This is a genomic window from Bacteroidetes bacterium SB0662_bin_6 (assembly GCA_009839485.1).
Lineage (GTDB): Bacteria > Bacteroidota > Rhodothermia > Rhodothermales > VXPQ01 > VXPQ01.
Genome location: VXPQ01000060.1, coordinates 1 through 45,829 on the forward strand (window position 1 = coordinate 1; position 45,829 = coordinate 45,829).

A 45,829-nucleotide genomic window follows, 5' to 3' on the forward strand; every position below is an offset into this window, starting at 1 on the left:
AGCGGCACGCGAGCTGGGTTCAGAACGTCGTGAGACAGTTCGGTCCCTATCTACTGAGGGCGTCAGGAAACTTGAGCGGATCTGCTCCTAGTACGAGAGGACCGGAGTGGACGTACCGCTGGTGTACCTGTTGTGACGCCAGTCGCATCGCAGGGTAGCTATGTACGGAAGGGATAAGCGCTGAAAGCATCTAAGCACGAAGCCCACCGCAAGACGAGGTTTCCCCTACGGGTCGTTCAAGATCAGGACGTTGATAGGCGGCAGGTGTAAGTATGGTAACATACTCAGCTGAGCCGTACTAATTACCCGTCAGACTTAACGCCATTGTTTTACGAGTATCGACGAGACGCCGCGTCTCGTGATGCCTTTGTTGACTACGGACAATTCATCTGTCAGAAATTTCGCCGTTGCCGAACGTTTGGTTTTCGGGCGTTTGGGGCGCGTGCCGGCTTGCCGGCGATTGAAAATTCTGGTGGCTATAGCGCGGAGGATCCACCTCTTCCCATTCCGAACAGAGAAGTTAAGCTCCGCAGCGCCGATGGTACTGCCTAACATGGTGGGAGAGTAGGTCGTCGCCAGTTTCTTTGGGGAAAGCCCCGTTGTGGAGAGCAACGGGGCTTTTTCGTTTTCAGGGGGTTTGTTGGGGTCTATGAAGTCGGATTCGGTTTCCATGCGGTATCAGTTTGCGCAATTAGCGGCGCTCTGCCGAAAGCATCCGGTGACCCCGAAGGTCATATTCGTTCCCACGCTCCAGATCGGACATAATCTTGGCTCCGCGCTGGCGCAGCAGGGGGTTTCCTGGGTCAATGCGCATTTCACGACGCCGCTCGGGTGGGCGAATCGCTCCGCGGCGCCTGCGCTCGAGGCGGCGGGCAGGCAGCCCGTTTCGCAGGACGCCGAGTATTTCTTCATGCGGCAAGTGCTGTCCCGGACGGATTGGGGCGAAGGACATCCGTATGCGACCGCCTACGCCGCCACGGCGCTGGCGGAAACGTTCCTGCAAACGATCCGGGGTTTGCGGCTGGCAGGCATGTCTGCGGAAGAACTTGCGGCCTCGTTGGACGGCATGTCTCCGGAGCGCAGGAATTTCGTCCGGATATATCGCAACTGGGAGCAGTGGCTCGAAAGCGGGGGTTTGTACGACGAGGCCGATCTGTACCGGCAGGCCATGTGTGCAACCCCTGCGCAGGGATTGGCGGTCGCGGTGCTGGACGAAATGCCGCTGCCCGAGCTGGCTTTTCGATTCGTGGAGAGCTTAAGCACATCCATTGTGCGGATTGGGCGTAGCGTGGACGCGTATGGATTATCGCCGCCGCAAGAGTCGGCGTGCAAACGATTCAATCTGGCTCCGACGGTGGTTGCCGGGGAGGGTACGGTGGGTCCAGGGGGAGAGATTTATCGCCGTCGCGTTGGCGATGCGCTGCCTGCGGGTATACTGCTTCGCGAGGCGATCGGGACCGGAAACGAGGTGCGCGGCGCGCTGCGCGATGCGCTTCGAGCGGGCGCAAAGGCGGACGAAATCGAATTGGTTTACACGGCGGAAGATCCCTATTTGCCGCTGATCGTGGATGTGCTGGACGGGTTGCATATTCCGTCCCGGTATGCGGCCGGGATTCCGGCGACCCTGACCCGTGCGGGCCAATCGCTCCTTGGTTTTTACCGGTGGATGGCGGAGGACTGCAAGCCGGAGCCGCTGGTTTCCCTGTTGCGGTCCCGGCTTCTTTTCGTGGACGATCCGGACGCCGTGGCCGCCTCTGCCGACGTGATCCTTGCGGCCGGGATGCGCGGGGGGCGCAGCGCCTGGGATAACGATGGGGAAAATGGCCGGAAAAGCGACCGGAAACGGCTTTGGGGTCGGCTGAGCCGCTGGGCAGAAGCCGTTCCCGACGACCCGGCGGAGTACAAGGCGCTTGCGCAAAAGGCCCGCAAGCAGACTATGAATGTGCTCGACGATCTCTATAAGACGTCGCCGGGTGCTGCGACCGTTTCGCTGGAGGATGTCGTCAAGGCCGGGCAGGAATTTCTCAAGCGGTTCGTGCCGATACGGGATCGGGAGGGGCACGGTCGGGCGGTGATCGAATCGCTCGATAATCGGCTGCGCGGCATGGTGAGCGCGCCGGGTATGGTCGCTGAAACGACAGGGCGGCTGCCCGATCTGGCCCGTGCGCTGGTCCATGTTCTCGAACGTCACAAGACGCGCGCGGCCACTGCCCGTCCGGGTTATTTGTATGTGGTTCCTTTGGAGCGGGGAGGCTATACCGGCCGCAAGTATACCGTAATCGTGGGCTTGTCGGAGACCACGTTTCCGGGCGCCGGGATCGAAGACCCGATTTTGCTGGACGACGAGCGGGAACACATTTCCGGCGGGCGGCTTCCGCTGCAGCGGGCGCGGCCCGGCGAAGCGGTCTGGAGTCTGGTTCGACTGCTCGGCATGGCCGATTCCCATGTGCTGCTGACGGCCAATCGGCGGGACCTTGTGCAGGGTCGGGAGGTGCATCCCTCGCCTGTTTTTGCGCAATTGCGCGAAGAGTTCGGAAAATCGGAGGGCATGGACGCCCACCCTGTTTATCGCATCGTGCCTGCTCCGCAAGACGCCCTCACGACGGTCGGCATTTCTCTGGCGCTGCGCGACGATCCGTCCATTCTTGCGGATGTGCTGCAAGGGTATCCGGCGCTGCACAGGGGGCTCGAAGCAGTTCGCGCTCGCGGCGAAGCAGGATTTGGCGTGTACCACGGCTGGCTGGGGCGGGCTACCCCGGCGTTGCGGCCGGGTGCCTCCGGCGAGGTGTTGTCCGCCTCGCGCATCGAAACCCTGACGGCCTGTCCCTACCGTTATTTTCTTCGCTACGTGCTGCGCGCGCAGCCGCCGGATGCCCGGGAGGTTACGCCGGGGCACTGGCTGACGGCAGCCGAATTCGGCCGGCTGATGCACAAAATACTCCACGAGTTCATGACGGAGTTGTCGCAGCGCGGGGAATCCCCGGACGCCGACAAACATATCGACCGGCTGCTGGATGTCATGCGCGAAGCGGTTGCATCTCTTGAAGTACGCCTTCCTGTTCGGGAGCAAACCGGATACGACACGGATGTGCGTCGCCTGAAGCGCGCGCTGCGGATTTTCCTGAACGAGGAATCGGGGCGCCGCGACAGACGCCCGGCGGGGTTCGAGGTGCGTTTCGGGTGGGGGGCTTCGGACGAAGCGGACGAAGGCGGGCCGCTGGATAGTCCGGAGCCAGTGGCGCTGCATCTTTCCGAGGAGGTACGGTTCCGTTTGCGGGGCGCGATAGACCGCGTGGACAGGGTATGGGACGAAGCAGGGTGCGATTACTACGAAGTATGGGATTACAAGAGCGGTTCGGCAAGGAAGTACAATTTCTCGGATCTGATGGCGGGCGGGCGAAGCCTGCAATGGGCGTTGTATGCGTTTGCGCTGGACGCGCTGCTGGCGGAGAAAAACCTGCCGGGCCAGACTGTGCGCGGCGGATATTTTTTCCCGAACGAACGCGAGCACGGGCTGCGCATCTATAACTCCCGGCCCGGGAAGGAAGCCGTCGCCGCTATACTTAAGCCTTTTTTCGATCTGGCGGAGTCGGGCGCTTTTCTGCGTGTGCACAAGGACAAGGGTATCTGCACATTTTGCGAGTACATGACCGTGTGCGGGTCCGAAGGAAAGCAGGAAGAAGATGTTTCGGAGGCGCTGGAGTCCTGGTCCGATTTGTCCGCAGGCGAGCGTCCGCCGTTTGCTCCTGCCCTGAACAACTGGCTGGAGGTGTGATATGCCGGATGCTTCGAACGAAAGGAAGACGTTGCAGGACCAGGCGGCGCGGGACATAATCGCTGAAGAGCTGGATTGCAACGCTATGGTATTCGCCGGCGCCGGCGCGGGCAAGACCTATGCGCTGGTTCAGCGGATGGTGGCTCTGGTGCGGACGGGGGCGTGCGAAGTGGATCGCATGGCCGCCATCACCTTCACGCGCAAGGCTGCCGGAGAAATGCGGGTCCGCTTCTTTCAGGCGCTCCGGGAGGCGGCAGATCCGTCCATCGACCCGGAAGAGAGGGGCCGCATTGACGCTGCTCTGGACAGGATCGATCAGTGCTTCATGGGGACCATTCATTCCTTTTGCGGGCGCCTGATTCGCACGCGGCCCATAGAAGCAGGACTGGCGCCCGGGTTTAGCGAAGTAGAAGGCCGTGAGGAAGCCCGGTTGTTGCGGGATACATGGGATCGTTTCGTGGAGCAGCAGTATCAGAAAGGGGATTCCCGGCTGGAAGCCTTGAGGGACGCGGGGCTGGTTCCCAACGATCTCTACGCTTTTTTCAGGGATCGTTGCCAGTATTCCGATGTGCCGCTCAAGGAGACCGACACCCCGAAACCGGATTTCGAATCCCCTGTGAAGGCCCTGAAGGAGTTTCTTGATTCCGATGCGATATTGTATGGCATGCCGCGCAATCCCCGGGAGCGGGACAAATTGATGGACGCGGTTCTGCGGGCACAGGGTTTTCTCAAAAACAACAAGGTGACCAGCGATGCGGATGCGGCGGAGGCCCTCGCTATTTTTGAAAATGCGGGTCGCGGAAGTTCGTATTGCGTCACGCTGAAACACTGGCTCGACAGGGGGAAGGCCAAATCGATTCGGGACGAACTGTTTCCGGCGTTCTGGGATCAGGCGGCGGCGCCTGCGTTGCGGGCGTGGCGCGAATATCAGTACGGGCTTGCGGCAGGTTTTGTAGAAGATGCGGTCAACTATTCTGCCCGCCGGCGCCTTGAGGACGGAAAGCTTACGTTTCAGGATTTGTTGTTGCGCGCGAGGGACCTGCTCCGGGAAAACATGTCCGTCCGCGAACATTTGCAGAGCCGGTATCGCGTGCTGTTCGTGGACGAATTTCAGGACACCGATCCCATACAGGCGGAGATTATTTTCTATCTGACCGGACAAGAAACCTCTGAACGGGACTGGCGCAAACTGACGCCTCGTCCCGGCAGCCTGTTTCTGGTGGGGGACGCCAAACAGTCGATTTACCGATTTCGCCGGGCGGACATAGCGATCGGCCGCTTTGTCCGGGCACGCCTCCTGAATACAGGTGGGAAAGTCCTGCAACTCAACACCAGTTTCCGTTCGCTGGGCGCGCTGTGCCGGTGGATGAACGGTGCGTTTGCTCCGGTATTTGCGGAAGATTCTGCACCCCGCCAGGCGGCGTTCGAACCGCTCCTTGAGTACCGGCCGGAAGGAGCCGACGCTTATTGCGTTCGGAAAATCACTATTCCCAAACTGCGAGGAAACAACCGCGCCGCGATAGCGCAGCAGGATGCGCGCCGCATTGTTTCTTTTATTGCGCAGGCCTTGCGCGGCAGGACAACTTTGCAGGGCTTGGGCAATGGGGGCGACATCCTGCTCAAGACCCCGGCCTCGCCCGGCGATTTTCTCATTCTGACGCGCACGAAAGGCCAGTTGGCTACGTACATGGGGGCGCTGGAGGAGGCGGGCATTCCGTACGTCGGCGAGGGTGGGGACGGCCTTGGCGAGAGCGAGGAAGTGCAGACTGTCCTGACGCTGCTGGAGGCTGTGCTCAATCCCGGGAATCCGGTTCCTTTTCTTGCTTTTCTGCGCGGCCCGCTTGCCGGACTGTCGGACGATATGCTGTACGCATACCGGGAAGCCGGGGGTATTTTCCACTGGAATGCGGACAGTCCGAAGGGGCTGCCCGAGGACATGGCCCGGCGGTTTTGCGAGGCGAAGGGTCTGCTTCGCCATGCCGGGGAAGTCTTTGTGACGTTGCCGCCCGCCGCCGCCTTGCAGTCGGTGCTTGCGGAGAGCGGCTATCTGGCGTTGGCCACGGCGCATCCCGACGGGAATGCGCCGTTTCGGGCGGGCAACCTGATTCGCTTGCTGGCGCTGGTGCAAGGATGGGCGGCGGAGGGCTATCCCTGGGGGTGGATTGTGGAAGAATTGCGTTCGCTGGTTGAGGAATCGAGTAAGGATGTGGCGCAGATGTCCGTTGAGTTCGGGCGCAGCGATGTGGTGCGGGTGATGAACGTGCATCAGGCGAAAGGGCTGGAGGCGCCGGTGGTTTTTCTGACGGATTCGTACGATACGTCGTATGAGAAGGACCCGTCGCATCATGTTTCCCGAAGCGACGAGGGCGCCTGGCTCTCCATGCCGATCCGGAAGCAGTGGGGATCGTTTCAGCGGCGGATTGTGGCGCAGCCTGCCGGCTGGGAGGCGGACCAGACGGAAGAGGCGCGGTTTGCCCAGGCGGAAGAGGCGCGGCTGCTGTACGTGGCCGCCACGCGCGCCCGCAACCTGCTGGTGGTTTCGGTCTACGATACATCCGTTAGGGGGCCCTGGACGCCGCTACGGAGCGCGCTTGCGAATGTGCCCGAACTGGAATCTGCGCCGTCCCTGGATGAGCCGGAGCGCACCACGCCAGACGACGGGCCGGGGCACGCCGAGTTACTCGAACGGGCCGGGGAGCGGCTGCATCGCGCAAAAGAAGCAAGTTATGCGCTTCGGTCGGTGACCGGCGAGCGGGAGGAGGCGACTCCGGCGCCGCAGAGACCCCGCAAACAGGGTCGGGGCGTGAAGTACGGTCGGCTCGTGCACCAGTTGTTTGAGGAGGCGGTTCGGGGCGATCTCCCGGATAATGTGCCCGCCCGGGTCCATCGGATGGCCGAAGCGATCAACCGGGGCGCTGTGGATGCGGACCTCCCGTGGACGGAAGATGCGTTGACTCCGGAGGACGAAGCAATGGCGGTGCTTGCACTGGAACGGTTCAAAAAGGCGCCGCTGTGGGAAACCTTGCAGCGCGCTCACGAAGTTTATACGGAAGTTCCGCTGGCCGTATCGGAGGATTCCGGGGCGGAAGGCATAAGCGTGGTGCGCGGCGTCATCGACCTCGTGTATCGGGACGATGCGGGCTGGCACATCATCGATTACAAGACGGATCGCGCCGATACGGAGGAGCAGACGGTCGCCGTCAGGAAAGAATACCAGCCCCAGCTGGATGCGTATACAGCGTACTGGCGTCGTTTGACGGGCGCGTCCGTAGCGGATGCGAAGATATGGCTGGCGCACGGACCTGACGGATAAGCGGGCCGCCTTCTACCGCCCTTTCGGGCATTGTCTATTACATCCTTGATCGGAATATGGAACTCATAATAGCAATCATTGCCGGCCTCGTCGCGGGCGGTGTTTCGCTCTATGCCATTCTGCGCGGCCGCGTCGTTCGGCTGGAAACGCAACTGGACAAAGCACTTGGCGAGCGGGACGAACGGACGCAGGAGCTTGCGAACGCAAACATCGAGATCGCCAGATACGAAAGCGCCCAGGCGGAGCGCGAGAAGGCGTTCGCCGAGCGCCTTGCGGAGATCGACACTCGTTTCAAGGGGCTTGCCTCGGAAGTGCTCAAGTCGAGCACGGAGGAGTTTCGCAAGCAGGCCGCCGAGCAGTTCAAGCAGCAGCAAGCGCTGGCCGACAAGGACCTGAAGGCGCGCGAAACCGCAGTCGAGAATCTTGTCAAGCCGGTCCGCGAGAGCCTGAATGAGCTGCGGAAACACGTTGACAAATCCAACGAGGCTCGCAGCGCCGACACGGCCAAGGTCAGCCAGAGCGTCGAGCAACTTATGGCCGAAACCAGCGGGCTACGGAAAATCCTGCACAATCCCCAACTGCGCGGGGAGTGGGGCGAGCAACACCTTCGCAACGTGCTCGACGCGGCCGGTATGTCGCAGCATGTGGATTACGAGGAGCAGGCGCAGGTGAAAGGGGACGGCGCCCGCCTTCGCCCGGACGTGCTGGTGCGGATTCCCGGGGGGGCTACGGTGGTAATCGACGCCAAGACGCCGTTCGACCGGTATGATGCGGCCATGCGCAGCGAAGACGAGCAGGAGCAGAAGCAATTGCTCAAGGAGCACGCAACCGCTCTTGTGGGACACGCCAAGGTGCTTGCCGACCGGGACTATGCCCAGTGGATCGAGGGCTCTCCCGATTTTGTGATGATGTACGTTCCCACGGATCCGATGCTCGACGCAGCCATCAACGCCGAGCCTGCTATCTGGCAAAAAGCGTGGGAGGAGCACCGCGTGCTGATCGCTACTCCCGGGCTTCTGATAGCGTTTCTTCGGACCGTTGCGCTTGCCTGGCGACAGCAGGATATCCAGGAGAATGCCCAGAAAATTGCGGGAGCGGCGCGGGAATTGTACAGCCGCCTGCGAACCTATGCTTCCCACGTGGACAAAATGGGCCGCGGTTTGCAACAGGCCATTGGCGCATACAACGCCGGCGTGGGTTCCTTCCAGTCGCGGGTACTGGTGCAGGCGCGCCAATTTGAGGAGCTCGGCGCTGCGGACAAGTCCGGGCAGATCGGCGAATTCGCCCCGGTCGATGAGACGGTGCGGCGGTTACAAGCGCCGGAACTGCCGTTCGCGCCCGATGCTGAGGACGAAAGCGTATAGCGGGTTCCGGTGGCGTTGTTTTCTCGGGAGATGCTGTGCGTCTCCAGGTTGGCGCGAGCCTGATCGGCGATGGCCGATCTGCCGCTGCCAATTCCCCATATTCCGCCGACGCATGTCCATATAGAAAAACAGGACGCGGGGGCGCCTTCCGCGTACAATGCCTCGCAATATTTCCAAATATTTCCCTCCCGCTCCTTGTTTGTACATATTTTATACATATATTTACGTAAGATGATTTTCATGATCACCCCTCCCGCATATAATGACTCGACGCACCCGGAAAGCCTCGCCGCTGCATACTGCGTCGGACGTTGAAGCACGGTCCGGCGAAGAGACCACGGAAATACCCGTTCGCCGGGGACGGGGCGCCCGAATCAACCCGCCGAATCGTTTCGAGCCCCTGTGTCTCGAAGAAGACCCTGCGGCGCTGGACGAAGATGAATTGCGTCAGGTCCCCACGAAGTATTATGTGGACGCCACCAAAACCCTGCTGGCCCGCAACGACAGCCCGGACATTGGCTTCACCTTCAGCCTGAACCCGTATCGGGGTTGTGAGCATGGATGTATCTACTGCTATGCCCGTCCCTCGCATGAATACCTTGGTTTTTCGGCGGGCCTCGATTTTGAGACCCGCATTCTTGTCAAGGAACGGGCCCCCGAGTTACTGGCGGAAACGTTTCAGAAAAGGTCCTGGGCGCCGCAGGTCGTGGCTTTGTCCGGGAATACGGATCCGTACCAACCCCTCGAGCGCCGCCTCGCTCTGACACGCGGTTGCCTAAAAGTATTCCTCAGGCACCGAAATCCGGTGGGGATCATTACCAAGAATTACCTCGTGACCAGGGACATCGATCTGTTGGAACAGATGGCGAAATACAATCTGGTCCACGTCATTTTGTCGATCACGACGCTGCGCCCCGATCTCGTGCACATCATGGAGCCGCGTACGTCCCGCCCTGAAAGGCGGCTACAGGCAATCAAAATGCTTGCGGCAAGGAATATACCCGTTTCCGTGAATGTGGCGCCCATCATACCCGGATTGACGGATGAGGAGATGCCGTCCATTCTGAAGGCGGCCGCAAGCCGTGGCGCTTCCGGCGCCGGATACACGATCCTCCGGTTGCCCGGAGCGGTGGAAGACCTTTTCATTGATTGGGTTCGACGCGAATTTCCGGATCGCGCCAACAAGATCGTCCGCCGGCTTGCCTCGCTTCGCGGCGGTAACCTTACGGATAATCGTTTCGGGAAGCGGATGCGCGGAGAGGGGGATTGGGCCGACCTGATCGCTCGTCTTTTTCGCATCGAGCGCAAACGGTGGGGTCTGGACGTTCCCCGGCGCTCCCTTTCCACACGGCATTTCCGGCGTCTGGCGGATGGACAGCGGAGCCTGTTCGACACGGAATGATTTTGCCTGTTGGGAGGACCCGTGCTCGTGTGTGTAAATAAAAACGCGCTGAAAGATAATGAAAAAACAATGAAGAAATTTCGACTTTTGCTTGCAAAAGAAAAGGAAATTCAGTACGGTATTATTCACGGGACTTTTACGTTATACCCGAAGACCGCGTCGGGATACATAAGTGAAGCCGTAAGTAGACAACCGAGCCCAAACCAGTAGAGGCCATAAGTAAATAGGTACTACATAAGTACTGCAAGGCGAAGTTAGGAGGCTGCTGTATTCGCAGAAGCGCTTCGGGTATTGCGGGAAGTTCTGTCACAGGGAGTTTATGAACTATCTCACAAAACCTGCCCGGTTAGCGCAATGTCCAACCACTTTTCTTTTATCCGTGTGACGACGGCTTTTCTGGCCGTCCTCGCCCTGATTATTGTTCCTTCTGCGGAAGCCCAGACGACCGGTAAAATAGCCGGAACCGTAACGGACGCTTCAAACGGCGAAGGCCTTCCCGGCGTGAATGTCGTCATACTCGGAACCACCACGGGTGGCGTAACCGATGCCGAGGGGGACTACTTCATCCTTAATATTTCGCCCGGCTCGTATGATATTCAGGCGAGCAGCATAGGGTTCACCACGACCACGGTACAAAACGTGGAAGTGTATGTGGACCAGACCACTACGGTCGACTTCGATCTGGCCGAAGAGGTTATAGAAGGCGAGGAAGTGATCGTGACTGCCGAACGTCCGCTTGTCGAGCGTGACGTCACCGGCAGCGTGCATCGGCTGAATGCCGAGGCGCTTGCCCGTACGCCCATCCAGAACATAGATGATATTCTTGCCCAGCAGACGGGGGTCTACAATACGGGATACACGGCATACCTCCGAGGGGGTGTCCAAAGCGAGGTCAATTATCAGATTGACGGAACGTCGCTCAACAGCGGCCTGATTTCGGACAACTGGCAGCGGCTCAATACGACCTCGATTCAGGAAGTGTCGGTGTTGACGGGCGGCTATAACGCGGAATACGGGAACGCCATGTCAGGCGTCGTAAACGTGGTGACGCACGAACCCAGTGCATTTTCCCGGCATTACGCGGGTGCGCTGAATTATCGTCTCCGTCCGGCAGGGCAGTACCACTGGGGCGATAACATGTATAGCCAGGATCTCTGGAAATACACCAACTTCGACCTTGGTTACTGGCAGACCCAGCTGGAGACACAGGCCAACCAGAATGCATACGCCGAATACTTCAGGCGATTTTATGGATGGGACGGTACGCGCGTGCCTACGGCGAACGAATTACTGGACACATATCGCCAGCAGATCACGCCGGCGGATGTGCTTGCGAACTATGCGGAGCGCATGCAGCACGAAATGGAAGGCTCCATATGGGGCTCGCCCATGGATCATCTGACTTTTCTGGTTTCGGGCAGGTACAAAAAGGGTGTGAACATATTTCCGCAGTCCAACGCCTATAACCCGGAGCGCAATATACAGGTAAAGCTGGGCTATCATTTCAGCCCGGGGCAGAAGCTGACGCTCAATGTAACGAACGGGTGGTACCACAGCAGTACGGTTACCGAAAGCAACTGGAACAACACCACTACCTCGCAGGAGGCCCGCTGGCAGCCCAATGCGGACATACGGAGTCCCTACGTCGGATCGGCGTACGCCCCGTGGGGCGGGTACTGGCTTAAAGGACCCGAGGAAAAAAACTTCAATGTCGGAACGCTGAAGTGGGATCATACCCTGAGTCCCCGCACCTTCTATACGGTTTCGCTTTCCTACCTGCGGGACTACACCACGTCGTTGCAGGAATATGACAAACTGAATACGAACACGGAAACGGTGCGTTGGGGGGATAGCTGGTTTGATCTGGCAGGTAATTTCCGCCTGGAGGCTCGTCAGATTCAGGTGAACAACTACAGCGACAGCCGGGCCTGGACAGCCAAGGCGGACATTACGAGCCAGTTGCACAAGTCGCACCAACTCAAGGCCGGCGCCGAGTTCAAGCTCTATGATGTCGATTACCAGCATTACTACATGGAATTTCCGGCAGGGGATGTCTGGCATCTCGACAACGTGTTCGATGGCAACCCCGCGGAAGCCGCCATCTATCTGCAGGACAAGATGGAATATGAAGGCATCGTGCTGAACATCGGTGTTCGTTTCGACGCCTTTAATGCGCGGACCATGTACTCGCCAAATATTTACGATCCTCTGCTTTTCCAGACGCACAACGGCGGAGACGGTACGCATCCGAGGAACATTGCGCCGATCTGGCAGGCGCATCAGCCCGGAAAGGACTGGTTTGCCTTCAGGCAGGATTTCCGCGACGCATTTCCGGATAACTGGGAGGATCTGCAGACGGTGTCCAGCGAATGGAAGATGGCGATCGCCCCCCGGCTTGGGCTGTCATTTCCCATCACGGAAAACTCCAAATTGCGCTTCAGTTACGGGCACTTCAACCAGCGCCCCTCATGGGTCTCGCTCATGGGCTTCCCCACCAGTTGGTATGATGCCGCGCCGTATGCTACGGTTCGCATGGACCAGTGGCAGGGATGGTATGGCCATCCGGGCCTGAGTTATGACCGAACGATTCAATACGAGCTCGGCTTTACGCAAAACTTCTTCGATTTCGCCCGGCTCGATCTGGCTGCCTATTACAAGGATGCAAGTCGTTTGACCCGCTATGCGTACAATGGTACGTACAACCGGAACGGAGGGGGATTTGCATCGACAAGCTGGGGGGCGGGCAACTCTGCCGGAACTATCTGGTCGAAAACCCGGAACATCGCCAACGACGGGCACGACAACATCTTCTATACGAACAATGCCTTCAAGGATATTCGCGGCATTGAAATCGTGGCGGAGAAGTTGTTTACCGGCCGCTGGGCGGCGCGCGCCGCGTTCGATTTCTCCACGACGACCGGCGGGCGAGCCGGCTACTCGCAGTACCGCGAAGACGGGACGACAGTAAATCGACCGCACTCGTATGACGAGTTAAAGGCTACGTGGCTGTCCAGTTATGTCCTGAAAGGCAACGTGAGTTACGTGACGCCGCAAAGCCTGATGATGGGGGTGCTGGGGGACATTACCGTAGGCGTGTACCACGAATACTTTGCCGGTCCCCAGTATACGTACTACCCGGCGGATTTCCAGGGTCTCCAGAGGCCGAACAACAGACGCTGGTTCCCTCACCACCGCACCGACCTGACATTCAACAAGCAGGTTGCCGTGGGGAATTTCCGCCCGGTGATTGGCGTGGAGGTGTTCAACCTCTTCAACTACAAGGACAGGTTATTGCTGGTCGGTGACGATCTGAAAAGATGGGAGGAGGACGGAGAACTTCCCAAAATCTCGAAATCGGGCGAGGACAATCTCTGGTCATTCTACAATCCCGTCAGCAATCCGCGTCGCATGATTTATTTCACGCTCGGCCTGAAGTTTTAGACTGTGCTGCATAGCGGGACGGAGCGCCGTCCCGCTATGCAGCCGCCCGCAAACGTATTAGCAACCCCTGCAAACCGTATATCCCGTTATGAAAGCATTACACGCCGTACTGCGACCTTTCGGCACTGCCGCAATGGTTTGCACCCTGTTGCTTGGAGCCATGGCTGCTCCCGCTTCCGCCCAGGTATTCGATTTCAAGGATCTGACGCGCGCCAGGCTTTGGGCCCGGTTATGGAACTCGGGCGGCGTAGGACAGCCGACACTGGGTGGCCAGGAGTACTACAAGTATGATTATCCGGGTCATGCATTGGGCAGCAACGTGAATGATCATGCCGGATGGCTTCTGTGGTCCGGTTACATGGCATGGGCGGACATTGGCGGCATTGGCTATCCTTTCCGCGTCCTTCTGGCCTATGACCACAACCCGACGTACATATCTCCGGTCGAAGGCACCCAACTCATCCGGAATTACAACATGGCGGATGCGTCGTTGAAGGCGGAAGAAATTCTGACCGGGGCACACCGCATCAACGAGTACGACGTCCGGGTTGATTTTCGCGCCCTCGCCTGGAGTTATCCGGACTACGACGACTTCATCATCCAGGAGTACACGTTTACGAACGAGGGCAGCAATACCATTACGAACTTCCGGTTTGCTCCGACGGGCGCCATGAATATTGCGCTGCCTATTCTCGGCAGGAGCGACGATGATGTGTTCGAATGGGATATCGAACACGAGGCGTTCTACTTCCGTGACGGCATAGAGCGGGACGGCAACACCGCCAACCCCGCTCCGCCCCGGCAATTCGGACTTACCAAGAGCGATCTCGGCGAGCCCGCCGATCTCGGTGCGCCCAGTGCCATCAACCACGAGTTCCTCGCGCCGCAGTACTTCACGTATTACTGGCTGGACAAACCGGAAAAATCCGATCCGTCCGAGCGCGATCACATGAACATCGTGGACAAGAGCAACCTGAATCAGCACTCGAACCGCATTCAGGACGATCCGCTGAACGACAACCCGGAGGTGGACTTCGATCCGGATAGCTACATCTATCAGTCGCTTACGTACGATCAGCCGTTGCCGCCTGAAACGGAGGATGGACAGTCTCTCGCCGCCGAGGCGGCGCGGCTTGGGCTGACGACGCGTCCCCGGGGGCGGTTCGAATACCACATAGATTATATCTATGAGACGGGTCCTTACGAGATGGCGCCGGGCCAGTCGCTGAAATTTGTGCTCGTGGTGGCGGCGGGCATGATGGATATGGAGTATGTTGCGGCGGGAGGCCCCGAAAACGAAGCGCGTTTGCCTGAGGGGGGCGTCAAGCTGTGGGAGCATGTGGACGCGGCTCAGGAGTTGTACGACCGCGGGTACGAAGCGCCGGATCCTCCTCCCACGCCGACGAACGGCAACAATTCGCTGACCCTGACGCCGATCCCTCTCGGTATCAAGGTGCAGTGGCCCGCCATCCCGGATTCGTACCGGGACCCGGATTACAATGTCAACGATGTGGCAGGCTACCGGGTGTACCGCTCGACGCATCGTAACATTGGTCCCTGGACGATGGTAGCGGACATCCCTGCCAATGCAGCGGAAATGGAGAACGGGATGGTTACCTTCAATGACTCCGGACTGGAGTTGGGGGTTGGCGTCTACTACACCGTTACGAGCTACGACACGGGACACAATAGTCCGTGGCCGGGAGATATGAGCGTAACCAGTCTGCCCTCTCTCGAGAGCGGACAGGTCAATGTCAATGTGGATCCGGTATATCCGCAGGCCCAGCCCAGCAATAATCTCGACGATATTCGGGTATATCCGAACCCCTTCTTCCAGCATAGTCAGCTTCTTGGCGAAGGAGAGCGCTACCGCATTGAATTCGTGAATATTCCGGCGCAGTGCACCATTCGCATCTATACCCTTGCCGGGGAACTGGTTCGCGTAATCGATCACACGGACGGCAGCGGCGACGAGCCCTGGGGCTCACGGGCGACGGCAGACTACCAGGTGAACGAGTATTTGCAACGCGTGGCCCCGGGCATATACCTGTTCCATGTCGAGTCGCATGTCCCAGGTCATGAGGGCGAAAGCAAAGTGGGCAAATTCGTCATCGTCAAGTAACCGCAGCGCGTTTGCGCAACACCCCTTTACCCCGAGGATGATATCATGAAATCGATTCCTGTACGGAAAGTCCTTCCCTTGTTGCTCATGGTGCTGTGCATGCTTTATGTGTCACCGATACGGGCACAGAACGTGCGTACTGCGGCAGGCATCGATCCACCTGCGTTTCAGCGCACAGCGCAGACGGGTTTTCAGTTTTTGCATCTTCCTACGACGGCCCGGAGTGCCGCCATGGCCGGGATACATATGGCAAGCGGCGACGCAACGGCGGCGTTCAGTAATCCCGCCAATCTGACCGCGATCGACAACCTTGATCTTGCGGTCAGCCATATCAGTTACATAGCCGATATTCAGTACAACACAGGGGCGATTGCGAAGAACATGGGAGTATGGGGCGTAGTCGGTGTACGGGTAGCTTCTCTGGATGCCGGGGAGATGGTCCGTACGGAAAACGTGCTGGATAACGTGGCGAACACAACCAGCCGGAGCGCGGATCTGGGAACGTTTACTGCGGGCAACCTGCTGGTGGGCGTGACCTATGCCCGCTCCATCACGGACCGCCTTGCCGTGGGCGGAAACGTCAGTTATGTCCGGGAGAAGCTGGCGGAGACGGAGGTGAACAACCTCAGCATTGATTTCGGGGTGTATTTCGAAACCGGGTTCCGGAGTCTGCGTCTTGCGCTTGTGGCGAAGAATATCGGCCCCGACGCCGAATACGTAGGGTTCACCGAGGTCTTCGGGATTCCGCAGAGCGTACGTATGCCGATTGACTTCCGCTTCAGCATGGCGTACGATTTCCTGGACGGCGAGGGTACCCCGGGCCAATCCCGGCTTACCGGCTATCTCGAGGGAGTTCATCCGAATGACGGTCCCGAGCGGGTTCACGCGGCGGTTGAGTATGAAGTACTCGGCATGTTTGCAGCGCGTGGCGGATATCGTATGAACTACGACGAGCAGGGACTTACGGCCGGCGCCGGCGTCAATTTCTCGACGATGGGTTTCAATGGCCGGTTCGATTATGCATACGTGGATTACGGCCGGCTCTCGTACACGCATATTCTGACGCTGGGCATTGGTATCTGACCCTGGTCCGGCCACTGCGGGTCTTGACGGCCTCCATGCGCCGGCGTGCCTGATGCGCTTGAGCGACTGTAGTTAAGCAAATGGGAGCCGTAACGATTGTAGGGAGCTATGTGGTCGCCCTTGTGGTAGACACGGACCGACTTCCCGTCGCGGAGGAGACGGTGATTGGGTGGAACTACCATGAAACGCACGGTGGGAAAGGGTCCAATATGGCGGTAGCCGCCGCCCGGCTTGGTGCGGATGTCCGTTTTCTCGGGAAAATCGGGCGGGATCGTTACGGGGAGGCTTTTCTGGAGTTGTTGCGGGAAGAGGGCGTGCACGACGAGGATGTGTTGTACGCCGATGCCACGCCCACAGCAGTCGGATTCATCATATCCTGCACCGACGGGCGGAATATAATCGTCACGGATCGGGGCGCCAACGGGGATTTCTCGCCCGATGACATCGCTTCGCACAGCGATCCGATCACTCGTGCCGATGTGATCGTTTCTCCCCTTGAGATACAGTTGGACACGGCATTGGCTGCTGCCCGCGTTGCGCGTCGCCATGATGTATTCACCATCCTGAATCCTGCCCCGGCGGAAGATTTGCGCGGCCATGACCTGGACTGCGTTTTTGCGCTTACCCCCAATGAAGGGGAGGCGCGGGTTTGCCTTGGGTTGCCGCCTGATGATCCGACCCCGGACGAAGACATTGCGGTTCGCCTTCATGAGCTCGGGGTGGAGCATGTACTCCTTACGCGAGGCGAGAAGGGTGTGTTGTGGGTTTCCGCCGAAGGTGCGCGCGTGGTCCCGGCCTTGCGCGTCAACGTGCTGGATACCGTAGGCGCCGGGGATGCGTTCAATGCGGGCCTTGCGGTGGGGCTGAGCGAGAAACGCTCTATGGCCGAGGCTATCTCATTGGGTGTAACGACCGCGTCGCTTTCGACCGAGGCCCGCGAAACGGTTCTGTCGTATCCGCATCGCGATGCAGTATCCCGTCGATTTTCGGAAGTGTTATCCTCCATTGCATAAACACTCTGCATCAAATCCGCCTCTGGCATGGATCTCGTATCAGGATTTTTGCTTGTTTTAGCCGCTGGCGTATTGCAGGGTACGTTCGTGCTCCCGATGACCCTGACCCGACACTGGGAGTGGGAGCATACCTGGGCTACGTTCTCGTTTTTCGGGATGTTGTTGTTCAATGGGGTATTGGCCCTGGTTTCTCTGGGAGATCTTCCTGCCATTTATTCCGCCGTTCCGGTGCGCGACCTCATGGTGCTGGGCATTTTCGGTGCTGGATGGGGCATCGGGGCGGTCCTTTTCGGGGTGGGCATGGACCGGTTAGGCATGGCGCTTGGCTACCCGATCATCATGGGACTTATCGCCAGCATGGGGGCGCTTATTCCACTGCTTGTTTTTTATCCCGGGCAAGTGTGGGCGCTGCAAGGTCTGGTTCTTTTGTCGGGAACGGCCCTGGTAATGGTCGGGATCGTGCTTTCGGCGCGGGCCGGAGCGAAGAAGACAACCGAAAACGCACCGGAAGCGTCTTCAGGCCGCCGTGCTTTCAGGGGGGCGGTCATGATTGCGATAGCTGCAGGTCTTTTGTCCAGCCTTCCGAATGTGGGTATTACCTTTGGTACTCGTATGGTTGACGAAGCCATCGCCGCCGGCGTATCGTCGGTGTTTGCCGGCAACGCCGTTTGGGGCCTTTTTTTCGCGCTCGGGTTTCTTGTGAACTTTGCCTGGTGTCTGTTTCTGATGATTCGGAAGGGCTCCATTGGTGCGTTTGCGGGTCCTGGAGCCGGTCGGAATGTTCTGCTGGGGGCGGCTATGGGCGCCATGTGGATCGGCAGTTTTTACGCCTATGGTATGAGTGCGGCAAACCTTGGGACATGGGGCCCGATTCTCGGATGGCCCATCTTCATTGCCTTGTCCATTATCGTGGGCAATCTGTGGGGACTTTGGCGAGGAGAATGGAAAGAGGCCTCGGCCCGCCCCCGCGTGCTTCTCAACCGCAGCCTGATTGTGATGACCATAGCGGTCGTTGTCATAGCCATAAGCCAGGTTCTATAGTCTCTGAGTCAGCTTTCACGAGATCATGATGCGTTATACAGCAAGGTTTTTTCTGCCCGTGGTCGCGTTCTGTTGTCTGGCGGCGGGTGTTTTCACTGCGGCGAACCGGGATGCCGGCGCCGTAAAAGCGCTTTCTCTGCCGCCTGAAGGTATGGTGGAAATTCCGGAAGGCGTTTTTCATATGCAGGTCGAATACCGATGGCGCGAAGGGTTAACAAACGACACGCTCATTGTGGATGCACTTGGATACCGGTATCGTACCACGAGTACGCTGGATATTCCGGCGTATTATATCGACCGGACGGAAGTCACAAACCGTGATTACAAGGCATTTCTGGATGCCACCGGTTACCAACCTGTCTGGCCTGAGAACTTCCTGAAGCATTGGACGGATGGGTCCTATCCGTCCGGTCTGGACGATCATCCGGTGGTCTGGGTTTCTCTGGAGGATGCCCATGCCTATGCCGAATGGGCGGGCAAACGATTGCCCACAGAGGCGGAGTGGCAGAAGGCCGCCCAGGGAACGGACGGCCGGACATGGCCCTGGGGGGGATTGTTCGATCCGCAGAAAGCAAATACCGATTCCGAGGGGACGCTCCCGGTTGGCAGTTTTCCGGATGGCGCAAGCCCGTACGGCGTACTGGATATGGCCGGTAACGTATGGGAATGGACCGATTCCTGGCAGACGGATGGGTACCACGAATATTCGTGGTTGCGCGGGGGCAGTTACTTTCATGCGAAGGGAAGTCTCTGGTATATGCAGGGAGGCCCCGTAGCCGTTTACCAGCGCACGAAATTCTGGCACATGACGCCGGCCCTCAACCGGACGCCCACGATCGGTTTCCGGTGCGTGATGGATGTTTCCTGATCCGATACCCTCCTTTCATATCCTCCTTGTCAATCTTGCACTGTACAAGCCTGTCATGAATACCGGAATACGTCAAAAGAGCTTCTCCGTGCTGTCCGGCATACTGCTGCTGTTCATGAGTATTCCTGCCGCAGCGTTTGCGGATGCCGAAATACAATACCTTCCGAGTCGCGAAAATCCCCGGCAGGTCGTTATGGAGAATGATCATGTGCGCTACGTGCTTTCCCTTGATCGCGGAGTGCGCCTGGCGGAACTGATCGACAAAAGAAGCGGCACAGACCTGATGGCGGGCAATGACCCGCTGGCGTTCGTATCGGTGCGCCAACCCTGGCCCTTCAATGATGTGGGGTATGATATATTGACCCTCGAAGAAGTAGAGATGGAAGGGCATGTCGGCATTATAACCCGTCATCGCTCGAGTTATGTGGAGAACACTTTTATCGTGACGCAGCGGTTCACGTTGGGCGATGGGGCCGAACTGGGCTGGACGGCTGATGTAAAGAATAACTCCACGGCCGGAGGGAATTACCGTGAAGCCCAGGCCGTAGAAGGATTGATTCGTTTTCCATTGATGCAGGATATCGCTATAGGTCCGGATGAAGGAAGACATTATCTGATTCCGACGCAGGACAGATTCTTCTGCATCGATAGTCCGGACGATTTTGTGTTCTACTTTACCCGCGGTACCGATCCTAAAATGCCCATCGATGTGTACAGCGATGAGACAAATACCGGGGTTTATTTTCACATGCTCGATTCTGTGCTCGAATGGGATTTCGATAACAAGGATGAATACGTCAACCATACGTTTTTGCTGTATCAGGAGCCTCAGGATGAGGCGCGGGTGATGGATGGGCGCATTGCGCCGCACGAAGGCGATTGGCATGAAGCCTTTCGGGTTTTCAAGAAATACATTCGCGACAACTTTGATTTTACCTATTACGAGCGGCCAGTGCAGGAGCGATACCGGCAGCGCTTTGTGTCTCACTTCACGTTTCTGTACGGCAGAGACATATATGATTTCGAAGAGAACCGCTTCCGGATCGACGAATTTCTTGATGAAGGGGAGGCGAATTTCGGAGGCTACGATTACATGCTTCTCTGGCACGATTATCCCCGAATGGGCATTGATGACCGTGACCAGTTCGCGATGTACGAGGACCTTCCGGGGGGACTGGAGGGGTTGCGGGAAATGGTGGAACGGGCGCACCTGCGTGACGTGCAGGTCTTCATTCCGTACAAGCCCTGGGATATCATGCGCAAGGGCCAGAATCATTTCACGGAGGAAGCGCGCATTGCCAAAGCCATCGGCGCGGATGGCGTATTTCTTGATACGATGCGTGACTCCGACATTGCTTTCCGGGCAGCTCTCGATGCCGTGAACCCGGAGAACGTTTTCGTGAGCGAAGGACGCCCGGTCCTGGCGGACGCTGAACTCGTGACAGGCAGCTGGAATCAACAGGGCGCCGCCACCAACAAGATGCCCAACGTGGATCTGTTCCGCTTCATTATTCCCGAGCATAACATACATAATATCAATCGCAGCGCGAGGGACCGGCGCGAATTGATTCTCAATGCCTTGTTCAATGGCACGGGATTCATCGTGTGGGAGGATATTTTCGGGGAGATCAACCGGTATCCATGGGATGAGCGGATCATGATCAGTCGCTACAGCCGGATTATCCACGAGCATCGGGATGGTTACCTGACGGATAATCCGGAACCGCTTATCCCCGCTTTGCACCCCGATCTGTTTGTGAATGCGTTTGTCTCGGATGAGAAGGCCGTGTATCCCGCCTATGTGTCCCGACACTCCGCGGCCTCCCGCATGGATCCCCGCCGGGTCCTTGGGCCATTCCTGGAAGTGGATCACCCGGAAGATTGGCGGTACGTGGATGTGTGGAATCACCAGCCCATCCTTTCCCGTCGCGTTGCAGATAAGACGCAGTTGATTATGCCCGAAGAACTTGCTGACGACATGGCTGTCGTTGTCGGCATGCCGGCGAATCTGGATGTTTTACGGCAAGGAGATTCCCTGGATGTCGATGTGCGTCATGTGTTGGACGAGGGCGTCATTCATATCAACACGGTGGACAACCTGACGATGATGGAAGAGCACCGCCTTGAGCTGCCCGGTTCCGGCGGCTCGGTCAGTCTGAGCGATCTGGACCTTGATTTTCCCTACAAAGTGCTGGTTAAACTGATGCAGCATGGCGTAGCGAAGGACGCAGTCATCGTGGATGTGGGTTGGAAGCAGTTCGACGCCGATTCCTATTGAGAGAGACTCCCCATCTCCCTGGAGAAAACATAAGCGAGCGTGTATCTGTCCGGCAATCATAAACGTGGCCAATGGCTCCGGGTCGACTCGGCGCGCATATTGAAACGCCTGTTCTTTTGCGAGCGCGCACTCATTATCGCGCAAGCAGGTTGGCTCCCGTCCATTGCGTCGTTCGAAGTCAAGACCACCCTGCCGCGCTGCTTATGGGAAGACAGTCTTATCGCGGACCAGTTGCGTGAGCGGATATTCGAACTGAAATTCCCGAGCCGCATTCTGGAAATCAGCGACGATGCGCCGCTTATTGATGTTTTTGAGGCGGTGATCGATGCGCCGGGACCGGAGGCGTTCATATGGTCTCTGGCGCGTGTATTCAAGCCTGCGCTCCGCGATTGCTATCGTGCCTTTGGCGAGGAGGCGGACGAACTGTCCCAGGGGCCCATACAAAGGCATGTTCGCATCGCGGCGGCAGAGAAAGCGAAACAGGTCGAATGGCTGGCGGATGCCGCCGAAGAGATGTTTTCCGAGGTGCCGCAACGCAGGGAAGAAGCGGAAACCTGGGTGGAGGGGCTTTCGGAGTGGCTCAAGGCTGCGGGGGGTATTTCGTTCGATGTGCCCACACCCGCAAGTTCTCCCGCTTTGACCGGCAGGCGGCCTTTCAGGCAGACGGACAGGCCTGCTCGCGATCCCCGTTTCCATCTCACAAGGTATTACTGGCCCGACATTATTGATTCCACCTTTGGCTATGGAGAAGGGCTGCGCATGCAACTGCGAAGCGCCATAAGTCATGTGAACGAGGTCTGGGCTGTTGAGACGGCGGGAGCCATTCTGCATGCCTTTGCAGACGAACTGGGCTGGGAATACATCCGGGATACGGCCCGGTGGACGTATGACGAAGCCCGGCATACCCGGATGGGTTTCGAGCGATTGCGCGCCTGGGGATTCGATGTATCCGAAATCCCTCTGGGCAGTTATCTTTATGAGAGCACCGGCGGAGAGGACCCCACTGTACGCTTGGGCATGCTGCATCATTTCGAGGCCAAGAATATTGGCAAGAAAGTGCAGCGGCGCGATATGTTCGGGAGCTATCAGGATCGCGTGAGCCAGCGCGATATGGATTTTGACTGGGCCGACGAAACGATACACGCACATTACGGCAAGGTATGGCTCCAGGCTCTTGCAGAAAAGCACCCGGATCGCATACCGGATATCCCCGCACTCCGCGCACGTTGCGAAGCGCTGGTGCTGCGCGAGATAGAAGATGCTACGGAGGAGGAAAAGGAAGATATACACAGGTTGGCCGAAGCCATGATTACGAAAGCTGAAAGCCTGCTACATGCTTGAAGGAGAGCACCATCTCCCGTGAGCATTCCCCGTGTCCCACTCATGAAATGCACCCCGGAAAACATGAACGGCAGTCAACACCACCCCGGTAACAACGTGAAGCACATCACATGGATGGTTTCGCTTTTCGCAGGTTTTGCCTTTTTAGTGGGCTTTGCCTTTTTGCATGGCCCGGAGGAACCCGGCGCCGCGGAGATTCCGTCATGGGCGCAATCTTCCCAGCGTCCGGCGACGGACCTCGTCATCAGGCAGGATGCGGACGGTTCGAGTCTTTTCATACTCAGAGCGGGAAGCGAGGATACCTTGGTGACGGTGCAGGCCAAGCCGGATCACCGCCCGTTTCTCCATCCCATCAAGGCCCCGGACGGACGAGGTTTCTTTACGGAGTACAGCCCGGGCCATCATCCTCACCAGACGGGTCTTTACTGGGGGTTTACGCGCGTCAACGGGCGGGATTATTTTCATCATCCCGAGGGGACATACTGGCGGCGGGTTTCCATGGATGTGTTGACGGAGCAGGGTGAGCAGGTCAGTTGGAGAACCATCTACGATTTGCTTGATGAAGAAGGAGAAACCGTGCTCACTGAGACGCAGGTCTGGTCCATGAGCGAAGAAGACGGCCGGTATTTTCTTGACCTGGAATGGAGCGGGGAAGCGAAGACAGATGTTACGATCGGGGAATTTGCTTACGGCGGCCTCTTTCTGCGGATGCCGTGGACTCGGGGTATAGAGGGTTCGGCCGTGAATGCGGCTCGGCAGCGCGATCGGGCGGCCGAAGGCAAGCAGGCCATGTGGCTGGATGTGGGGATGCAGGTCGAAGGACGTGATGACATGGCGCACGTGGCGATTTTCGATCACCCCGAGAACGAAGGATTTCCGCATCCATGGCGCGTGGACGGACAGTTGGGCGTGGGCCCGGTCCGGGCGCGGCTCGGAGATTGGACGATCCCGGAAGGCGAGACGGAAAGCATACGGCATCGGCTCATGTTTTACACGGGCCCGATGAATAATGCCGAAATCCGGAATCAGTGGGAGCGTTACATTGGTATGGAAGGCGAACAGTATTCTGTGGTAGCGCTTTGGGGCCTGGCGCAGCGGGAAGGCCGTCAGGCGGAATTTCTGACGCCGGATCGGGCGGTCGACATCATGACGCTGGTTGACGGCTTTCAGGTGAATTCCTGGGCGAACGAGCCGATGATCACGCAGCCGATGGCCTTTGCCTGGGACGATCGCGGACGGCTATGGGTCGCTGAAAATCGCGACTATGAAACCCGCCGGATCGGGTTCTCGAATTCCGGGGACAGCCGTATTCTCATTCTGGAGGACACGGATCGGGATGGCGTGGCTGACCGCCGCAGCGTGTTTCTGGAAGGCATCCCGTTTCCGTCGGCGATCGCGGTTGGATTCGGCGGGGTGTATCTTGGCGCGCCTCCCCATCTCCTGTTTATTCCGGATCGCGATGGAGACGATGTGGCCGACGTGGACGATATCGAAATTCTTCTTACGGGTTGGGGCATCCGGGATCGCCACGAGGTGCTCAACAGCTTTCATTGGGGGCCGGACGGCTGGCTCTATGGCCTGGAGGGGTTCGCCACCCCCTCCAAGGTGCACAAACCCGGTCCCGGAGAGCAGGTCTACAAACATGGCGACCCCTTCCCCGAAGATATTCTTGAGGGAGAGGGCGTCGACATAGACGGGGGGGTATGGCGGTACCACCCGCTAAAGCATCGTTTTGAGGTGGTTGCGCACGGCTTCAGCAATCCGTGGGGTATCGATTATGACGCCAAGGGCGAATTTTTTATCACGGCCTGTGTGATTCCTCATGTATTCCATGTCATCCAGGGCGGCATTTATCATCGCCAGGGCGGGCAGCATTTCAATCCGTATGTATACAGCGATATTCGCACCATCGCCGAGCACCGCCATCGATCGGCGCACGGAGGCGCCCGGGTATACCAGTCGGATGCTTTCCCGGAAGAGCAGCAGGGACGGTTATTCATGGCGAACATTCACGAACATGCGGTGCTATCGGATATTCTTACTCCCAAGGAATCGGGATATGTGGCGAGTGAGGGCGAAGACTTCATGCTGGCCAACAATGCGCAGTGGGTCGGTTTCAGCATGGAAGTGGGTCCCGAGGGAGCCCTGTACGTACTGGATTGGCATGACGGCGCCATCTGTGGCAACGATGTGCTGGACAAGGATACGGGACGGATCTTCCGGATCACTCCTGAAACTTCGCTCGCGGAGGAATGGGAAGGACGCTACGACGATCTCCAGAATTTCTCCGATATGCAGTTAGCCGCTCTGCAAACGAGCGTAAGCGACTGGCATGCGCGCCGCGCGAGGGTCATTCTGCAACACCGCGCCGCGCAGGGGCCGATCGCTGCGGAAGCGCAGGAGGCGCTTCGCGCACAGTTTGATGTCCACGCGAATCCGGACTATCGCCTGCGGGGGATGTGGTCCTTGCATGTTACCGGGTTGCTCGCCGAGGAACGCCTGCTGGAAGCGCTCGGGGACGAGGACGAACACGTGCGCGCATGGGCTGTTCAGATGCTTGTAGAGGATATGGATCCCAGTGAAGCTGCTCTGGAGCAGTTTGCTCATATGGCGGAGATGGATCCGTCTCCCGTAGTGCGTAAGTATCTGGCCTCCGCCTTGCAGCGAATGCCTCATGAAAACCGGTGGATCATTGCAGAGGGCTTGCTCGGGCGGGAGGAGGATGCCGACGATCACAACATCCCCAAGATGATCTGGTACGGGGTGGAACCGCTTGTCGCGGAGGATCCTGACCGGGCCCTTGCGCTCGCGGCAGAGAGCAGCCAGCCGCTCGTGACCACATTCATTGCACGGCGCACCGTGGATGCGGATGTCCTCGAGCCGCTCACAGAAGCGCTTTCCCGCTATGGTGAAGTACGTAAGGAACTGCTGCAAGGTATGCGGGATGGACTCGAGGGGTACGGCGATGTGGCATCGCCTCCCGGATGGGATAACCTGTATGCGATGCTGCAGGAAGATGGGGAAATGGCCCCGTTAGCTCTTGAAATCGCACAGATTTTCGGAGATGCGGGTGCAGGGGAAGCACTTCTTGATGTGCTCCGGGACGAAACGCTGGATATGGACCTCCGCAACGGTGCACTGAACAGCCTTGTTGAGACGCAGCATGAAGGGCTCATTGCCGAGATACCGGTGCTTGTTCGCGACCCTGCATTTCGGATCGATGCTATCCGGTCAGTGGCGACGTTCGATCAGGAAAGTCTTGGCGCCGTGTTGATGGAGGAATACCCGGCGTTCAATGCCACCGAAAAGCGTGCGACGCTTGAGACCCTGGCGTCCCGACCAACGTATGGCTGGATGCTTACAGAGGCCATTAAGTCCGGCGATATCCCGCGGGAGGAAGTGCCGGTGTATGTCGCGCGGCAGTTGCGGCGCGTTGTGGGGACCGGGTTTGTAGAAGTATGGGGGCCCATCGACGACAACCTCTCCGACGACGACGAGGTCTTCGAGGGCTATCGTGCGTTGCTTACGCCGGAAGCAATTGTTGCCGCAGACCCCTCCAATGGCCGCCGTCTTTACGACATTGTCTGCAGTGCGTGCCATGTCATGTATGATTCAGGGGGGCTGATCGGCCCTGACCTGACAGGCTCGAATCGGACGGATATCGAGTACCTTCTGTCCAATGTGCTGACCCCCAGTGCGGAGATACAGGACGATTACAGGATGGTAATTGTCACCATGCGTGACGGCCGGACGTTTATCGGGAATGTTTCCAACGAGACGGATCGGCAATTGATGTTGCGCATCGTAGGGCGTGGAGACGTGGCTTTAGAGAAGTCCGAAATCCAGTCGCGAGAGGTGTCTGCCAACTCGCTCATGCCGGAAGGTCTCTTTCGCGCACTGAGCAAAGAAGAAGTGCTGGATCTGACATCATACCTGCACACAAGCGAACAGGTGGCCCTACCGAATGAATAAGCAGGACATCATTTTTCCGTTTGTCTTGCTTCTATTCCCACAAGACGCTTGCGAAATTGCCTTTTCAAGAGTAATTTTCGTAGGTTACAGGTAGTTTCCACCCTTGCTCAGGTCTCTCTTGGCGATCCTGCGCAGTAGTGATCGCCTGTTCGGAACCATCAACACGTATCTATCTACAGTATACCCACACGCACATGGCCTACTCGCACACCAATTCGAAGGGAACGACCTATTATCTCCACAGCAAGCGGACCACGCTAAAAAATGGCCGTGAGCAGACCATTTATTACTTCGGTAAACAGGCGAAGGAAGGAGCACTTGATGCCGTTCCGGCAGGCTATCAGGTTGCTGAGACATCCAATGGTTTGCCTGTCCTGAAGAAAAGTTAGAGGGAACACGAAACGCTCGGCGCATACGCGCCGAGCGTTTCGTTCTTTCAAGTCAATGCCGGGGGAAATGACCGTGTTTCCCTCCGGTTTTATCCTTGCCTGACCGAGCGGCCAGGCGTATAGCGTTCGAGCCGTTCCCGGGCGATTGTTATCTCGTCCCGGAAAGCTATCTCCATTTCCATCCGGTTTTCGATCGTTTTGCAGGCGTGTATAACCGTCGAATGGTCACGCCCCCCGAAGCGATTGCCGATGCTTTTCAGGGAATGGGAAGTCAGTTGCTTGGAAAAGTACATGGCAAGATGGCGCGCCGTCACTGCCTCGCGTTTCCGCGTTTTTGCCGAGAGCAGTTCGGGCTCAATTCCATAGAATTGGGCGACGCAACGCTGAATGTCTTCGATCTCGAGACGCACCTGGGAATCCTCCATCAGGTCCTGAAGGATACCTTTCGCCGTGTTTATGTCGACATCCTGACTGTGATGCCTGGCGTAAGCGGACAACTTGTGTAATGCGCCTTCCAGTTGTCGAATGTTGGCGCGGATCCGCTCAGCCACGAATTCCAGCACTTCCAGCCGTAACGATACGCCCATTTTGACTGCCTTGTGCTGCAAAATCGCGATACGTGTCTCGAGTTCGGGCGGCTGTATGTCCGCAGAAAGCCCCCATTGAAACCGTGAAAGGAGCCGTTCCTGAATTCCGGTGATTGCGGATGGAGGGCGGTCGGCGCACAGGATGATTTTTTTGCCTGTTTGGTGGAGTTCGTTGAAGATGTGGAAAAACTCCTCCTGCGTTTTTTCTTTTCCGCTCAGGAACTGTACATCGTCCACGATCAGCAAGTCGATTTGCCGGTAGAAGTTGGAGAAACAATGGACACGGTTTTCCTGAATCGAGTGAATGAACTGTGACGTGAACTGTTCTCCCGATACGTAGTGGACGCGGAGGTTCGAATTCTTTTGCAGGGCGTAATTCCCAATGGCCTGTACAAGGTGGGTTTTCCCGAGGCCGGTGTCTCCGTAGATGGTGAATGGATTATACCCGGTGCCTTTCGGGTCTTCGGCGATGGCAACGGCTCCGCCCCGGGCAAATCGATTGGAATGCCCTTCAATAAAAGAGTCGAAGGTATACTCCGGCTTGAGGCTGGTATTCTTGATGGGCGCTATGTTTGGGGTGGGGCGCCCTGATGGGGGGGGTATTGTCGGATACGTCCGGGGCAGGTACTCCCTGTTCCGGTGCGAAGGTTCGAGCGGCAGGGCCGGCGGTTCGTCTGTTTCCTCGCCCACGGCTATGTCCGGAGCGACCTCGTAGGCGACATTGGTCTGCCTTCCAAGGACTTTCGAAGCGGTTTTCCTGACGACATGGGCATAGTGAGACTCCAACCATTCGGTGTGGAAGGCATTGGGAACAGCCAGCCGAAGCCGTGCGGTCTCACTGTTTTCTTCCAGGTTAATCAACCTGATCGGAGCAAACCATGTGCGAAAGGACTGCTTGGAGATTTGGTTGGAAATTTGGGTGAGGCAGGTTTCCCACGTTTTCTCGGCAGCGGTGGAAGGCATGTACTATTATCGAGTGGGTGGGCGGTTCAAAGTACCGAACCGCACGGTGGGGGTAAAGCATATTATGGTGGCCCATTCGTTACCAGCCATTTTATGTTTGCCCGCCACGGATTGCAAGTACAATTCGTTACAATTTTCTAACAAAGAATACACGATGTATACGGGTTATCCACCGCTTATCCACATTTAGTCTGTAGTCTGTCGAGAGGCTGCTTTTTTCCGTTCGAATCGCCGGGGCATTCTGTGTGTGTTCTCCTCAAGAACATCCCTGCTTTCGCTTACAAGCCTTCTTTATTTTATTATAAAATACTATAAATAAATGACTTGTGTAAAATAAGAGCGGTACATACGTTGCTGCTCTGTTCTCCCGATAGGCCTACCGGACCTGAAACGCTGTATTTACATATACGTAGCGAAAACGAAACCGTCTTTCCAGACGCAAACACAGTTCTTCACATATGTATGCCCCTGCTCCGGGTCTCTCCTTGAGAGGTGTCCCAGGGCAGGGGCATACGGCCTGCGGGCATGTTTTCCGCAGGCCTTGCGAGGCATGTTATGTGCTTACTCCATACCCACCGGCGTGACGGCGGCTACATCTTCTTCGCCGGTTCGGATTCGGTAAATCTTTTCTACCGGCAGGACGAAGATTTTCCCGTCGCCCACCTCACCCGTGCGCGCCGCTGCAATCAGGGTGTCGATGGCTGTGTCGAGCACAGGATCCGAGACCCCGATGTCCAGCATGATTTTCTCGGTGAGTTCCTTTTTGGCCGTGGTGCCCCGGTAGGTTTCCACGATCTCCGTCTCGCCGCCGTGGCCGCGAACGCGCGTCACCGTCAGGCCGGTGATTTCTGCTTTGAACAGTTCGGTGAGCACATCGGTGAGTTTTTCAGGCCGAATGATTGCTCTGACTAATTTCATGGCGATAATCCCAAAGGATGGAAGATGAATGAAGTAATGGTGTGTGTGGTCCGGTTATGCAGCGGAGGATGCTTGTATTTCGTCGTCGAGCAGCAACACGATGCCTTCTCCGTCGGAATAGGCCTCTTCGCCGTGGCTGGCGATATCCAGCCCCATGCCTTCGTTCGGAACCTCCGGACGCAACGAGGTGACCAGGCTTATGCCCTTGAGGATAAGGAACGTAACCACGCCGCTGTACACCATTACGGCAACGATGGAGAGGGCCTGGATGCCTAATTGCGCTGGATTTCCGAACAGGAGCCCGTCTGCCCCACCGTTCCATGCGCTTTCCGCAAATACGCCGGTAAGGAGCGCACCCGTGATGCCGCCGAGCCCATGCGCGGCGAATACGTCGAGGGAATCGTCCAGCCGTGTGCGTGACCGCCATTGAATGGCGAAATAGCACGGAACGGCGGCAATGGCGCCTATCAACAGCGAGGAAATCGGCGAAACGAATCCGGCGGCGGGCGTGACGGCCACGAGGCCGACCACGATGGCCGTGGCGGCGCCGACGGCCGTAACCTTTCCGGTGCGGCCCAGGTCAATGATGGTCCAGATGGCGAGCGTGCCTGCCGGCGCCAGCATGGTGTTTACCAGGGCAAGCGCCGCGATGCTGTTTGCAGCAAGGGCACTGCCCCCGTTGAATCCGAACCAGCCGAACCAGAGCAACCCCGCGCCCAGGAGGACGAACGGCACGTTGTGCGGAATGATGGCTTGTCTGCCGTAATCCTTGCGTGCACCCAGTACAAGTGCGGCCACCACAGCCGCTATGCCTGCATTGATATGCACCACCGCGCCGCCTGCAAAGTCGAGCGCCCCCATATCGCCCAGCCAGGCATTACCACTCCATACCCAGTGACATATCGGGGCATAGACGAGCAGGCCCCACAGCGAGATAAAGACCAGGTACGCCCTGAAGCGCATCCGCTCGACCACGGCTCCGGAAATCAGGGCCGCGGTAATGATGAAGAACGTGCCCTGGAACGCCATGAAGAGCAGAGAGGGAATACTTCCGTCGGGTTCCAGTCCCACGCCGTTCAGGAAAGCCATCGAGAAGTCACCGATCCATGCGGAGCCGTCCCCGAAGGCCAGCGAGTACCCGAACAGTGCCCAGAGCACACCGGCTACGCCGAGGGAAATAAAGCTCATCATCATGGTGTTGAGCGTGTTTTTGGATCGAACCAGCCCACCGTAGAAGAAAGCGAGCGCCGGCGTCATCAGAAGCACGAGCGCTGTAGAGATCAGCATCCACGCCGTATCGGCGCCGGACAGGGCTGATTCCGCGGCGGCATCCTGCGCAAATGCGGGTTCAGCCAAGGCGAGGGCGGGCAGAGCAAGAAGGCAAACAAGAAAACGCATGACAGCGGTTGTGTTTGTTAAAAACTTAATAGGAATCGGGTCATTTGCCAAACATAATAATATATATCTCGCAATATAGCCACACTTGGTATGGTGAAAGAGGGCGTTTGGGGCTTTCTTTTTTCTTTTTTCATCAAATTTACACCCAGCGCATAGCGCATACCTATGGGGCGCCGGGCGGGGGGTATGTCTGCCTACTCCCGTCGGATTCCGATCGGATCGCTTCCTTGCCTGATTCGTATGGCGGAAGGAGAAAAAAGAGCAGAAATATTTTCCAGCCTTCGTGATTTGCGGGCAGGCCTTGTCCCCGAAGGCGGCATTTCCGGGCTGCACCGTGATGCCCCTTTTTTACGTCACGCCGGGGTTCCTGAATAGATGAGCGTTGGACGGCACGCCGCGCATCCGGCGCACCGCCACAGGGGGAAATGCGGCGCAGTAACCATGCGCCAGGCGGCTATTCCATGCCCTTGTGGATGATCCGCCAGATACGTCCCTGCATCGAATCCGTCACGTACAGGGAGCCGTGCGGGCCGAAGGCCAGCCCCATCGGGCGGTATACGGCATCGCCGGGGCTCTCGAGAATATCTGCACCTTTGAATCCGTCGGCGAAGATTTCCCAGTCTCCGGTCGGCTCGCCGGATGCATCCATGGGCACGAACGCCACCAGATACCCCTCCTGGGGAAGCGGCGCCCGGTTCCAGGAACCGTGAAAAGCGATGAAGGCGCCGTTTCCGTAATGCGCCGGGAAGTGTTCCTGCGTGTTGAAGACCATATCGTTGGGGGCGTAATGTCCCGGGAACGCGACCACCGGGGCTTCCGTGTCGGCGCACCGCCCGACTTCCATACCGTTTCCGCCGTATTCGGGCGAGAGGAGTTTCATCTCCTGCTGCTGGTCATAATAGCAATACGGCCAGCCGAAATCCGATCCGTCGTAGAGTCGGAACATTTCTTCAGCGGGCAGTTCGGCATTTTGCTCGTCCGTATAGTAGTCCGGCCACAGCGTGTTCAACTGGTCGCGGCCATGCTGCACGACGTACATGCTGCCGGCGCCGGGATGCCACGCCATCGCCAGGCCGTTCCGGATACCCGTCGAGAAATGATGTCCATCCGCTTCCTGGGTTTGCCCGGCTGTGGTCGCGTCGAACCGCCATACGCCGGACGCGCGTTCAAGCTGGGGACAGGGGTCCACACCCGGAGACCCTTGTAAGCGCATTTGTTCTTGGCACGCGTTCGATGGGGCGCCCACGTTCACATACAGATGCCCTGCATCGTCGAAAGCGATCGCCTTGGAGGCGTGCTGTTGCTGTTCCTGCCCTGCCGGGAAGTCTCCCACAATGCGTTCGGGATCGCCCATGGGCGCCAGTTCGTCGCCTTCGAAAGCAAAACGGTGTACCGAAGAATCTGTGGTAGCGTACAGGTGACCGTCATACAGTTCGAGACCGGTGCCGGCGATGGCGCCGAAACTGTGCATGGAATCGGCCTTGCCATCCTTGTCCGTATCCCGGAGCGCCGTGATGCCGCCGGCATCCGTGAGGCGCCGGTGTATCACGTAAATGTCTTCGTTTGCGTCCACGACGATGTGCCGGATGCGTCCCACGCTGTCCGCCACGACGCCGGCGCAGAATCCGTCGGGCAGGACAAGGCCGCCGTTATCTTCGTCGCACATGGATGCGTCTACCATGTGGCGGTCGTTTCCTTCGGATGCGCTGCATCCCGCGATAATGAGCAGAGGCAAGCTTGCCAGCAGGAGCAGTGTGTTCAAGCGATGGGTATGCATGATTTTTACGGTTCGGTGTGGATTGGGGATGTGGATTGGACGGGCCGGATTCGATAATCCAGATAATAATAGCGACGGGAGGTGATTTATGCCATGCTTTATGGTTACCACGCCGGCGCCCATGAAGGGTCCCCTATGCGTTTTCCGCACGCCAGGGCGTCGATCCGGCGCATTTCCTCGTGATCGAGCTCGAAATCGAACAGGTCGAAATTTTGCTCCCGGTGCTGCGGACCGGAGGACTTCGGGATAGCGGCTACGCGGTCGAGCTGGAGCAGCCACCGCAGGGTGACTTGCGCGGGCGTTTTGTTATGCGCCGCCGCGATGTCTTTCAGGGTGTTATCCCGCAATACCGCCCCGCGGCAAAGGGGGCTGTAGGCTGTAAGCAGCGCATCGCATTCCTGTGCCAGCGTACGCAACGCGCTCTGGTCCAGATAGGGATGATATTCCACCTGATTGCAGAAAATGGGCGCGTGTGCGGCGGCCCTCCGCATCAGGGCGGGAGGGAAATTGCTGACCCCGATGTGGCGCACCTTGCCGGCCGCCTGCAGGGCCTGCATTTCATCGAGGCATGCTTCCAGTTCCATGGCCGGAGTCGGCCAGTGGATGAGGAGCAGATCGACGTAGGGCGTGCGGAGTTTGGACAGGCTTTTTTCGGTTGCCGGGGCGATCCGGGTCGGAATCAGGTTATCCATCCATATTTTCGTCGTCAGGAAAATGTCCTCGCGCGCGATGCCTGCGTCGTGCAGTCCCTGTCCCGTTTCTTTTTCGTTCCCGTAGACCGACGCCGTGTCGATGTGCCGGTATCCTGTATCGATAGCCTCCGCCACGCTGCGCCGGCAGGCCCGCCCCGTAAGGAGGTAGGTGCCCAGTCCAAGCGCAGGTACGTCCACACCCTGAACGGTTTTATGGATCATTGAACTACAGGGGCCTGGTGTATAAGCGCAAGCCTGTTACGTTGCAGTCGCAGCGTGCTCCCGGCGCCTGGCCTGGCAGGAAAACAGGCCCCGCAGAGCGCCGCTGCATAGTGTTAACAGGCCCTAATACTGTGGCATGGAGGGGTCGATTTCATCGCTCCAGGCCAGCACGCCGCCTTTCAGGTTCAGGGCGTGCTCGAACCCGTGCTCGTGCATCAATTGGACGGCCCGCGAAGAGCGTCCACCCGAGCGGCAGTGGACCACAATGTCCGCATCCCTGTGATCTTCCAGTTCGTCCAGCCGATCGGCCAGTTCATCCAGTGGAATGAGCGTGCCGTCAAGGTTCACGATGTCGTACTCGTGCGGCTGGCGCACATCCAGAATAAAGGGGCGGTTCCCCTGATCGATCCTGCTCTTTAATTCGCGTACCGTGATTTCGGGGAGGGATGTTTCCTGGTTCATGGTGTTGCCGTTCGATTGTGCGGGAATGCCGCAGAAAGCCTGGTAATCAATGAGTTCAGTCTGGGAAGGATGATCGCCGCACACCTGGCAGGCCGGGTTGCGCCGGATATGCAGGGCCCGGAAGTGCATGCCGAGCGCGTCGATGACCAGCAGTCGCCCGATAAGCGGTTCTCCGATACCGGAGAGCATCTTGATCACTTCGGTGGCTTGTACGGTGCCGACCATCCCTGGAAGAATGCCCAGCACGCCTCCCTCTGCACAGGACGGGACGAGCCCCGGAGGAGGGGGTTCTTCATACAGACAACGGTAACACGGCCCGTCTTTTGCGCCGAATACCGATGCCTGCCCCTCGAATCGGAAGATCGAAGCATAGGCATTCGGGATGCCCAGCATCACGCATGCATCGTTGACCAGATAGCGCGTGGGAAAATTGTCCGTGCCGTCTGCAACGATGTCGTATCCCGAAAGAATATCGAGCGCATTTTCGCTGGTGAGCGCCGCGTCGAAAGTTTCCACCTCGACGAACGGATTTATGTCATGGATCGTCTCGCGGGCCGACGCGAGTTTTTTTCGCCCCACATCTTTTGTCCCGTGAAGAATCTGCCGTTGCAGGTTGGTTTCATCCACTACGTCGAAGTCCACGATGCCTATTTTTCCGACGCCGGCGGCGGCGAGATACAGTGCCAGCGGAGACCCGAGCCCGCCTGCACCCACGACGAGCACGGACGAGGTTTTGAGCTTTCTTTGCCCCTCCATCCCGAATTCCGGGAGGGTGAGATGCCGGCTGTACCGCCTGATTTCTTCCGGTTTCAGGGTATGCGGCATGCAGGCATCGCCTTCCGCTCCTCCGGCCACGGACGGCACGATCGAGATTTCGTCCTTCGGACCCAGCGCGGTTTTTTCGCGGTCCAGATACCGGATGTCTTCCTCGTTCCGATATATGTTGACGAATTGCCGGAGCTTGCCGGTTTCCGCGAACAGGTGTTTCCCGATCGCCGGATGCTGCCGGACGAGGTTCGCCAGCGCTTCTTCGACCGTGGCGCCTTCGACATCTACGGTGCTTTGGTCGTCAACGTACGCGCGCAGTGGGGAGGGAATGTAAATGTGGGCCATTCCGCGTGGGGTTATGATTTTTTTGAGGCAGTTTGAGCGTATATCTCCTCCGGAAGAAACCGTGAGCGATCTTCGGCCAGCGCCCATGCCGAAAGGTTCGCGGCTTTCCCGTTTTCGACCGACACGATCACGTAGGAGTATCCGGGAAAAGTCGCCAGTTCGAGATCGGTTCGGGAAGGAACGGCCGGGTGATCCGGGTGTGAGTGATAGATGCCCACAATATCCAGATTTTCTCTGCGGGCGGCAAGATCGGCTTCGAGATATTCCCCGGGCGCGATGACATACCGGTCTTCCCGCCGGTTCTCGTTGCGGTTTACGGCGCGCCGCGCATAGACTGCTTCGTTCCCGTCCGCATGCAGGCGTCCGATGAGAAAGCCGCAGCATTCCTCCGGGTACGTTTCCTCGCCGTGCCGGCGAATATAGTCGAGTACGTCCGCTTGCGTTTGCATGGGGGATGTGAATGTGCCCGGGACTGGATTCGAACCAGCACGCCCTTTCGAACGCTGCCCCCTCAAGACAGTGCGTCTACCAATTCCGCCACCCGGGCCCGATTTTATGGTAACGTACGAATGGATGAAACACCGGGGCGCTCTTGCGGTTTGCCCCGCACACGCCTTATCCAATGCGCGCTATCCGTACGTACGCTTTTTTGTGCTTTGTGCGTGATCCCGGCAGGAATCGAACCTGCGACCCACTGATTAAAAGTCAGTTGCTCTACCAACTGAGCTACGGGACCAAGCCGTTCTCTAACATAAAATCTTTTGTCATCATACAGCGCGCCCGATATACGCTACCCGGCGCAAAAAGATGCAATGGGATACGCTGATTAAGCCCGCATGTCTTTCCATAGATCCGCCATCGGCTTGCGCAGCACGAGGATGCCCTCCATCAGGGAGCGATCGAAGTTGATGAACCCGTTAGCCAGATAGATTTCTTCGGGGGAGCAGTCGTACAGCAGCTTGAATTCCCGGTCTCCCTTGCGGTGATCCACACTGATGATCGCACCGGCCAGTCCGGTCCGGACCGTGCCGCGAAAAACATCCAGATCCTGTCCGTCCGTCGCGCTCGTGCCGTTCACGTAGCCGTAGTCCATCGGATAGATAATGGAGGGATGGGAAGGGTGCCGCGAGCCGTACGGCCGATCTATGGTGATGCCGTTTCTGCGGATCAGCGCCTCCCAGCGCTTCCAGTCGATTCCGCGCCGGGCCAGTTCCGTAAGTCGATCCGGTGCTTCCATAAGCGCAGGTATGTATCCGGCGATGGGGTTGTCCCGGGGCCTGTTTTTGTTGCGCCGCCTGCGGTCTACTCAGGGTCTTCTTCCGGTACGATCCCGATATGTAATGCTGCAAGTTGCTTCGTATCGACCGTATCCGGCGACCGGACCATCAGTTCCTGCGCAGTCTGCGTTTTCGGGAAGGCAATTACGTCGCGGATGTTGTGCGTGCCCGCCAGCGCCATGATGATACGGTCGAGACCGAAGGCGATGCCGCCATGGGGCGGGGCGCCGTAGCGGAACGCGTCCAGCAGGAAACCGAACCGCCGCTCGGTTTCTTCCTCGTCCATTCCGAGCAGACGGAACATGCGGTGCTGCATTTCTCTCGAGTGAATCCGGATCGAGCCGCCGCCCAGTTCCACCCCGTTGAGCGCCATATCGTAGGCGCGTGCCCGCACCTTGTCCGGCGTTGTGTCAAGCGCTGCTTCATCGTCCGGATGAGGCGCGGTGAACGGATGGTGCATGGCGGTAAATCGTTTGGCGTCCGTATCCCGTTCCAGCAGCGGAAATTCGGTGACCCATACAAAATCCCACCGTTCGCCGTGCGCCGGGATCAGGCCGGTTTCGTTCGCCATGTGCAGGCGCAATTTGCCCATGTGTACAAAAACATCCGGGTCGGGACCGGCCAGGACCAGCACCAGATCGCCGTCTTTGGCGCCGACGGCCTCGGTGCAGGCATCCACGTATTCCCGGGCAATCACATGTTCCTTGACCGAGGAATACATTTCCGAGCCGTCCGACGGCAGTTTGAAATAAATAAGCCCCCCGACGCCGATCTGCCGCCGGACAATGTCCTTGTCGAGGCGATCCATCTGGCTGCGCGCCCGGTCCCCCTCCCCCCTGGCGACGATCGCCACAATGCGTCCGTCGTTTTCCAGGATGCGATCGAAAACCCGGAAGCCGGAGCCTTTGAATGCATCGCTCACATCCTGGATTTCCATGCCGAAGCGGAGGTCGGGCTTGTCCGAACCGAACCGTTCGATGGCCTCGCGCCAGGTCAATCGGGGGAACGGTACGGACAGATCGATGCCCTTCACCTCTTTCCAGATCGCCTGCATGAGCCCCTCGAAGGTCGTATAGATCTGCTCCTCGTCGGGAAAGCTCATCTCTACGTCGATCTGCGTGAACTCGGGCTGGCGGTCCGCCCGCAGGTCTTCATCCCGGAAGCATTTGACGATCTGGAAGTACCGGTCCAGGCCGGAGATCATCAGGATCTGCTTGTAGGTCTGGGGCGATTGCGGAAGCGCGTAGAACTGGCCCGGATGCACGCGGCTCGGCACCAGGTAGTCCCGGGCGCCTTCCGGCGTCGATTTCATGAGCACCGGGGTTTCGACTTCCACGAAGCCGTTCCGGTCAAAGTATCCGCGTATGGCCTGACAGGTCTTGTGGCGCAGCACCAGGATGTCCTGGAGTTCCGGCCGCCGCAAGTCCAGGTACCGGTAGCGCAGACGCAGGTCCTCGCCTGCCGCACGCCGTTTTTCCTCATGGGCCGACACGGCAAAAGGGACCGGTTCGGAGCTGTTCAGCACGATCAGGTCCCGGACCCGCACCTCGACCTCGCCGGTCGGAAGTTTCGGGTTAATGGTTTCCTGCGTTCGTTCGCCGACCGTACCCCGGACAGAAATCACATACTCGTTGCGTACCAGATCGGCGCGTTCGTAGGCTTCCTTTTCGTCCTGGGGAGAACACACGACCTGTGTCAATCCGTAGCGATCCCGCAGGTCCAGAAAGATGACCCCGCCGAGATCGCGGCGGGTATCCACCCATCCCTTGAGCACGACTTCCTCGCCGACGTGTTCGGAGCGGAGTTCGCCGCAGGTGTGCGTGCGCATCGGATGCATATCTTTGCCGGGGACCGGCGTGTGGGAGTGTTGTGTGGTCATGGGGGTGGTGGGATCGCGCTTCGTTGCGGCGCCCTTTGACGAAGCAGGCGCCGTATGCGTTCGCAGATCGGGCGGCACGGGTGCAGGATCAAACGTAAATTACGCATGAAGATGGTGGAAACGATGCCCACTTTCGAACGTCTCGACGAATAATCGTTGGATTTTTGCCCACATTTCCTGAAAAACACCTATGCTGGGCCTTTTTTCCAATCCCTACATCCTTGCGATCCTTATTTATCTGACCGCCCTGGTCGGGGTCGGGTACTACAAGAGCCGGATCGTGAAGACGGGGGAAGACTTCATGGTGGCGGGTCGTACGCTCCACTGGTGGGTGCTGGTGGGCACGTTGCTTGCTACCTGGATGGGAAGCGGATCCCTGTTCGGCAGCGCCGGACTGGGGTATCGCAACGGCATGGCGGGGCTGTGGTCCAGCGCCGGCGCATGGGCCGGCATCGTGCTCATTTATTTTATTGCGCGCCGCATCCGCAATTTCGGCAAGGTGACCGTGCCGGACATTTTCGAGGCGCGCTACGGACGGGTTTCCAGCGTGCTGGCGACCATCGCCACCATCATTGCCTACCTGACCATCGTTTCGTATCAGTTTCGGGGCGGCGGCAATGTACTGCACTTCATTACGCAGGGAACGGAGGCGGAGATCTCCGTACAGGCGGGCATTGTCATCACGGCGCTCTTTGCGATTGCCTATACGGCGCTGGCCGGGATGCTGTCCGTCGTATACACCGATGTCGTGAACGGCGTACTCATGGTGCTGGGTGTGTTCGCCACGGTATTTTTCATGGTGGGTGCGGTTGGGGGGATGGATGAGATCGTAATGTATGCGGAAGCGGCAGGAAAATGGGAGTTGTTCGGTAACTGGGCGAACGAGCGCACCGGCGCCTCGTCCGGGCCGATCGTAGCCATATCCTTTCTGATCCCGACCATGCTTCTCCTGATGGGCGACGCCAACATGTACCAGCGCATATTCAGCGCGAAGGACGGCAATGCGGCGCAGAAGGCCGTGTTTTTCTGGGTGATCGGCGTGGTGGTGCTCGAGTCCGCCGTGTATTTCGTGGGCCTGACCGGGGCGGTGGCGGCCGATCAGGGGCTCATTCCCGAACTGTTCGCCGGGGGGGCGGCGGATGTGGCGGGCAACCGGTCCGAGTACATCATTCCGACCCTGGCCATTTCCGAATATATGCCGCTTGTCCTGGGCATGACGCTGGTGGCCACCATGATGGCGATCATCGTTTCCACCGCAGACTCGTTCCTGCTGGTGCCTGCGACGAACCTGACGCGGGATGTGGTGCAGCGCTTCATTGCGCCGGATATGAGTTCCCGCGCCATCGTGTTTATGAGCCGGGGCTGGGTCCTTTTGCTGGGACTGATCGCCTATTTGCTGGTGGATCAGTTTCCGACCATTCTGACGGCGGCCTATACGGCCTATCTGGTGTACGGCACGTCCATAACTCCGGCGCTTCTTGCCGCATTCCTGTGGAAGCGGGCTACCGCGGCGGGGGCGATCGCCTCTATCCTGACGGGCGCCACCGTCACGCTGGTATGGACGTTCTGGATGTCCGATCAGGCCTGGTTCAGCAGCCTTCACCCGTTTCTGCAGGAGGTAACGTATCCTGCCGTGGTGTTGTCCATTCTGGCGCTTGTCGGCGTGAGTCTTGCCACTCCTCGTCCCCATCGTTCCCGCTGGGAGCCGTTTTTCGGAGGGTAGGAGACGGGGTGGCGCTTGCCGTAACCATTGGCCGTTTCAAAATGGTCTTTTCTCTTCATGCTCGACTTCTCCAAACCCATGAAAAGAATCCGTACGGGTTGGATATACCTGATCGTTCTTGTACTGACCGGCTGTTCGGCGGGATCTTCGCTGGCGCCGGCTGGCGACGCCGGCACTGCACTTGTGTCGACTGCGGCGCCCGCTACCGGAGTTGTAGATGGCCCGATGCCGTCCGTTCCCGGAGTCCCAGGCGAAGACATTGCGTCCGTTGCCGACGCCGGCGCCCCCGTTCCATTCTTCAACGACGCCCATTTCCACTTGCTGAATTATGTGCAGAAGGGTCCCCCGGTGCGCGAATATCTCGACATGGTGGGGGACCGGGTAGGCCGCACGGCCCTGTTCGGTATTCCGTTGCAGCAGAAATGGGATTATTTCGTATCCGGCGACCGGGCCCCGGATTATTACCTGCGCTCGGACGCGGCGCTCTACTACTATTCGTTCGTGGATGCGGCGATCGCCCGCGAATACCTGTCGTTGTCGGAGTCGGAGCGGCAACGGGTGGACCCCATGATCACGGGTTTCAATCCCACGGACATGTACGCCGCCGACCACATCGAGCGTGTCCTGCGCACGTTCCCCGGTGTGTTCGCCGGTATCGGCGAGTTCAGCATTCACAAGGAGTTCGTCTCGTCGAAGATCACGGGGCATACGGCCAGTCTGCGCAACCCTGCCCTGGACCGGATTCTGGCCAAAGCCGCGGAAATCGGCCTGGTGGTCATCCTCCATTGCGATATCGACAGTGTGCGTCCCGGCCCCGACCCGGATTATTACGAAGACCTGCTGCGCGTCTTTGCGGCGCATCCCGGGACCGCCATCATCTGGGCCCATACCGGACTGGGTCGTTTTGTGGCGCCGTCCCCGGAGCATGTCGAATTGCTCGACCATATGTTGAGCGATCCGCGTTACCGGCACGTGATGCTCGACATTTCCTGGGACGAGGTGGCGAAGTACCTTGTCAAGGATGACGAAACGGTGGATGCGTGGGCCGCGCTCATAGCCAGGCACCCCACGCGGTTTCTCTTCGGCACCGATTCCGTGGGGCCGGCGGACTGGGAAGCCTATGCCCGGACCCATACGATGTACCGGCCGTTGTGGGACCGTCTTGCTCCCGACGTGCGCGCCCGGGTGGAGCGTCTGAACTACGAGCGCATCTTCGACGCTGCGATTCCAAGGGTGCGAGCCTGGGAAGCGGAGCAATCCATGGCCGCTCAGGACGACGAGGGTTTTGTTTCGGTTTTCAATGGCGCGGATCTGACAGGATGGACCGGTGACACGGAAGGTTATACCGTCGAGAACGGCAGCCTCGTGTGTCTTAAAGAGGGAGGCGGTAATCTCTATATAGATAGGGAATACAGCGACTTTCACCTGCGTTTCGCGTTTAAGCTGGAGTCCGGGGCCAACAATGGGGTGGGAATCCGCGCCGAGCGGGGCAAGGACGCCGCGTACTACGGCATGGAAATCCAGATACTCGACGACACTGCCCGGCAATACGCCAATTTGCAACCATGGCAATATCACGGCTCTGTGTATGGTGTTGCCCCGGCGCATCGCGGATATCAGAAGCCGCTGGGCGAATGGAACGAACAAGAGATCGTGGCTCGAGGTAACCACATCACTGTCATCCTCAACGGGACGGTGATCGTGGATGTTGATCTGGAACAGGAGGCCGGGTCCGGAACGATCGACGGCAGGGAGCATCCGGGTCTGTTCAATCCGTCGGGCTACATCGGTTTTCTGGGCCACGGCCACCGCATCGAATTCCGGGATATTCGCGTCAAGGCGTTGTAGTGTTTTTTCGCCGAGTCGATAATGGATGAGAGGAAAATCTGACCCTGAGCAGCATGGTGGATAGCTTGGAGGCGGCGATTCGCCATGTGCTCTGAATCGTGCGCAGGGGTATGGATCCGTACATTCCGGTTACGCTTTGCAAGCCCGCCTTGCGCTAAAGAGGGGGGCTTATAGCATTTTTCAATGAATCTGGATACTTTGTCCCCCTGCGGATACCATAGCTATACAGGAATAGGGCGTGGATTGAATTTCGTCCGCTCCGGCGCAAGACGACTATGCACCCTAAAACGCCAATAACAGTAATACGAACGGTTCTGTGCCTGCTTGTTTCGGGCGCCTTGTTCGCCGGATGCTCGTTGGCGCCGCGAACCTCGGTTCCCGAGTCTGTTTCCGAACTGCCCGGGGATTTCGCGGAGAGCCTTGCGGACGGTCCTCACGAACCGGTGGAATGGTGGCATGCCTTCGCCGATCCGGCGCTCAACACCGTGGTTGATTCGGTGCTGGTCTCCAACTTCGATCTGGCAGCGGGGGTTGCCCGGGTCCAGCAGGCAAGAGCGAGGGCGCGCATGGTCAGGGCTGCATACTTCCCGGCTATTCAGGTGAGTGGGGGCGTCAACGACTTCGACTCGCCCACGAACGCCGGCATTGGCGCGCAAATCCAGGAGTTGGGATTGGGCGGGGATCAAAGCGATTTTCCCATACCCTTCACGCTACCCGACCGGTTGGCGCTCACTACCTACACGCTGAGCGCCGACTTTGCCTACGAACTGGATTTCTGGGGCCGTGTTCGTAATGATGCCCTTGCAGCGGGCGCCGAACACCTTGCTTCGGAATCGGACTTTCACGCAGCCCGCATCGGAATCCTGTCCGAGACGATCACGACCTATTTCGAGATCGCCGATCTGCGGCGGCAGACCGCGCTTGCCCGCGAGATGGTGGATGTTCTTCTGGAGCAGGAGCAGTTGGCCCTGACCCGGTACGACCGGGGACTTGCGGGTTCTTTCTATCTCTATCGGGTGCGTCAGGAGTTGCGCAACGCGCAGGCAGGGTTGCCGCAACTGGAAAGTCTGTTGGCCGGCGCCGAGGGACGCCTCTCCGTATTGCTGGGCGGCTACCGGCCGGATATGGAGGCAATCCTTCCTGATGCACTTACTCCCTCGCCGGCAGCGGATCCTGTTCCGGCGGGCGTCCCGGCGGATCTTCTGCTCCAGCGGCCGGATGTGATAGCCGCCGGACAGCGGCTGGACGCGGCCCGTTACGCGATCGGAGCCCGCCGTGCCCAGTTGCTCCCCACCTTCTCGTTTTCGGGATCTATCGGATTGCAGAGCACGGAAGTCGATGGGCTCTTCAATGTAGACCAGTGGTTCCGTAACCTGATAGGGAATCTGACCGCGCCGGTCATACAGGGCGGTCGTCTCAGAAACAATGTGGCGCTTGCCCATGCCCGTTTCGACGAGATGGCTGCTGCCTACGGGCGTACCGTGGTTACGGCTGTAAACGAGGTGGAGGCTGCTTTGGCCGGACTGGAAAACGCAACACGGCGTCATGCCTTTCTTCGTTCCCGTCTGGAGGAGGCCCAGGCTTCGGCGGCGCTCAAGTCACAGAGGTACGCGTCCGGAATTGACAGTTACATGGACTACCTGAATGTGTTACTCACTCGTCTGAACGTAGAGTCCGCACTCGCAGGTGCAGAGCGAGATTTGGCCCTGGCCCGTCTTGCGGTTCACCGTGCCCTTGGGGGCGCCTGGACGGCGCCGGATTCGCCGGATGCCCCGCGAATGACCTCTGCTCAGCCGGTATCAAATAGAGAAGACAGATGACTCGACGCAAAGGCTTCCTGGTGGCTGGCGGCATTCTGCTCGCATGCATGGCTCTGGCCGTTTTGCTGGTTCAACTCAGGCCCGAACCGGAGGTCCGGCCTCTTCCTGACAAGACGCCCGTTGCCATCACGGCTCCTGTGGTCGCCGGAGTTGGTCCCATTCCCGTGTACGGGGCCGGCACGGTTCGGCCCACTGCAGAGATCCATGTCACTGCTGAAGTCAACGGGAAGGTGTCCTGGGTGGACCCTGTTTTTCAGAGCGGAGGGCGTGTCGAGGAGGGACAGGTTCTGTTTCGCATCGACGATGCCGATTATCGTAACAGGGTGCAGCAGGCGCGCGCCAACGTGGCTGCTCAGCAGGTAGCGCTTCTTCAGGCCGAGGAGGAGGCCCTGATCGCACGTTCCGAATACGCGCAATTTCAACGCCGCGAGACGGGCGCCGCGTCTTCAGACGCCAGTCCTTTGACGCTTCGGGAGCCTCAGCTCGAGGCGGCCCGGGCCGCCCTGGTCAGAGACAGCACGTTGCTGGCCGATGCCGAGTTGGCTTTGTCCCGCACGGAGGTCCTTGCGCCCTTCAACGGGATTGTGCGGGACGAGTCCGTGGATGAAGGTCAGTTCGTGGCAGCCGGTCAGGGTGTGGGGCGCCTTTACGCTTCGGATGCGGTGGAGGTCGTGGTTCCACTCTCCGATGCCGATGCGGCGCTCATTCCCGGTCTTTGGAACCTCAGAGCGGGCGACGGGAATAGACGGGTGACCGCCCGTGTCATCGCAGAGTACGGTGATCGAAGCTACGCCTGGGAGGGCTATGTAGATCGGGCGGAGAGTTCGCTGGATGAACAGACGCGGACCATCGACGTGATTGTACGTGTTCCTGCCCCCTTCGCGGGCGGCGCCCTGGCAGGGGACAACAGTGCTCCCGCCGGCCCCGGTGCACCGCCTCTTCTTGTGGGCAAGTTTGTGGAAGTGCATATCCAGGGGATCGTTCCGGACCGGTACTTCATTGTCCGGCGCTCGGCGCTCAGGCCCGGCAACGAGATTTGGGCGGTACGCGGCGACACGGCGCTGACCATTGTCCCGGTGCGTGTTTTGCAGCGTTCCGATGACGACGTGTATGTGACCGGGGCGCTCGAAGCAGGTCAGGCGGTCGCCACAGGCGGCATTCAGTTTGCGACGGAAGGCATGGCGGTGCGGACCACTGCTGTGGAAGCCCCATGAATGGGGATGATCGTCTCGTCCGGGAGCAGCGGGGCCCCATAGCCTATATGGCGAAAAACAGCGTCGCTGCCAATCTGCTGATGCTGTTTCTGGTAGTGGCCGGACTGGCGGCGGCTCGTGATCTCATTCAGGAGGTTCTGCCCGACTTCTCCCTGGACCGTATCCAGATACTCGTGCCGTACCCTGGCGCCGCCCCCGAAGAGGTGGAGGAGTCCATAGTACGGAAGATCGAAGAGCAGATCCGGGCGGTAGACGGCCTGAAGCGTGTGGAGGCTACCGCCTCCGAGGGGCTTGCGTCGGTAATCGCCGAGTTCAAAGCGAATACGGATATCAGCCGCGCCTTGAACGACATCAAGGCTGAGGTTGATCGCATCCCCACCTTTCCTGCGGGTGCGGAACGGCCTGAAGTGCGCGAAGTGACGAGCCGGCAGAGCGTAATACGTCTCCTGATCTATGGGGACGTGCCGGAATCCACACTCAAGGAACTGGCATACGAGATTGAGGAAGGAATTTCGTCTTTACCCGAAGTGTCTT

At 58.6% G+C, this 45,829-nt stretch carries 27 protein-coding genes, 2 tRNA genes, 2 rRNA genes and 1 pseudogene; 21 read left to right on the forward strand and 11 right to left on the reverse strand.

Features of this window, described 5'->3' with window-relative positions; genetic code table 11:
- The 16 genes from F4Y00_11070 to F4Y00_11145 all read left to right on the forward strand — a co-directional run.
- A 23S ribosomal RNA gene (locus F4Y00_11070) occupies window positions 1-322 on the forward strand; the annotation flags it as partial.
- A 146-nt stretch (window positions 323-468) separates the two neighbouring features.
- A 5S ribosomal RNA gene (gene rrf, locus F4Y00_11075) occupies window positions 469-581 on the forward strand.
- Window positions 582-649: 68 nt separating this feature from the next.
- Window positions 650-3,775, forward strand: a complete 3,126-nt coding sequence (locus tag F4Y00_11080; GenBank protein ID MYE05498.1) for a PD-(D/E)XK nuclease family protein — start codon at window positions 650-652, stop codon at window positions 3,773-3,775.
- A 1-nt stretch (window position 3,776) separates the two neighbouring features.
- Window positions 3,777-7,088 carry an AAA family ATPase gene (locus tag F4Y00_11085; GenBank protein ID MYE05499.1) on the forward strand — a complete coding sequence of 1,104 codons (3,312 nt, stop codon included), beginning with the start codon at window positions 3,777-3,779 and terminating at the stop codon, window positions 7,086-7,088.
- Window positions 7,089-7,144: 56 nt separating this feature from the next.
- Entirely contained in the window at window positions 7,145-8,452 is a 1,308-nt protein-coding gene (gene rmuC / locus F4Y00_11090) for a DNA recombination protein RmuC (GenBank protein MYE05500.1), read from the forward strand.
- A 262-nt stretch (window positions 8,453-8,714) separates the two neighbouring features.
- On the forward strand, window positions 8,715-9,854 hold the full coding sequence (locus F4Y00_11095; GenBank protein ID MYE05501.1) for a PA0069 family radical SAM protein: 1,140 nt from the start codon (window positions 8,715-8,717) through the stop codon (window positions 9,852-9,854).
- Window positions 9,855-10,208: 354 nt separating this feature from the next.
- Window positions 10,209-13,295: a TonB-dependent receptor gene (locus tag F4Y00_11100; GenBank protein MYE05502.1), complete on the forward strand. Its 3,087-nt coding sequence runs from the start codon at window positions 10,209-10,211 to the stop codon at window positions 13,293-13,295.
- Between the two features lie 88 nt (window positions 13,296-13,383).
- Entirely contained in the window at window positions 13,384-15,417 is a 2,034-nt protein-coding gene (locus tag F4Y00_11105) for a T9SS type A sorting domain-containing protein (GenBank protein ID MYE05503.1), read from the forward strand.
- Between the two features lie 45 nt (window positions 15,418-15,462).
- Window positions 15,463-16,500, forward strand: a complete 1,038-nt coding sequence (locus F4Y00_11110; GenBank protein ID MYE05504.1) for a PorV/PorQ family protein — start codon at window positions 15,463-15,465, stop codon at window positions 16,498-16,500.
- An 80-nt stretch (window positions 16,501-16,580) separates the two neighbouring features.
- Window positions 16,581-17,513 (forward strand): ribokinase, encoded by a 933-nt coding sequence (locus F4Y00_11115; protein ID MYE05505.1) that lies wholly within the window; start codon window positions 16,581-16,583, stop codon window positions 17,511-17,513.
- Window positions 17,514-17,540: 27 nt separating this feature from the next.
- Window positions 17,541-18,554: a hypothetical protein gene (locus F4Y00_11120; protein MYE05506.1), complete on the forward strand. Its 1,014-nt coding sequence runs from the start codon at window positions 17,541-17,543 to the stop codon at window positions 18,552-18,554.
- Between the two features lie 25 nt (window positions 18,555-18,579).
- On the forward strand, window positions 18,580-19,422 hold the full coding sequence (locus F4Y00_11125; protein ID MYE05507.1) for a formylglycine-generating enzyme family protein: 843 nt from the start codon (window positions 18,580-18,582) through the stop codon (window positions 19,420-19,422).
- A 115-nt stretch (window positions 19,423-19,537) separates the two neighbouring features.
- On the forward strand, window positions 19,538-21,700 hold the full coding sequence (locus F4Y00_11130) for a hypothetical protein (protein ID MYE05508.1): 2,163 nt from the start codon (window positions 19,538-19,540) through the stop codon (window positions 21,698-21,700).
- Window positions 21,701-21,739: 39 nt separating this feature from the next.
- On the forward strand, window positions 21,740-23,041 hold the full coding sequence (locus F4Y00_11135) for a DUF455 family protein (protein MYE05509.1): 1,302 nt from the start codon (window positions 21,740-21,742) through the stop codon (window positions 23,039-23,041).
- Window positions 23,042-23,155: 114 nt separating this feature from the next.
- Entirely contained in the window at window positions 23,156-27,013 is a 3,858-nt protein-coding gene (locus F4Y00_11140) for a dehydrogenase (protein MYE05510.1), read from the forward strand.
- Window positions 27,014-27,207: 194 nt separating this feature from the next.
- Window positions 27,208-27,402 carry a hypothetical protein gene (locus F4Y00_11145; GenBank protein ID MYE05511.1) on the forward strand — a complete coding sequence of 65 codons (195 nt, stop codon included), beginning with the start codon at window positions 27,208-27,210 and terminating at the stop codon, window positions 27,400-27,402.
- A gap of 89 nt (window positions 27,403-27,491) precedes the next feature.
- Here the strand turns inward: F4Y00_11145 and dnaA are convergent, their stop codons facing one another.
- The 11 genes from dnaA to aspS form a co-directional block, all read right to left on the reverse strand.
- The gene (gene dnaA / locus F4Y00_11150; protein ID MYE05512.1) at window positions 27,492-28,952 is read right to left on the reverse strand and encodes a chromosomal replication initiator protein DnaA; all 1,461 of its coding nucleotides are present in this window, start codon (window positions 28,950-28,952) and stop codon (window positions 27,492-27,494) included.
- Window positions 28,953-29,513: 561 nt separating this feature from the next.
- A complete protein-coding gene (locus F4Y00_11155; protein ID MYE05513.1) occupies window positions 29,514-29,870 on the reverse strand; it encodes a P-II family nitrogen regulator in 357 nt (118 codons plus the stop codon).
- 54 nt (window positions 29,871-29,924) lie between these two features.
- Window positions 29,925-31,268 (reverse strand): ammonium transporter, encoded by a 1,344-nt coding sequence (locus tag F4Y00_11160; GenBank protein MYE05514.1) that lies wholly within the window; start codon window positions 31,266-31,268, stop codon window positions 29,925-29,927.
- 454 nt (window positions 31,269-31,722) lie between these two features.
- Entirely contained in the window at window positions 31,723-33,045 is a 1,323-nt protein-coding gene (locus F4Y00_11165; GenBank protein ID MYE05515.1) for a sorbosone dehydrogenase, read from the reverse strand.
- Between the two features lie 104 nt (window positions 33,046-33,149).
- Window positions 33,150-33,959 (reverse strand): aldo/keto reductase, encoded by an 810-nt coding sequence (locus F4Y00_11170; protein ID MYE05516.1) that lies wholly within the window; start codon window positions 33,957-33,959, stop codon window positions 33,150-33,152.
- Between the two features lie 123 nt (window positions 33,960-34,082).
- Window positions 34,083-35,534 carry a molybdopterin-synthase adenylyltransferase MoeB gene (gene moeB, locus F4Y00_11175; protein MYE05517.1) on the reverse strand — a complete coding sequence of 484 codons (1,452 nt, stop codon included), beginning with the start codon at window positions 35,532-35,534 and terminating at the stop codon, window positions 34,083-34,085.
- A gap of 11 nt (window positions 35,535-35,545) precedes the next feature.
- A complete protein-coding gene (locus F4Y00_11180; protein MYE05518.1) occupies window positions 35,546-35,983 on the reverse strand; it encodes a M67 family metallopeptidase in 438 nt (145 codons plus the stop codon).
- 14 nt (window positions 35,984-35,997) lie between these two features.
- Window positions 35,998-36,081: transfer RNA gene (locus tag F4Y00_11185), tRNA-Leu, on the reverse strand.
- A 116-nt stretch (window positions 36,082-36,197) separates the two neighbouring features.
- Window positions 36,198-36,270 (reverse strand) — tRNA-Lys (locus tag F4Y00_11190).
- A 90-nt stretch (window positions 36,271-36,360) separates the two neighbouring features.
- Complete coding sequence (locus F4Y00_11195; protein MYE05519.1) at window positions 36,361-36,771, reverse strand: hypothetical protein; 411 nt, start codon at window positions 36,769-36,771, stop codon at window positions 36,361-36,363.
- Between the two features lie 65 nt (window positions 36,772-36,836).
- On the reverse strand, window positions 36,837-38,690 hold the full coding sequence (aspS, locus tag F4Y00_11200) for an aspartate--tRNA ligase (protein MYE05520.1): 1,854 nt from the start codon (window positions 38,688-38,690) through the stop codon (window positions 36,837-36,839).
- Window positions 38,691-38,880: 190 nt separating this feature from the next.
- Between aspS and F4Y00_11205 the strand changes: the two genes are divergently transcribed.
- From F4Y00_11205 to F4Y00_11225, 5 genes and pseudogenes are all read left to right on the forward strand, one after another.
- A complete protein-coding gene (locus F4Y00_11205; protein ID MYE05521.1) occupies window positions 38,881-40,413 on the forward strand; it encodes a sodium:solute symporter family protein in 1,533 nt (510 codons plus the stop codon).
- A gap of 225 nt (window positions 40,414-40,638) precedes the next feature.
- Window positions 40,639-41,688 (forward strand): annotated as a pseudogene (locus tag F4Y00_11210) (amidohydrolase family protein).
- Between the two features lie 848 nt (window positions 41,689-42,536).
- Window positions 42,537-44,081 carry an efflux transporter outer membrane subunit gene (locus tag F4Y00_11215; GenBank protein MYE05522.1) on the forward strand — a complete coding sequence of 515 codons (1,545 nt, stop codon included), beginning with the start codon at window positions 42,537-42,539 and terminating at the stop codon, window positions 44,079-44,081.
- The gene (locus F4Y00_11220; GenBank protein ID MYE05523.1) at window positions 44,078-45,295 is read left to right on the forward strand and encodes an efflux RND transporter periplasmic adaptor subunit; all 1,218 of its coding nucleotides are present in this window, start codon (window positions 44,078-44,080) and stop codon (window positions 45,293-45,295) included. Before F4Y00_11215 ends, F4Y00_11220 begins: the two co-directional genes overlap by 4 nt.
- A partial coding sequence (locus F4Y00_11225; GenBank protein ID MYE05524.1) for an efflux RND transporter permease subunit occupies window positions 45,292-45,829 on the forward strand: 538 nt, incomplete at its 3' end. The genes F4Y00_11220 and F4Y00_11225, both read left to right, overlap by 4 nt.

What these genes read in the sequence shown, in the direction of transcription:
- F4Y00_11165 (MYE05515.1), bottom strand. Translation starts at nt 33,045, where the DNA reads ATGCATACCCATCGCTTGAACACACTGCTCCTGCTGGCAAGCTTGCCT.
- dnaA (MYE05512.1), bottom strand. Translation starts at nt 28,952, where the DNA reads ATGCCTTCCACCGCTGCCGAGAAAACGTGGGAAACCTGCCTCACCCAA.
- aspS (MYE05520.1), bottom strand. Translation starts at nt 38,690, where the DNA reads ATGACCACACAACACTCCCACACGCCGGTCCCCGGCAAAGATATGCAT.
- F4Y00_11170 (MYE05516.1), bottom strand. Translation starts at nt 33,959, where the DNA reads ATGATCCATAAAACCGTTCAGGGTGTGGACGTACCTGCGCTTGGACTG.
- moeB (MYE05517.1), bottom strand. Translation starts at nt 35,534, where the DNA reads ATGGCCCACATTTACATTCCCTCCCCACTGCGCGCGTACGTTGACGAC.
- F4Y00_11125 (MYE05507.1), top strand. Translation starts at nt 18,580, where the DNA reads ATGATGCGTTATACAGCAAGGTTTTTTCTGCCCGTGGTCGCGTTCTGT.
- F4Y00_11155 (MYE05513.1), bottom strand. Translation starts at nt 29,870, where the DNA reads ATGAAATTAGTCAGAGCAATCATTCGGCCTGAAAAACTCACCGATGTG.
- F4Y00_11160 (MYE05514.1), bottom strand. Translation starts at nt 31,268, where the DNA reads ATGCGTTTTCTTGTTTGCCTTCTTGCTCTGCCCGCCCTCGCCTTGGCT.
- F4Y00_11085 (MYE05499.1), top strand. Translation starts at nt 3,777, where the DNA reads ATGCCGGATGCTTCGAACGAAAGGAAGACGTTGCAGGACCAGGCGGCG.
- rmuC (MYE05500.1), top strand. Translation starts at nt 7,145, where the DNA reads ATGGAACTCATAATAGCAATCATTGCCGGCCTCGTCGCGGGCGGTGTT.
- F4Y00_11180 (MYE05518.1), bottom strand. Translation starts at nt 35,983, where the DNA reads ATGCAAACGCAAGCGGACGTACTCGACTATATTCGCCGGCACGGCGAG.
- F4Y00_11145 (MYE05511.1), top strand. Translation starts at nt 27,208, where the DNA reads ATGGCCTACTCGCACACCAATTCGAAGGGAACGACCTATTATCTCCAC.
- F4Y00_11100 (MYE05502.1), top strand. Translation starts at nt 10,209, where the DNA reads ATGTCCAACCACTTTTCTTTTATCCGTGTGACGACGGCTTTTCTGGCC.
- F4Y00_11110 (MYE05504.1), top strand. Translation starts at nt 15,463, where the DNA reads ATGAAATCGATTCCTGTACGGAAAGTCCTTCCCTTGTTGCTCATGGTG.
- F4Y00_11195 (MYE05519.1), bottom strand. Translation starts at nt 36,771, where the DNA reads ATGGAAGCACCGGATCGACTTACGGAACTGGCCCGGCGCGGAATCGAC.
- F4Y00_11220 (MYE05523.1), top strand. Translation starts at nt 44,078, where the DNA reads ATGACTCGACGCAAAGGCTTCCTGGTGGCTGGCGGCATTCTGCTCGCA.
- F4Y00_11205 (MYE05521.1), top strand. Translation starts at nt 38,881, where the DNA reads ATGCTGGGCCTTTTTTCCAATCCCTACATCCTTGCGATCCTTATTTAT.
- F4Y00_11130 (MYE05508.1), top strand. Translation starts at nt 19,538, where the DNA reads ATGAGTATTCCTGCCGCAGCGTTTGCGGATGCCGAAATACAATACCTT.
- F4Y00_11095 (MYE05501.1), top strand. Translation starts at nt 8,715, where the DNA reads ATGACTCGACGCACCCGGAAAGCCTCGCCGCTGCATACTGCGTCGGAC.
- F4Y00_11080 (MYE05498.1), top strand. Translation starts at nt 650, where the DNA reads ATGAAGTCGGATTCGGTTTCCATGCGGTATCAGTTTGCGCAATTAGCG.
- F4Y00_11215 (MYE05522.1), top strand. Translation starts at nt 42,537, where the DNA reads ATGCACCCTAAAACGCCAATAACAGTAATACGAACGGTTCTGTGCCTG.
- F4Y00_11115 (MYE05505.1), top strand. Translation starts at nt 16,581, where the DNA reads ATGGGAGCCGTAACGATTGTAGGGAGCTATGTGGTCGCCCTTGTGGTA.
- F4Y00_11140 (MYE05510.1), top strand. Translation starts at nt 23,156, where the DNA reads ATGGTTTCGCTTTTCGCAGGTTTTGCCTTTTTAGTGGGCTTTGCCTTT.
- F4Y00_11120 (MYE05506.1), top strand. Translation starts at nt 17,541, where the DNA reads ATGGATCTCGTATCAGGATTTTTGCTTGTTTTAGCCGCTGGCGTATTG.
- F4Y00_11105 (MYE05503.1), top strand. Translation starts at nt 13,384, where the DNA reads ATGAAAGCATTACACGCCGTACTGCGACCTTTCGGCACTGCCGCAATG.